This is a genomic window from Altererythrobacter sp. Root672 (genome assembly GCF_001427865.1).
In the GTDB taxonomy this organism is placed as follows: Bacteria; Pseudomonadota; Alphaproteobacteria; order Sphingomonadales; family Sphingomonadaceae; genus Croceibacterium_A.
Map to the genome: position 1 here is coordinate 392,747 of NZ_LMHH01000001.1, position 54,621 is coordinate 447,367.

Genomic DNA, 54,621 nt, shown 5'->3' on the forward strand with positions numbered 1-54,621 from the left:
AATGCCCAGAGGCGGGCGGCTGGCGTATCTACGTTCCGCTGGTCGATGGTGGTGGAGCTTCCTCTGTCGCGGCCTCTCAGGGCCCCGATGTGGTCAGCCGCGGCTCGCGCGTGACCATCAGCGTCAAGGGTTCGGGCTTCACGCTCTCGCGTCAGGGTGAGGCCCTGGAAGCGGGCGCTATTGGCGAATGGATCCGCGTGCAGCCGCTCGACCGCAAGGGCGATCCGTTGCGCGCGCAAGTGCTGCGTCCGGGCGTGGTCGGCATGGAATTGCCGTAACCCGGCAAAAAATGCCCGGCCTCGTGACCAAGGGGGCTTAAAGTAAGTTGGTTGCCGCCGTCTTAGTCTTTGTCCAGACGACGGAGCGGCAAAATGAGACCGATCGAAACATCAGGGCTGGGCGGGGCCACTCCCCGCGTAACGGCAGCGGCGGCAACGCCGGTGAACGCGGTTGCGCCAGTGCGCCCCGTTCAATCCCGCGAACAAGAAGGGCTTGGCGAAGTGGCCCTGACCACGGCCTCGGCCGGCGCATCTGCCCCCGTCGATATCGACCGGGTCAAGCAGATCCGCCAGGCGATCGAGGAAGGGCGCTACCCCATCGTACCGATGCGCGTTGCCGATGCGATGATCGCGGCCGGCATTCTTCTCAGGACCAAGCCATGAGCCATTCGGCAAACCTCGGTGAAAGCTTGCGGCAAATGTTTGCCTTGCTCGAGGCAGAGCGGCAGGCGCTTGCCGCCATCGACCTCGAACGCATCATCACTTGCGCCGACGGCAAGATGAATCTCTGCGATGCCATCGAAGGACGCGGTGCCGAGCTCGACGAGGAGAGCCGTGGTGTTCTCGACGCCGTGCTGCGCCTTAACGACGTCAACCGTAAGCTGCGCAATCTCATCGCGTCCAACGTGCAGACACGCCTGACCGCCCTTAGCGGAGGGAGCCCTCTGTACGACGCGCGCCGCGGCGCGAAATCGCGGGAAATTACCGCCCGAGCTTAATTGGCACGGATCATGCTGAACCCGGATCGAGTTTTCCGATCCGGGGGTACCAGTGCCTGAAGTCAGTTCTGTCCAGCGAAGCGATGTTCGTGCGGCTATTGCCCGCGCGTCCGCCGCTACAGGAGTCAATTTCGACTACCTGCTCGCTCAGGCCAAGATCGAGTCCGCCTTCGATCCCAGCGCCCGCGCCTCGACTTCGAGTGCAGCGGGCCTTTTCCAGTTCACCGCCGGCACCTGGCTCGAGACGCTAGACCGCCACGGTGCGCGTCACGGCCTTTCCTGGGCCGACGCCGCGATCTCTCGCTCCGGTGGCCGCGCGGGCATCAATGATCCGACGATGCGGGCGCAAGTGATGAACTTGCGCTTCGATCCGGACGCCTCGGCCCTGATGGCGGCCGAACTGGCCCGCGACAACGCAGGCGAGCTGCGTGGCGTGTTGGGCCGCGAGCCCGATTCCGCAGAACTTTACCTGGCGCACTTCATGGGAGCCGGCGGCGCTCGCTCGTTCCTCACGGCGCTGCAGAACAACCCCGGACAGTCGGCGGCGGATCTCTTTCCTGAGTCAGCGTCCGCCAACCGCCCGATCTTCTATGACAACGGCCGCCCCCGTTCGGTGGGCGAGGTCATGGACCTCATGCGGACCAAGGTTTCCTCGGCCATGGAGGGGGGCTTCGACAGCTTCCAGGGTGGCAGCTACTACTCCTCGCCCCAGGCATCCTTCCAGACCGCGTCCTACAGCCGCTCAGCCGCACCCGAGCAGGTGCAGCGCATCCCCTCGATGGCGGACACGCTGCAGGCCACCTTCGGGGCCACGGCAAACCTGCCGGGCAAGGCCGGTGAGCGGGTCGAGAAGGCCTACTCCGCGTTCAGGACCTTCGGGCTGTGAACGCGCTTCGTTCCATCTTCACCCCGTCGCTAGCCCTGCCGGTAGGCATCCTCACGATTATCGTGCTGATGGTCGTGCCGATCCCGGCGATGATGCTCGACGTCTTCTTCGTCCTCAACATCGCCTTGTCGGTCGCCATCCTGATGGCGGCGATCAACTCTGAAAAGCCGCTCGACTTCTCGTCCTTCCCTTCGGTCCTGCTGTTCGCGACCCTGCTGCGCCTGGCGCTCAACGTCGCCTCGACCCGCGTGGTGCTGATGAATGGCCACGAGGGCGAGGCCGCTGCGGGTAAGGTGATCGAGGCGTTCGGCGCCTTCCTTATCGGCGGCAACTTCGCCGTCGGCCTGTTCGTGTTCATGATCCTGATGATCATCAACCTGGTGGTCGTCACCAAGGGTGCGGGCCGCGTGTCCGAAGTGTCCGCGCGCTTCACCCTCGACGCCTTGCCGGGCAAGCAGATGGCCATCGACGCCGATCTCGCGGCCGGCCTGATGACCGCCGCCGAAGCCAAGGCTCGCCGCCGCGAAGTGGCGACCGAGGCCGATTTCTACGGCTCGATGGATGGCGCCAGCAAGTTCGTGAAGGGCGACGCGATCGCGGCCCTGCTGATCCTGTTCGTCAACCTCGTCGGGGGCCTGATCCTTGGCGTTGTAAGCCACGGATTGTCGCTTTCCGAAGCCGGTGCGCTCTATGTCACGCTGGCCGTAGGCGACGCGCTGGTCGCTTCCATTCCCGCCCTGCTGCTGTCGATTGCCGCGGCGGTTATCGTCACCCGCGTTTCGGATAGCCGCGACCTTACCGGTCAGATCAGCGGCCAGTTGTCCGATCCGCGCATCTGGCTTCCGGTTGCGTGCATTCTCGGCGCGATGGGGATGATCCCGGCGATGCCGCAGACCATCTTCATGCCGCTTTCCATCGCCTGCTTCTGGCTGTGGAAGACGCTTGGCCGCCGTGCCCGGACCGCTGCCGTGGTCGAAGAGCCGAAGCCGGTCACCGATCCTTCGCGCATCTCGATCGAGGAAATCTCGGAACAGACGCTCGTTACGATCGAGCTGGGTTATGGCCTGGTCCACCTGGCCGACGACCGGAAGGGCGCCCCGCTCGTGGCGCGCCTCACCGGCCTGCGGCGTCAGCTGTGCCAGACATTCGGCTTCGTCGTTCCGCGTTTCCGCGTCCGCGATTCCTTCGACCTCGCGCCGGACCATTATCGCGTCCTGCTCGGTGGTGCCCCACTGGGCTCGGCACAGATCCGCACCAACAAGATACTCGCCATCGATACGGGCGACGTGAAGTCGAGCGAGCATATCGCCGGCGAGGCCACGTTTGATCCAAGCTTTGGCTGCCCGGCACTGTGGATTGCGCCAAACGATCGCGACCTTGCCGTGGCCGAAGGCTATCTGGTGGTCGACATCGAGAGCGTCATCGCGACGCACGTCAACCAGTTGCTCGCCGCGCGGCCGCAGGAATTGCTCGGCCCCGACCAGGTGCGCGAGCTGCTCGATTCGGTGCGCGAGAACAACGCCCAGCTGGTCGATACGATTACCCCGCAGCCGATGTCGCTGGCCGCGATCACTCGCGTGATGCGCTCGCTGTTGGCGGACGGTATTCCGCTCGCTCACCCGCTGCCGGTCCTATCGAGCCTGTCGCAAGCTGCCCAGCAGACCACCGACCACGATCGCCTGATCGACATGATCCGCGCCGACCTCGGAGGCATGATCGTCGGGCAGATCTGCGCGCCCGACCAGCGCTTGCCGGTTGTGACCCTTGCCGCCGAGCTCGAAGAGATGGTCGTTGGCGGGATGCAGGACCCGGGGACGGGCCAGGTCATCATCGAACCCGACCTCGCGCGTTCGCTCGGTGAGCGCGTAGCTGCGATCATCGCGTCGCGTCAGCCGGGCGAGGGCGCTCCCGCGCTCGTCGTCCAGCAGCGCGCCCGCCGGCCGATCTCCGCCTTGCTCAAGCTTCGCGCGCCGGGCTGCCTGGTGATCTCGATCCATGAGCTTCCCGTCACGCAGCCGATCGAGGTGATCGCAGTGATCGGGGACGACAACGCCCTCGCGGCGCACCAGGCGCCGGACTCGCATCAAACACAGAACAACGAACCCGACAGGGAGACTTTGGCCGCATGATCCAGGATCACACCCGCTTTTCGGCTGCGAAGGCTTACTCAGTACAAGTTGGGGACCGGGTATCCCGGTTCCTGCCCATGGTGCGCAAGCTGGCTTGGCACCTCTCGGGCAGCGCCGGTCCTTCGCTCGACGTCGAGGACCTGATGCAGGCCGGTGTCGTCGCGCTCACCGAGTGTGCCCAGCGCCACGAAGGGCCGAGCGAGGATGGCTTTGCCGCCTATGCCAAGCTGCGCGTCAGGGGCGCGATGGTCGACTTGCTCCGCGCCTCGTCACCTGAGGCGAGGGGCGCACGCGCCAACCGGCGAAGGGTTGAGCAGACCCAGCAGGAGCTCCGGCTCAAGCTGAAACGCGTCCCGACCTCGGCTGAGACTGCTGCCGCTCTGGGCCTGACACTGGCCGAGTTCGAGAAGCTTCGCACCGATGCGGCGGTGATCCAGCTCGATTCAATCGACGAATGCTATTCGGACAGCTCCTCGGTGTTCGCGTCGGACGACGAAGGGGCGGAGGCCATCCTCCTGGAGGCCGAAGACCGCGCGCGCCTGATCGAAGAGATCGGGGCTCTGCCCGAACGGCTGCAGTTGGTGATCCAGCTCTACTTCGTGGAGGAATTGAACCTCTCGGAGATCGCCGAGGTCCTCAGCGTCAGCATCCCGCGCGTGCACCAGCTGAAAGCCGCAGCGCTCGACAAACTAAAGCTGTCGATGGCGGCTTGAGCCTCTCGGCTATGCGGCTGCCGTCCGGCGCCGCAACAAGTCCCACACGAACAGAGCCGCAGCAGCCCAGATCGCCACGAAGCAGGCGAGCTGGGCGGGCCGCAGTTTCTCGCCGAACACCAGCAGGCCGATCAGGAAGACGATGGTTGGCGAGCTGAACTGGAGAAATCCCAGGACGGTGTATGGCATCCGCCTGGCCGCGATGGCGAACCAGATCAGCGGTATGGCGGTCATCGGGCCGGCCCAGGCAATCGCGGCAGTCTCGAGCGTGTTGCGCCCGATCACGGTTCCGGCCGGACTAGCCGCGTACCAGCTGACGATGGCGACAGCGGGCAGTAACAACAACAGCGATTCGATCGTGAGTCCCACTAGCGCACCGGCGGCAACGGTTTTGCGCAGCAAGCCGTAGATGCCGAAGCTGAGCGCCATCGACAGGCTGAGCCACAAGGTCGTCAGCGCCCCAATCGCGAGGACCGTCACCCCGACCCCGGCTAGCAGCAGCGCGCACCACTGGAGGCGATTGAGCCGCTCACCCAGCACGACGAGGCCCATGAGCATCATCGCCAATGGCAAGATGTAGTAACCCAGGCTCGCGGCATAGACATGCCCGGTCTGGATCGCCCAAACGTAGAGCGACCAGTTGACCCCGATCAGCGCAGCGCTGGCCAACAAGGTAAGCAAGGCGCGGCGATCTGCCAGCACGGCCTTAAGCTCTCCCCAGCCATCCATGCCGCGCCGATGCGACCAGGTCATGAACGCGAGGCACAGGGGCAGGGTGAAAATGATCCGCCAAGCCACGAACTCGATCGGTGGCACCTCGTGCACCAGCAACAGGTACAGCGGCATCGAGCCCCAGAACGCATGAGCGCCAAGCGCGTAGGGTAGGCCGCTGCGGTGCTGTTCGGGATGCCCGTTCACTCGGCTCCGGTTAGGCAGGAAGTGTCTTTGCGACAAGCCGTGTGAAAAAAATGTGATCCTTTCAGACAGGTTGTCGTCCGTTCAGGATTCTAGGCTTAGGCATGAACCGTCACAAGAAGTTCAACGGAGCCGAGACAATGAATACGCTGTCCAAAAACATCACCCTCGCCATCGCTGCCCTCGGCATGACCGCTTCTGCGGTTCCGGCCATGGCGACCGACTTCGGCCACGTCCGCACTGGGGTCAGTGCCGCGCCGAAGGAAGATAGCTGGAACCGGCATCGCCGGGATGATCGCCGCTATCGCCAGGCTTACTACGGTGGTGAGTCGGTCAATCGGAACACGCGCGTTTGGCGTGGCAACGATGGCCGCACCTATTGTCGCAAGAAGGACGGCACGACGGGCCTGATCATCGGCGGCGCAGCCGGCGCCTTGCTCGGCCGCGAGGTCGACAGCAGCGGCGATCGTGCGCTCGGCACTATCCTTGGCGCTGCGGCCGGTGCCCTGATCGGCAAGGAACTGGATGATGGCATGAAGTGCCGTTGAACCTGACAGCCTGAACGGCCGGAGCCTTCTTCCCTTGGAAGGCACCGGCTGGAGCGCGGCCCCTTCGGGTCGTGTTCATGAGGGGTCGCGCCGAGGCGCCCGCGTGATGGATCCACGCGGGCGCCTTGTTCGTTTTCCGGTAGATTCGTTTTTGCTCAGGCCTGCCTAAACACTTTGGTTGCGAGTTTGCGCTAGGGCGCGGTCATGCGTCTGCGGTTTCAAATCATCCTGGCGAGTTGCGCTTCGATCCTGCTGTCGGCCTGTGGCAGTTCGGGCGAGGACACGCGCGCCGAGAGCGAACAGGACCCTGCCATCACAGCGGCCCTCAATCAGCCGATCAGCTACGACCCCGACCTCTCCACCATGAACCGCGCCAACAGCGCGGCCTTGCTGCCGACCCAAGACGGATCCCTGCCTATCGTGGACCGCGGACCCGACGCGGTCGAGATCGCACGCGCGGAAGCGCTGCGGCTGGTGGGCGGGGCGGGCAACATGCGCAAGGCCCCCGAACCGCAGGAACTTCCAGAGGAGCTCCCTGTCGAAGCTGCGCTGACCGCCGGTGCACGCGCGGCAGCGGCTCCCGGGATCGACGGGAACTGCGCCGAGCAAATGAGCTACACCTTGCAGTGGGCCGCCAAGATGCCCCCGGCGTTCCCGATCTACCCGCGCGGCGCCGTACAGGAAGCGGCGGGGACGGACACCGACGGTTGTGCTCTCCGCGTGGTCAATTTCGTCACGCCCGTGCCCTTGGGCGAAGTGGTGGATTTCTATTTCACCCGAGCCCGCAACGCTGGTCTTCCGGCCGCGCACGGGCTGCAAAACGGCGATAACGTACTGGCCGGAAGCAAGGGCGGGCGCTCGTTCGTAGTCTACGCCCGCGAGCTGCAGTCGGGCCTGGTCGAAGTGGACCTGGTGACGGGAGGCTAGTCCTCGCTCTTGGCCTTGCTGTCTTCGCGGAAGCCGACCCCGACGCTGGCGCGGGGCTGCTCCATCTCGGTGCTCGCGACCGGATAGGCGCAATAATCCGCGGCATAATACGCCGCCGGCCGATGGTTGCCCGACAGTCCGATTCCCCCGAACGGCGCGGCTGAAGAGGCGCCATTGGTGGGGCGGTTCCAGTTGACGATGCCAGCGCGGATGCCGGCCCAAAAGTGATCGTACTCCTCGGGCGTGCCACCGATCAGCGACGCCGAGAGGCCAAAGCGCGTGTTGTTCGCTTCCGCGATGGCCTCGTCGAAATCGTCAACCTTGATCACCTGCAGGATCGGACCGAACAGCTCGACATCGGGCCGCTCGCTCAGCGCCGTGGTATCGATCACCGCGGGCGTCACGAACGGCAGGCCCTCGAACGGCTGCTTCATGTGGGTCAGCGCCTTGCCGCCCTTGGAGATCAGGTAGACCACGCTCTCGGCCAGCTGGACTGCGGCCTGCATGTCGATCACGGGACCCATGAACGGCTGGGGATCGTCGAACGGCGCACCGATGATGATCCGGCCGGTCAGCCGTTTCACCTCGGCCACGACCTTGTCGTACATGCTCGCCTTGACGATCAGGCGCCGGGCAGCGGTGCAGCGCTGGCCGGCGGTGGTGAAGGCCGATTGCACGATCAGCGCGGCAGCGTCGGTAATCTTGGGCGTGTTCCACACCACGATCGGATTGTTGCCGCCCATTTCGAGCGCGACGATCTTGCCGGGATTGCTCGCCATCTTGCGGTTGATCGCGATGCCGGCCTGGGCCGAGCCGGTGAACAGCACGCCATCGATGCCGTCATGCGCGACCAGCGCCTTGCCTTCGTCAGGTCCGCCGATGAGCAGCTGGACTACGTCGGCGGGGACACCGGCTGCGTGGAAACACTTGAGCAGGAACTCGCCCGTTGCCGGGGTCTTCTCGCTTGGCTTCAGGATCACGGCATTGCCCGCGATCAGCGCCGGGACGATGTGACCGTTGGGGAGATGGGCGGGGAAGTTGTACGGCCCCAGCACAGCCATCACGCCGTGAGGCTTGTGCCGCAGCGCTGAGGAACCCTGCAGGGCGCTGTCGAGCCGTCGCTGTCCGGTGCGTTCGCCGTGGGCGCGGATCGAGATCTCGACCTTGGCGATCACCGCTTCCACTTCGGTGCGGCTTTCCCACAGCGGCTTGCCGGTTTCCCGCGCGATCAGTTCTGAGAACTCGTCGAGGCGCTTGCGCACTTCGTTGGCGAAGCGGCGCATCAATTCCATGCGCACGGCGTTGGGTTCGGCGGCCCACTTGGGCCAGGCCTTGCGGGCCCGCTCGACTACCTCGTCAACGTTGCCCACCTGGCCGCGCCAGAGTTCGGCACCCGTTGCCGGTTCGAAGGAGATGATCTCGGTTTCGCTCACGCGCGCTGTTTCACAAGGAATGGGGGATCGATCACGGTAGATAGTCGCCCAAGTCTCATCTTGCCAGTCCGCCTGATATTACAAAGGTCTTTATGCCCGGTGTCCTGCCGGCTCAGGAGGTTCCCCGAGGGCATCGCCCATCGTTCGGATCGCGGCGACCTTGTCGTGCAGCGGTTGCCAGTCGTCGCGCTCGGCAATCGCGGACCAGATGGCTTCGACCTCGTCGATCAGCATGGATTGCGGGGCTTCAGCCGACCAATAGGGGTGGTCGTCGGCGACCGCCGGGTAACCCGCAAGCACCTCCGCAAGCGCGCCGCTGGCATTGCGTTCGCCGCGGTGGGCGAAGAAGAACTGGTCGGGTCCGATCCCGTCCCCTCGCATGGCTTGTTCGGCGGCAGCTATCAGGCGCATGTCGGCCTCCACGCCTTGGCTCACAACGCCCAGGCGCCAACAGAATCGCCGTGTGATGGCCTGGTGGTAGAGATCGGGAAATCTCTCGATTGCAGCGATCAGCGGCGGAGCCTCGACCAACAACCTCAGCGAGATGGCTAACTGCGTGAGGTTCCAGCGGATCGCCTCCGGTTGGCGGCCGAAGGAATAGAGCCCGCTGTGGTCGAAATAGGCGGCGGTGAAGCTCGGATCCCACTGCGGTAACCAGCGCCATGGGCCATAGTCGAAGCTTTCGCCGGTGACGTTCATGTTGTCCGAATTGAGCACCCCGTGGACGAAGCCGGCGACCATGTACGACGCGGCGAGGTCCGCCAGACGCTCTACCGCCTGATGCATCAGGACGACCGCCGGCTCGTCACGACCCGGCGCGTCCTCGGGCGGAAGCGGACCTGGGAACTGGGCGAGGCAGTAGTCGACCAGTTGCCGCATGTGCCCGTCCTCCTCGAAGGCCAGGAGGCGCTGGAAGGTGCCGATGCGGATGTGTGAGTGGCTGAGACGGACCAAGACCGCCGAACGTGTAGGAGAGGGCTCGTCGCCGCGTTCGAGCTCCTCACCGGTCTCCGTGACGGAGAACGTCTTGGAGGTGTAGACCCCCAGGGCTTCGAGCATTTCGGTCGCAAGAATCTCGCGAACCGCGCCCTTGAGCGTCAGCCGACCGTCAGCCGTGCGGCTATAGGGCGTGAGGCCCGAACCCTTGGTCCCGAGTTCGAGCAGGCGGCCGCTACCGTCGCGCATCTGTGCGAAAGTGAAGCCACGACCATCGCCGATCTCGGGGTTGTAAACGCGGAACTGGTGGCCGTGATAGCGCAGGGCCAGCGGCTGGGGCAGGTTATCGGGCAGCGGCTCGAACCGCCCGAAATGGCCGAGCCACGCCTCGTCGCTCAGGCCGTCGAGCCCGACCGTCTTCGCCCACCGTTGGTTGCGGAAGCGCAGGTCAAGCCGAGGGAAGTCGGCGGGTCTCACCGGATCGCCGAGCCAGTCGGCCAGGCTCAGGATCTGCGGATCGGGGCGATAAGGGGCAGCTTGCGGTTCGGCTCGCATCTTTGCATTAGTGGGGTGGCCTGAGGCGGGGAGCAAGCAGAACGTGGTAATGAGCGAACCCGTCTTCACAGTCGGCGAATGGACCAGCGCGGACGGATTGACCCTCCGTTATCGCGACTATCCGGGTGGCGAGGGCCGTCCGCCGATTCTGTGCATCCCTGGCCTGACCCGCAATGCGCGCGATTTCGAATCTGTCGCTGCGGCCTTCGCCGGGGAGTGGCGCGTGATCTGCGCGGACCTGCGCGGACGGGGGCTGAGCGACTACGCGAAGGATTCGGCCAGCTATAACCCGATGCAGTACGTGGCCGACATCTCCGCCTTGCTCGACCAGGCGGGGTTCGAGCGAGTGATCGTGATCGGGACTTCGCTCGGCGGAATCGTGGCCATGCTGCTGGCGACTTTGGCGCCCGACCGGATTGCTGGCGTGGTGCTCAATGACATCGGTCCGCATATCGAGGAAGCCGGGCTCGCCCGTATTCGTGACTACGTGGGGCAAGGGCGTAGCTACCCGACCTGGATGCACGCTGCGCGCGGGCTGCGGGAGCAGGGCGGCATCGCTTATCCTGAATTCAAGGTCTCGGACTGGCTCAAGCTTGCCAAGCGTCTGATGGCCGTCGGGCCGGGCGGGCGCATCGCGTTCGACTACGACATGAAGATCGCCGAGCCGTTCAGCACGCCTTCCGGCACTGCGCCCGCTGACATGTGGCCAGCGTTTCAGGCGCTCGCCGGGCGACCGGTGCTGGCGATACGTGGGGGCGTGTCGGACATCCTCTCCGCCGCCACTCTGAGCCGCATGAAGAAAGAACTGCCGGGACTCGAGGCGGTGACGATCCGCCGTGTTGGCCATGCGCCGACACTCGACGAACCCCAGGCGCTGGAAGCAATCTCGCGCCTGCTCGGCAAGGTCGAAGCCGCTCAGGCATGAGTGTCCCGCGGATCCTGCACCTCCATTCGAGCTTCGATGCCGGCGGCAAGGAGCTGCGCTGCGTTCAGCTGATCAACGCTTTCGGGCGCGATGCGGAACACGCGATCGTTTCGGGCGATCCCGAGCGCCGCTCGGCTGCCGAACGCCTTTCCGGCGCGGCGAAGGTGTCGTGGCCCGAATTTCCCTCGCTCAAGGGCAAGCCGCTGCCGGGGAGGCTCAAGCGTCTCGCTGCTGCGATGGCGGGGTACGACCTCATCTGCACCTACAACTGGGGCGCCATGGATGCGGTCATGGCGCACACTCTGTTCGCCGACCCCTACAAGCTGGCGCCCTTGGTTCATCACGAAGACGGCTTCAACGAAGACGAGGCCGGCGGTCTCAAGCCGCTGCGCAACTTCTACCGTGGTATCGCGCTGGGGCGGAGCTCGGCGCTGGTTGTGCCGTCGCGCACGCTCGAACGGATCGCGCTCGAGACCTGGCATCAGCCCCGGACCCGAGTGCGACTGATCCCCAACGGGATCGACACTCGCGCCTTCACCCTGCCTCCCAAGCGCGATGCCTTGCCGCGCGTGGTCAAGCGCAAAGGAGAGCTGTGGGTCGGTACGCTGACGGGCTTGCGCGTGGTCAAGAACCTGCCGCAGCTGGTCCGGGCTTTCCGGAACCTGCCCGAGGAATGGCAGCTGGTCATCGGCGGCGAGGGGCCCGAGCGCGGGGCGATCCTGGCCCAGGCGGCCACCAGTGGGATCGAAGACAGGGTTCATCTGCCCGGACAAGTCGTCCCCGCGAAGGCGGCCGCCCTGTTCGACATCTTCGCGCTTTCCTCGCTGTCCGAGCAGTTTCCGATCTCGGTGGTCGAGGCGATGGCGGCCGGCCTGCCGATCGCGGCCCCGCGGGTCGGTGACATCGCGGCCATGGTCGCGACCGACAACGGGCCGTACCTTAGCGCGCCGGGGGACGAGGCCGGCCTGGCAGCGGCCATCGCAGCGCTCGCCGCCGATCCGGCGCTGCGCAAGCGTATCGGCGAGGCCAATCGGGCCAAGGCCAAGGCCGAATATGACGAAGGACGGATGATCGAACGCTATCGCGCGCTCTACTGGGGCCTGATGAATCGGATCGGAGTCACGCGATGAGCTTTCAGCCAAGGTTCACCGCGGCGGGGACAGAGGCGACTCCGCAATTGAAAAGGCGCGGCCATCCGTTAAACAGCGCGCCGACCAATTAACTCTGAATAGAAAAGTCCCGTGGCCCTTAGACCTGACTCCGAGAAGTCCCGTGCCGATGAGCTTGCCGAGCGCCAGACGCGCGAGCAAGAGGTCCTCTTTCGCGAGGTCGATGAGGCTGTCCGACAGGATCAGCTGGGCGGCGCGGCGAAGAAGTACGGTATCCCCGTTGCGATTGGCCTGGTTCTCGCGCTGGCGGCTTTCGGCGGCTGGCTGTGGTGGGCCGAGCATCAGGAAGGGGTGAAGGAAGAGCGCTCGGAGCAGCTCATCACCGCTTTCGATCGGCTCGAGGCCGGCCAGGTCCCGCAGGCGGACAAGGACCTTGCTGCCTTGGCCAGTGGACGTAGCGACGCCCAGGCCACTTCGGCCAAGCTCGCCCGCGCCGGCATTGCGCTCAACCAGAATCGCCACGCCGACGCGATCAAGCTCTACGAAGAAGTTTCGGCCGACGGCGGCGCTCCGCAGGCTTATCGCGACCTCGCGACGATCCGCTCCATGGCCGCGCAGTTCGACCAGCTTGAACCGCAGAAGGTGATCGATCGCCTGAAGCCGCTCGCCACTCCGGGCAACCCGTGGTTCGGCAGCGCCGGCGAGCTGGTTGCGATGGCCTATCTCAAGCAGAACAAACCCGACCTTGCGGGGCCGCTGTTCGCGGCGATCGCCAAGGATGAAACCGTGCCGAAATCCCTGCGTTCACGCACTCGCCAGATGGCCGGCCTTCTTGGGGTCGACGCCGTTGTCGACGTCGACAAGACGCTGGCCGAAGTACGCGAGCAGGAAGGTAGCGCTCCCGCTGCCCAGCCGGCCCAATAATGGTGAACCGATTGATGCCTAAGACTTCGCGTCTCACTACCCACGCTCGCTATCTCGCGCTGCCCTTGCTGGCGATCGCGCTTGCCGGCTGCGGTGCACTCGGCGGCAAGGATAAGCCCGGCACGCCGACCGTCGGCAATCGCACGCCGATCCTTTCGCGCATTTCGAACGATGTGAAGGCAGACCCGACGCTCGCCTCGATCACGGTCGTGCTGCCACCCGCGCAGACCAATGCCGACTGGCCGCAGGCTGGTGGCAACGCGTCGAAGACCGCTGGGCACGTCGCGCTTTCCGCCACTCCGACCCAGGCCTGGGTAGCGACGATCCCCGGATCGACCTCCGCACGCCGTCTGGCCGCTGCACCGGTCGTTGGAAGCGGAACGCTGTTCGCGGTTGATACGGCCGGCTCGGTCCATGCCTTCGACGCGACCACCGGAGCTTCGCGTTGGGTGCACCAGATCCAGGTCGCCAACGAGCTTCGCAACGCGGCATTCGGCGGCGGGGTGAGCTACTTCGAAGGCCGGGTCTACGCCACTAACGGCGCCGGCTACGTCGTTGCACTTGATGCAACGACCGGTTCGGAACTCTGGCGCGTCAGGCCGGCTGGTCCGCTGCGTGGATCGCCGACGATTGCTTTCAACACCGTTTACGTGATGACGCAGGACAACCAGATCCATGCGCTGAATATCGCTGACGGCAGCCCGATCTGGCAGGATGCGGCCGCAACCGGTGAATCCGGCGTGTTCGGCGTAGCGGCTCCGGCTGCCGGCCAGGGCACGGTCATTGCCGGCTATTCGCAGGGCGAACTCGTCGCCTACCGTTACGAGAACGGCCGCAACTTGTGGTCGGACGCCCTGTCGCGGACCTCGATCTCGACGCAGGTCGGTACCCTGACCGACGTCGACGCCGACCCGATCATCGCCGATGGCCGCGTTTACGCGCTTGGCCAGGGTGGTCGCATGGCGGCTTACGAACTGGTGACCGGCCAGCGCCTGTGGGAACTGAGCCTGGCGGGTATCTCCACCCCCGTCATCGCCGGCGAGTGGATTTTCACCCTCACCGACGATTCGCGCATGCTCGCGATCGCCCGCAACACCGGCAAGGTGCGCTGGGTCGTCCAGCTGCCGCACTGGCGCAATCCAGAGAAGGAAACGGGCCCGATCTTCTGGACCGGTCCGGTCCTGGCCAACAATCGCCTGTGGATCGCCAGCTCTGAGGGCGAGGTCCAGTCGGTGGATGTGACGAACGGTTCGGTGACTCCGTTCACCAAGCTGAACAGCCCGGTCTCCCTGCCGCCGATCGTGGCCGGTGGAACGATGTACATCCTCGACGACGGCGGCCGCATCACCGCTTGGCGGTAATCCGCAGCCAGGCGTTACCGGGCCTTTAACCGTTGTGAGCTAGGGCGCGCCTATGAGCGCGTCCTCCTCAACGCCTGCACAACGCCCTGCGAGCGACGTTTCGCCGTGGGTCGGCCTGGTCGGCGTCATGACGCTGCTCGGGTGGATTGCGTTTGCCCGGCTGTGGCCGGAAATCTCCACCGCGTTCGACCTTCCCGTGAGGCGCGAGGTCTTGTCGGGGCCGCATTCCGCACTCGTGGCGATGATTCTTTCCGGCCTCGCCATGGCTGCGTGGTCATTGTTCGTCGACAAGGTGCATCGCCGCCCTTCGACCGGCATCGACTGGAGCCGCCCGCGCCCGCTCTCGTCCGTCATCGAGGTCTCATTGACCAAGATCGCAGGCCTCTGGGCGACCTGGATCGTCATCGGCGCCTTCTATTGCCTCGGGCGGTGGTACTGGAGCGGGCAGTACCTGTTCGCCATGGACGTGATCTTTTCGGCAGCGATCCCGCTGTTTGCCCTGTCCGTCCCCTACGTGCTGTGGCTCGATCGCTACCTGAAGGAGCCGCGCGACCACGCCTGGCACTTCGGCGCCATGTTCATGAGCCGCGAGCCGTGGGACGCCGGTGAGGTCAAACGCCACTGGCGCGCATGGATCATCAAGGGCTTCTTCTGCGCGTTCATGATCTCGATCCTGCCACCGGGCTTTGCCGGCGTAGTGGAGGCCGACTTCGGCGCCATGGTTCACGACCCGGCACAGCTTGGCGGTCGGCTGTTCGAGTTGCTGTTCGTGATCGATGTGCAGATCGGCACCGTCGGTTACCTGCTGACACTGCGCCCACTCGACGCGCATATCCGCAGCGGCAATCCGTTCCTCGCCGGTTGGGTCGCTGCGCTGATCTGTTACCCGCCCGTGGTTCTCGTGATGATGGGGGGCAGCGGCATCCTGCAATACGAATACCAGACCGCTGGTTGGGGGCATTGGCTGGCGGGCTACGATGTGCTGCTGTGGGCCTGGGCGGCAATGCTGCTGACCCTGACCGCGATATATGCCTGGGCGACTTTCGCGTTCGGCATCCGCTTTTCCAACCTCACTTATCGCGGCGTGCTGACCGACGGGCCGTACCGCTTCACGCGGCATCCGGCTTACGTGTCCAAGAACCTGTTCTGGTGGCTTTCGGCCATGCCTTTCCTGGTGACTAGCGGGTCGCTGTTGGAGGCCGTGCGCAACACGGTGTTCCTCGGCGTCATCAGCGCGATCTACTACTGGCGCGCCCGGACCGAGGAGGCGCATCTCCTGTCCGAGGACGCGAAGTACCGCGAGTACCATTCGTGGATGGCCGAACACGGCCTCATCACTGCGCCACTGACGCGCCTGCTATCACGAGCGCGTCCGCGCCGCTTGCAGGTGCAGCCGGCGGAGTAATTCAGGCGTTGCCGACCACCAGGCAGGCGGCGGCGACCAACAGTCCGGCGAACCGGTTGGAGCGGAACCGCGCCAGCGGGTTGTCCGGGTCGGTCGGATCGAGCGTGAAGGCCTGCCACATCAGGTGCAGCGCGACGGGCAGCAACGCGACCAAGGCGACCCAGTCTTCCCGCAACAGCCAGAAGGCGAGGCCCCACAGGCTCAGCGCCAGGGCATAGAACGCGATCACGCCTGCCTGCACGTTGGCGCCCAGCCGCAGCGCGCTAGAGCGGATACCGACCAGCGCGTCGTCCTCTCGGTCCTGCAGGGCGTAGATCGTGTCGTAGCCGATGCACCAGAAGATGCTCCCGGCGTAGAGCGCAGCGAGCACGTCCAGCCGGTCGGAGCGCATGGCGACCCAGCCTACCGGCGCACCCCAGGTGAACACCAAACCAAGCCACGCCTGGGGCCACCAGGTGATCCGTTTCATGAAGGGATAAGCAGCGACGAGGCCAAGGCTCGCCAGCGCCACGATCTGCGCTTCGAGCCGCAGTTGGAACAACACCACCAGTCCCACGCCGCACAGCACGAACAGCCACACCCATGCGGCCTTGGCACTCACTCGCCCGCTCGCGACAGGGCGGCTGGCGGTGCGCGCAACCTGCCGGTCGAGATCGGCGTCGACCACGTCGTTATAAACGCACCCGGCCCCACGCATGGCGATAGCGCCGAGCAGGAGCCATAGGATCAGCTGCCATTGCAGGCCGCTGCCCGTCAGCCACACACCCCAGGCACAGGGCCAGAACAGCAGCCACCAACCAATCGGCCGGTCGAACCTCGCCAGCAGCGCGAAGTCGCGCAGCCGTTGCGGCAGGCGGGCGACTAGGCCCTTGTGTTCGCTGTCGGGGACGATGGCTTCGGTCATGCGCGACGCCCTATAAGATTCGCGAGGTTAGGGCTAGGAGAGCGGCATGCCGCCCGCGAAGTCCGAAATGGCCGTTACCTTGCGTGCGGCGCTTGTCGAAGCAGCTGATCCTTCGCGTGCGCCCGGCATGCAGGCCTACATGAAATCGGCCATGCCCTACCTCGGCGTTTCGGCGGTGCCCTTGCGCAAGGTGTGCCGGAACCTCTTCGCCGGACTGTCCTGGGCCGACAGCGACGCCTGGCAAGCTGAGGTGCTGGCGATCTGGCGCGGCGCCGAATTTCGCGAGGAGCGCTACGCCGCGATCGAACTCACCGGGGTGCGCGGTGCGCGCGCTTTCCAGCGGCTCGATGCCCTCGGAATGTACGAGGAAATGATCGTGAGCGGCGCCTGGTGGGACTACGTCGATGCCATCGTCGGCCAGCGCTTCTGGCCGATCCTCAAGACCGAGGGCGAGCCGATGAAGCAAACCATGCTCGCCTGGAGCACTGACGACAACATGTGGAAGCGGCGCAGCGCGATCCTCTGCCAGCTCAAGGGCAAGCAGGAGACCGATCTCGACCTGCTCTATGCCTGCATCGAGCCCTCGCTGGATTCGAAGGCGTTCTTCCTGCGCAAGGCGATCGGCTGGGCGCTGCGGCAATATGCCTGGACCGATCCCGCGGAAGTCCGTCGCTACGTCGCCGAGAAGGCCGACAGTCTCAGCGGCCTGAGCCAGCGCGAGGCGTTGAAGAATATTGCGGTGAACTAGGACGCGGGTAGTAGGTGCAAATGCCCGCCACACCCGCCTGGCCCCCGCGCAGCGCGCCGCGCCTGTTCGTACCTGGACCTTTGACCGAGGGAGGTGTGGTCACGCTCGACGGACCGCAGGCCCATTACCTGCTGCGGGTGATGCGCGTGGCAGAAGGCGACGCAGTGATCCTGTGTGACGATCTGACCGGCGAATGGGCGGGCAAGGTGACCCAGGCCGGCAAGCGCGACCTCACGCTCGATCTCGTCGAGCGCTTGCGCCCGCGCGAACAGGTGCCGGACTTGTGGCTCTGTGCCGCGCTGCTCAAGAAGGATCGGTTCGATCTCGTGCTCGAAAAGGCGACCGAGCTTGGCGTGCGGCGCATCCAGCCCGTGCTGATGCGGCGGTGCGTGGCCGATAAGCTCAACCTCGAACGGGCGCGTGCAGTCGTGACCGAAGCGGCCGAACAATGTGCTCGGACGGCGCTGCCTGAACTCGCTGAGCCGGTGAAGCTCGACGCCCTGCTGCGCGACTGGCCAGCGGAGCGGACATTGTTCTTCGCCGATGAACTTGGCGGCGGCCCGGCCGCCGCGGCCTTTGCCGCGCATCTGGGACCGGCGGCGTTGCTCGTCGGGCCCGAAGGTGGCTTCGATGACGCCGAACGAGAGGCCGTGCGAGCCGCTCCGCAAGCGCGCCCGATCACGCTCGGCCCGCGTATCCTGCGCGGCGAAACGGCTGCGATTGCGGCCACCGCCGTGTGGATGGGAAGCATCGGTGATTGGTAGATTCCCGTAGCCATGCAAATTGCGCTGGCGCGGTTCGCAAGGCTCGCCTAACGGCCCGGCCATGAGTACGCGCAAGACGTCCGAAGGGGAGGAACTGCGGATCGAGCGGCGTGAGCAGCTCGTCGAACCCATGCAGGCGGGCGAAAAGCCCATCATCAACTGGCGCATCGGCACCGAGCACGAAAAGCTGGTCTTCTCGCTGACTGATCATCACGCCCCCTCCTATGAAGAACCGGGCGGCATCCACTCGCTGCTGTTCGCTCTGACGCGCTACGGCTGGAAGCCGGTCTACGAGGGCGAGAACGTCATCGCGCTCGAAGGGCCTGACGGCAACGTCAGCCTCGAACCCGCAGGCCAGCTCGAACTTTCCGGCGCCCCGCTCGACAACTTGCACCAGACTTGCGCCGAGACCGGCCGCCATCTGGAGCAGGTCAAGGAAGTCGGCGAGGCGCTGGGCGTGGGTTACCTCGGCCTCGGCATGTGGCCCGACAAGCGGCGTGATGAGCTGCCGATAATGCCCAAGGGCCGCTACGAGATCATGCTGCGGCACATGCCGCGCGTGGGCTCGATGGGGCTCGACATGATGCTGCGGACTTGCACGATCCAGGTGAACCTGGACTACGCCTCCGAAGCCGACATGGTGAAGAAGTTCCGCGTCGGCCTGGCTCTGCAGCCGCTGGCCACCGCGTTGTTCGCCAATTCGCCGTTCACCGAGGACAAGCCCAACGGCTTCCTCAGCTATCGCAGCCACATCTGGTCGGACACCGATCCGCACCGCACCGGCATGCTGCCGTTCGTGTTCGAGGACGGTTTCGGATACGAACGCTATGTCGACTACATGCTCGACGTGCCGATGTATTTCGTGTTCCGTGACGGCAAGTACATCGACGCCGCCGGACAGAGCTTCCGCGACTTCATGCAAGGCCGCCTGCCGGCGCTGCCGGGCGAACTGCCGACCGCTAGCGACTGGACCGATCACCTTTCCACCGCATTCCCCGAGGTCCGGCTCAAGAGCTTCCTCGAGATGCGCGGTGCCGATGGCGGCCCGTGGAACCGGATCTGTGCGCTGCCAGCGCTGTGGGTCGGCCTGCTTTACGATGGCGCCGCGCTCGATGCGGCGTGGGACCTGGTCAAGAACTGGTCGATGGACGAGCGCGAGGCGCTGCGTAATGCGGTGCCCAAGCTCGCGCTCGACGCACCGATACCGGGCGGCGGTATCTTGCGCGACCTCGCGGGCCCTGCGCTCGAGATCGCCAGCGCCGGGCTCAACGCTCGCGCGCGGTTCAACGCTGGCGGCGATAGCGAAGCCGGTTTTCTCGAACCGCTTCAGGAGATTGTCGCAAGCGGCAAGGTTCCGGCCCAGCGCCTGCTCGACAAGTTCCACGGCGAGTGGGGTCAGGACATTTCCCGGGTTTACGAAGAGAGCTTCTAGCGCCGATACAGCAGCTTGCCGGAGGTCATTCGATGAGCAAGCTCAAGCGTAAGGACTACGAAGAAGCCCTCAAGCCGATGCAGCGCGAGCTGATCGAGCTTGCCCGCTGGGTCAAGCATACCGGCGCGCGCGTCGTGGTGCTGTTCGAAGGGCGGGACAGCGCGGGGAAGGGCGGGGCAGTCAATGCTATCAGCCGGCACCTCAATCCTCGGCAATGCCACATCGTTGCCCTCGGAACCCCGACCGAGCGCGAGGCGGGCCAGTGGTACTTCCAACGCTACGTCACGCACCTGCCCGCGGCCGGGGAAATCGTGCTGTTCGACCGCAGCTGGTACAACCGCGCCGGGGTTGAGCATGTCATGGGCTTCGCGACGCCCGCTCAGGTCGACGCGTTCCTGAAGGTGACGCCAGTGTTCGAGAAGCTGCTCGTCGATGACGGCGTATTGCTGCTCAAGTATTGGCTGTGTTGTGACCAGGACAAGCAGGAGGAACGGTTCGCCGAGCGGGCCGAGGATCCCCTGAAGGGCTGGAAGCTCTCGCCGATCGATATCACCGCGCGCGAACAATACGAAGACTACACCCGCGCTCGCGAAGCAATGCTGCGCGCCACGCATACCGAGCATGCGCCATGGACCCTGGTTGATTTCAACAACCAACGGATTGGCCGTCTGACGCTTATCCAGGACCTGCTCCAGCGTGTTCCTGATACCAGGGTCCAGGACATCCCGGTCGAGCTGCCTCCGCTCATCCGCAAGCCGAGCGAGGAGACCTTTGGAATCCTGAAACCCCTGCCGGATTACGAGCCTTGATCGCAGTCCTCGGTACCTTCCGCTTCCCCGCCGAGGCGCTTGCCGAAGCCCGACCGCTGATGCGCGCGGTGATCGAGGCGACGCTCGTCGAGACCGGATGCCGGACATACTCCTATGCGGAGGACGTGGCCGAAGCGGGCCTGTTCCGGGTGACCGAAATCTGGGACAGCCGGGAGGCATTGTCAGCCCACTTCGAGACCGACCACATGCGCCGGTGGAGCGAGCAACGGGCGGCTCTGGGGTTCTTCGACCGGCGCATCATGCTTTACGAGTTGGGCGGGTCGATAGAACTTTAGTTCGGGCGTTCTGAGCGGTTCGTTCATTGGCGGCCTCGTCCTGCTGGCAATATTTGGCAATAAACCCTTGTTTTAGCGAGCAATTCACGCTCACTTGCGGGAGCTGGCGAATCATTCCGCTTGCTCCTTGTGCAACCTCAAGCTAACTTGAGGTCAAACGAAAACAGGTGGGTTCGCCATGGTGGAAGACCGCTTCATAACGATTGGCCAGCTTGCCGCGCGCACGGGCGTCGCGGTGTCGGCGATCCGCTATTACGAAGACAAGGGGCTGCTCCAGGCGCTGCGCACAGGGGGCAATCAGCGTCGCTTCCTGCGCTCTGACATTCGCCGGGTGAGCTTCATTCTGATCGCTCAGAAACTGGGGCTCGCGCTGTCGGAGATCGAAGGGCAGCTGGCTCAGCTTCCGCAAGGCCGCGCGCCCACGCTGTCGGACTGGCAGCAGATCAGTCGCCGCATGCGGTTCGAGATCGACCAGCGGATCAACTTGCTGACGCGCACCCGCAACCAGCTCGATCAATGCATCGGCTGTGGTTGCCTGAGCCTGCAGAAATGCCAGCTCTACAACAAGGACGACCGCCTCGGAGCCATGGGCGCCGGGCCGCGTGCGATTTTGGGATAAGGGGAGAAAGCGAGCGCGGAAACGGGTCGGCCCAGGGGTTCAGGTTGGACCTAACCGTTAGCTTAGCATGCCGAAGGGGAATCTCCGGTTCCGTGACCTCCGCGCTCGCTGGCCTCGGTAGTCATACTGATATAGTTACGCCCGCGACCATGCTATGCTGAAAGCGCCAGATATTTGGCGTTAGGCGCATCGTGGGTGACTTGTGCCGCCCCGGCACAATTCAGCCGAGCAGTTCGCTAGGCCAGCCAATTCTCACCAGCGTCCCGTCCGGGTCCGAAACCGATACCTCGTACATGCCCCAAGGCTTGTGGGACGGCCCGCCTCCGGGAAGGAGATCGGCAATGCGCGTGGCCAGTCCATCGACGTCTTCGAGGTAAAGGTAGAGGCCATTGGGGTTGCGGCCTGGGACGACCCAGCCCTTGGGTGATTCCGACGACAGGTGCAGCAGCCAACCCTTGCCGTCGCCTAGGATGCGATAGGTGCTGTAGTCGCTGAGGACTTCGAGGCCGAGGCGGGCGTAGAACGCGGTGCTGGCTTCGATGTCGTTGCAGGGCACGATCGCAACCAGGGTGTGGGGGTGAGCGGTCATTGGTGCAAATTACACTAAGGCTCTCGAGCGAGAAATCCTCACTGACTGATGGGTGTGCGGAAGAGAAATTGTGTCACGCGAAGGCGCAAAGATGGGGCGCAGCCTTTTGCTCGCGCTCGCGCTCACACCCGACGACCCTTCGTCATCCCCGCGAACGCGGGGGCCCCAGTCGGCTCTTTGCGCCGGTCCGTCCTGGGTTCCCGCGTTCGCGGGAATGACGAATCTTGGCGGTAGAGAGCAGTCTCTTCGCGCCTTTGCGTGACGCCAACTCTTCTTACTACCTCGATCAAACGTATGGGTGCCGTCGGGAAATCCACTTCGCCTCAAGTTAGGAAGTTCCACCAACATGCGGGATTGCGAGCATTCGTAATCCAGCCTTAAGCGCCATAAACCGCGCAAATACGCCCTTTCGACAGTTTGGCACGGCCTATGCAATGTACTTTGCATCGGCGGAATGACCCGCCAAGTGAAACGAAGGGGATTAGAAATGACCGTTTTTTCAAAGTTCGCCCAGCACGCTTTCGCCGCCATCGGCGCCGTTGCTATCTCGACGATCCTGTGGGCCAATGCTCTGGCGACCCAGGCTTCGGACATTCATTCGGTCGCGGGTATTCTTGCTTAAGCCCGGTCAGCCACCGCAGATCAGAACTCAACCCATCAACCAGAAGGGTACTGCGGATGATTAAACGAACATGCCTAGAAGGCGGCGGAGGACACGGCTCGATCTGAGCACCTCCGCTGCTGGCATAGCCCGCAGCTCCACCTACTCAGCCGCCAGCAGTTCCTCCGCTCCGCCGAGGTCCACGCTCACGAGGCGGCTCACGCCTTTCTCCACCATCGTTACGCCGAACAGGCGATGCATCCGGCTCATGGTCACCGCGTTGTGGGTGACGATGAGGTAGCGGGTCTTCGTTTCGCGCACCATCGCGTCGAGCAGGTCGCAGAACCGATCGATATTGGCATCGTCCAGCGGCGCGTCGACCTCGTCGAGCACGCAGATCGGCGCCGGGTTGGTCAGGAACAACGCAAAGATCAGTGCCACTGCCGTAAGCGCCTGCTCGCCGCCCGATAGCAGCGTCAGCGACTGCAGCCGCTTGCCGGGGGGCTGGGCGTAGATCTCCAGGCCCGCTTCGAGCGGATCGTCGGAATCGACCAGTGCGAGGTGCGCCTGCCCGCCCTCGAACAACCGCGTGAACAGCTGGCGGAAGTGGGTGTCCACCTCCTCGAAGGCGGCGCGCAGCCGCTCGCGGCCTTCGCGGTTGAGGTTGCCGATCGATCCGCGCAGGCGATTGACCGCCTCGGCCAGTTCAGCCTGCTCTGCAACGCTCGCGCCGTGTTCCTGCTCGATCCGCGACAACTCGTCGGCTGCAACTAGGTTGACCGGGCCGATCCGCTCACGTTCGCCGACCAGGCGGTCCATTACCGCGGACTCCTCGCCAGCGCCGGCAACGTCGGCAGGGTCGAATTCGAAGCGGGTGGCGAGCACTGGCGGTGGGCACTGGAAGCGCTCGCCGGAAATGCGCGCCATTTCCTCGCGGCGGGACTCTTCGTTCTCGGCCCGCGCGGCTGAGCCGGCGCGCTCTTCGCGGGCCGTGGCCAGCGCCTCGGCGGCCATCGTCAGCGCGGCGTCGGCGGTGCGACCGGCCTCGCTGGCGGCCGCGACTGCGGTTTCAGCGGCGGCGAGTTCGGTGGCCAGTCGGTCGCGCACGGCCTGACCGCCCTCGATCTCGCGCATGAGCGAAGCAGGCTTGGCAGCGACGATGGCGCGTTCCTCGGCAATCTCGTCGAAGCGCAGACCCATGTCGGACAGGCGCTTGGCGGCGTCGCCGGCGCGGGCTTCCCAGCCCTTGATGTCGGCGCGCTGCGTCGAAACCCGTTCGCGCGCGACGGCTAACGCCTGGTCATGCGCGGCGAGGGCGGCGGCGGTGCTCTGCAGCGTTCCGCGCGAGGCTTCGTTCTTCGCCTGCGCGGCGGCCAGGGCGGCGCGGCCGGTCTCAGGGCCGGGCAGAGTGAGCTTCTTGGCCTGTGCACTCGCCAGTTCCGCTTGAGCCTGCTGGCGTTGTTCGGCGAGGCCCGCCTCGGTCGCAGCCAGTTCCTCGCGGCGAGCGGCAAGGCGTTCACGCGCCGCCTCGGCCTGGTCGAGCGCGCGCAACGCCTGGCGCTCGGCCTCTGCGGCCTGCTGGGCCTCGCGCTCGATGGCGACGAGGGTGCGCTGGAGTTCGGCAAGCTGTTCCTGCGCGATGCGTTGGCTCGCCTCGGCCTCGGTCGCGGCTTCGCGCAAGGCCGGGAGCTGGGCGTCGAGATCGGCAAAGCGGTTCTCGGCCTCAAGCCGGGCGGCCTCTGCCGCGCCTTCACCGCGGGCCAAGAAGCCGTCCCACCGGCGCAGGCGACCGTCGCGGGTGACGAGCCATTCGCCTGGCTTGAGCGTGCGGCCATCGTCGGTCTCGGCGAAATGGACCAACGCGAGCCGCGCGACCAACTGTGGCGGGCAATCGCGAACATGCGCGGCGAGGCTGCCGACCACGGGCGAGGGCGCCTCGGCCCCGCTCCAGTAGCGGCCCTCCGCGTCTCCCGACGGCGCGCCGAGTGGCGCCTTGGCGTCACGCCCAAGGACGGCGGCGAGCGCGCGTTCGTAGCCGGGTTCGGCGGCAACCTTGTCGAGCGCCACGGGCAGACCATGCTTGCCGGCCGCCTGCTTCGCCCGCGCCTCGCGGTCGCGATGGAGCGCTTGCCACTCGCGTTCGATCCCGGCGAGTTCGGCGCGAGCGGTGGCGAGCGTGCTGGCGGCTTCGTCGCGGGCCTTGGCGAGGTCTTCCTTGCGTGCCTGTTCCTCGGAGAGCTTCTCGCGGGTGCGGGCGAGGGACTGCGCGGCATCGTCGACAGCAGACTGAGCGGATACGACGGCCTCGTCAGGGTCGCCTTGAGCGGAAAGGGTGGCGCGCTGGTCTTCAAGCCGCCGAACCTCGTTCTCCAACCGCGCGAGCCGGGCCTCGACTTGGCCGACTTCGGCCAGAGCGATGCGCCACTCGGCCTCGACGCCCGCGTGGTCCGCAGTGGCCTTAGCAAGGGCCAACTCCGCGGCGCGAGAAGCCGCTTCGGCCTGTTCGGCCGCGCGAGTGAACTCGGGCCGTCGCGCCTCGTCGGTTGCGAGCGAAGCTTCACCCTTGGCCAGATCCTCGGCCAGCTTCTTGAGCGCCTCGGCCGCGTCGCGAGTCACCCGATCGGCCTCGCCGCGGTCTTCCTCCAGTCGCTGCTTCTGGCGGTCGAGGTCGGCCAGGCGCTGTTCGGCCGCTTCGAGCTGGCTCGATAGCGCCGCCATGCGGTGACCGTGGGCGCTGGCATCGTCGCGTCGGTCGGCCAGCTCCTCACGCACTTCGGCGAGCTTCTGCGCAGCCGCGGCTTGCTGCTTCTGTGCCTCTTGCGTGAGCTTCTGGGCCAGTTCGACCTTCTGCTCGGCCCCGCGTGCGCTGGCCCGCGCGGCTTCGGCGGCCTGAGCGGCGTCGCGCCAGCGGGCGAACACCAGCCGCGCCTCTGCATGCTGGATCTTGTCGGAGAGGGCCTTGTACCGCTCCGCCTGCTTGGCCTGCCGGCGCAGCGTGGCCATCTGGCTGTCGAGGCCAGCGGCCAGGTCTTCCAGGCGAGCGAGGTTGGCCTCGGTCTGCTTGAGCTTGCTCTCGGCATCGCGCCGGCGGACGTGGAGGCCGGCGATGCCGGCGGCTTCCTCCAGCATCATGCGCCGTTCGGCCGGCTTGGCGGCGATGACGGCGGCGATCTTGCCCTGGCTGACAAGCGCCGGGCTATGCGCGCCCGTGGCGGCGTCGGCGAAGACCAGCGACACGTCCTTGGCCCGCACGTCCCGCCCGTTGACCCGATAGGCGCTGCCCGCACCGCGCTCGATCCGGCGGGTGACCTGCAGTTCCTCGCCATCGTCGCGCACGGCGTCGAGCACGACTTCCGCGAAATCGCGCGGCGGGCGCTGGGCGGTGCCGGCGAAGATTACGTCATCCATCCCGCCAGAGCGCATCGACTTGGGCGAGTTTTCGCCCATGACCCAGCGGATCGCTTCGAGCAGGTTGGACTTGCCGCAGCCATTGGGCCCGACCACGCCGGTGAGGCCGGGTTCGATGCGCAACTCGGACGGCTCGACGAAGCTCTTGAAGCCTGCGAGCTTGAGTTTGCGGATCAGCATTGGACGCCAATGTCCATCGGTCGCAAAAACCCCCTGCGTAAGAGGGAGAGGCTAGACCAACCCGGCAGGCGGAAGAAGCGCGGCGCAGCTGTTTCCACAGCTATACGCCGCGCCATGGTTAACCTCAGCGCGCTCCTGCGGCCTGCAGCGCGGGTTCGAGCACTTCCCAGCTGGTGCCTTCGATGACCTTGCCGTTGAGGATGAAGGTCGGCGTGCCGGTGAGCTTGAGCTCGTCGGCCTGCTTCTGCGACTCTTCAGCCAGCTTCTGGGCCTTGGCCGTATCGGCGAGGCACATCATCGCCTGGTCGCGGCTGATCCCGCGCGCGGCGAAGAAGTCGAACAGGCCGGCAGAATCGGCAATGGCCTGGAAGCGGGTGGCCGGCGGTGACTGCATCGCGGCCTGCACCGCAGCGGCATTGGCCTGCACGTGATCCATGATCGGCGTGAAGTTGGCCCAGGCCTGATTGGCGAGCGGGTGGAACGTCTCTGGCGTGCCGCAGCGGACCAGCATGGCGATCGTCAGGTCCAGCCCGTCGCGGATCAGGTTGCGGACCTCATAGCTGACAATGCCCTTGTTCACGTACTCGTCGAGCGGGCCCGAACCCTTCTGCGAGAACTCGGCGCAGTGCGAGCAGGTGTGGCTGGCGTATTCGACCAGCTTGAGCGGGGCTTCCGGATTGCCAATGCGGAAGCCGCCTTCGGGCGTTTCCACGGCGGTTTCGGCCCAGGTCGTGCCGGCTGGCGCTGCGATGGCGGCGATCGGCTCGCCCTTCGGCGCGCCTTCCTCGGTTTTCTCGCCACACGCGGCAAGCGCGAGCGCCGACGTGGCAGCGAGGATGGCAAACGACACTTGGCGGATGCTGATCATGCGGATTCTCTCTTGCGTGGGTCTATGACTGAAAGGGTGGGCTCAGGACGCGTTGCGGACGAATTCGTCCAGCTGTTTGGCCAGCGCGTCCCAAGAGTGGGTTCCGGGCAGGACAACGCCGTTGACCGCGAAAGTCGGCGTGCTGTCGATGCCGGGCTTTTCCCAGTCCTTGGCTGAGGTTTCGGCCAAGGACTTCACGAAAGCCTCATCGGCCAGGCAGCGGTCGGCTTCCGCTCGCGAGTAACCGCGGCGGGCCATGATGTCGTACAACTTGAAGTCGCTTGCGATGGCGCGCCGACCGGCGGCGCCGGGCGTACGCCAACGTGCCTGCTGAGCCGCTGTCGACTTGGTAAGCGGTTCGATCCACTTGTCCTGGCCGATCATGAAGGCGGAATGGTTCTGCGGGAACTTCGAAACCGGGCCGCAATGCGCCAGGACCGCCACCGTCAGGTCGATCGGATCGCGCAGCAAGTGGCGGACCTCGAGGTTGATCTTGCCTGGAGCGATATAGGCCAGCTTGATCGGCTCTTCCCCCTCGCGGGTGAAGGCCGCGCAATGCGGGCAGGTATAGCTGATGTATTCGACGAGCCTGACCTTGGCGGCCGGGTTGCCGATCACGTGGCTGGTGCCGGTCGCGCTGACCGTGGTGTTCCAGTTGGCGGTGGCACCGCCTGAAGCAAGCGCCGCGACACCAAGCGCAATGGCGGCGGCAATCCTCTTTCCGATCATTCGGACCCCTCTCTCTCGCCGAGGCTGCGAGCGAGCGATTCGAGCACCGCGCGCAACTCCGGATCCCCAATATCGCGCAAGCTGTCGCCCAATTCCATCGGGATTGGCTTGAGCGACGGCGGCGCTGTCCGTGCGCCTTGTGCACGCGGCGGCTTAACCGCGCCTTGCCGTAATTTCACCCGCGCCACCGCCTTGTAGCCGAAGAAGCGGTTCACTCGCTCCATGATCTCGGGGATCAGGTGCTGGATCAGCGGTGCGTGGGCCGGCAGGACGACAAGCTGGAGGATGCCCTCGTTCTTCTCGCCCGGCGGGAAGCGGATCGCCTCTGGGCTGCAGACTTGCGCATGGTGCGGTCCGACGATCTCCGGCCAGCGCGTGACCACGCTCGACTGCACGAAACCGAAGCGGCGGAAGGCGGCGCGCCCGATCTGCGGGACAAGCTCCGCCACCGGCCGGGCAGGGCCTCCTCTAGGGCGTTCGTAAGCCTTGGGCTTAACCCCCTTCTTCTTTTCGCCATCGCGTTCCATGGACGCGAAGCCCATGCCATAGCGGCGCGATGGAGGATAGGGTCCCAGCCGCATTGCTCGAGTGGTACGACGGCCATGCGCGCGCATTTCCGTGGAGAATTTCACCCGGTTCGGCGGAGCGGCCCGACCCCTATCGGGTGTGGCTGTCGGAAGTGATGCTGCAGCAGACCACGACGGCTCATGCCGCGCCCTACTTCGAGAAATTCGCAGCGCGCTGGCCGACTGTTGAAGCGCTGGCCGGGGCGCTCGAGGAAGACATCATGGCCGAGTGGGCGGGGCTGGGGTATTACTCGCGCGCCCGCAATCTCGTCGCCTGCGCCAAAGCGGTGGCGGAAAGAGGTGGGTTTCCCGAGACTGAAGCAGGGCTGCGCCAGCTTCCGGGACTGGGCGCCTATACCGCCGCCGCGGTGGCCGCGATCGCGTTCGGCGAGCCGGCGACGGTGGTGGATGCGAATGTCGAGCGGGTGGTCGCCCGGCTGTTCCTGATCGACGAGCCGCTGCCCGGTGCCCGCAAGGCGATCCGCGCCGCCGCCGAAGAGATCACTCCGCGCGAACGTCCGGGCGATTTCGCGCAGGCGATGATGGACCTCGGGGCCACGATCTGCACGACGCGGGCACCCAAGTGCCTGCTTTGCCCGCTGTCAGCGCCATGCCTTGCCCGTGCGCAGGGAAGGCAGGGGGACCTGCCGGTGAAGGCGCCCAAGAAGGAGAGGCCTGGGCGGACCGGCACGGCGTTCTGGATCGAGCGCAGCGGTCAGGTCTGGCTGGTACGGCGACCCTCGAAGGGCCTGCTCGGCGGCATGCGGGCGCTACCTGACGATGGCTGGAGCGCTCGCAAGGACGGCTCGGAAGAGGCGCCCATCCCCGGGGCGTGGAAGGCCGGCGGCGTGGTGCGCCATGGGTTCACGCACTTTGATCTGGAGCTTGGCCTGGCGATCTATGCCGGGGACAAGTTCAAGGAATTGGTGGACGGCGAATGGTGGCCAATTGCCCGTATCGAGGAAGCGGGATTGCCGACGTTGTTTGCCAAGGCGGCCTTGCTCACGGTGGCAGGTTAGGGGTGGGAAGCAGACGGACCGCTAGCGACCCAAAGTAGACCTCGGGCTTCCAACGGTTGCGATCTTGTTGCAGTCTCTGCCTCAGGGGAGACGGCGGCTCCTCCGCAGCAGTGATGTGGGAGGATCGGGCATGCGCGCAGTTCGGGAAACAGTCTCTCGCTCATTAAAGCTCGCGCTATGTTTGGGGACCCTGCTGGTCATTGGGCCAATTGCGAGCGCCCAGCCGCAGGCGGTTAACGGGCCGCCGGTGGACGAGACACTGACGCCGTACGTCAGCACTGCGGACTCGGTCGAACTGCCCGACGGTCGGATGCTGCACTTCGTGTGCATGGGCGAAGGCTCGCCGACGGTAATCCTCTCTGCCGGACTGGGCGATTTCGCGGGAGTCGCCTGGAGCACCGTCCAACCCGAAATGGCGAAGATCACTCGCGTGTGCTCTTGGGATCGACCGGGCTTTGGTCTCAGTGATGGGACAGTCTCGCCGGTGGACGCGCGATCCCTTGCGGCCGACCTGGAGGCGGCCCTGGCCTCCGGCAAGATGCCAAGTCCCTATGTAATGGTCGGCCATTCTTTCGGCGCAAACGAGAGCCTCCTGTTTACTGACCGGCATCCGGACCAGGTTGTGGGGATGGTGCTGGTCGACCCGTCCATTCCCGACCAGGCGGCCCTGATGCAGCACATCCAACCGGCCGTCGCCCCCGAGCAAAATCCCGTGGTGCAACTGTTCCGCAAGTGCGCCGCCGGCATCCGCGCGGGCACCGCGAAAGCGGGCGGGCCGGACCCGGATCATTGCTTCGACTACCCACCGGTCTGGCCCCTCGCGTTGCGCCAGGCGCTGTCTGCGAAAGTCGCCAATCCGGTGCAGTACGAGACGATGGCCTCGATTGTGGGTTCCGCTAATTCGGGCGTGAGCTCGGGTCAGGTGGTCAATACTTCGCGTAATTACCGCGACATGCCACTGATCGTGCTGACGGCGGGCGACAGGCTGCTGGGGGTTCCGCCCCCGCCCGAAGAGACGAAGGCCTGGCTCCTCGCGGTCGGCGATGTGGCGGACCGGGGCCACGTGGAATTGGCAGCGCTTTCGACCCGCGGCGTGAACACGCGCGTGCCGGACGCTAATCACTACATCCAACGAACGCAGCCGCAGGCCGTGATCGATGCCGTCGCTCAAGTCGTTGGCGAAGCGCGCGCTTCCAGGCGGTAACAACCTATTGCGGCCAGCAGTCGAATGGCCGCGTTCCACCCATGGCGGTCATTCCGACCGGCCTTGCCCTGCGAATTGGGCTGTAATAATATCCATCCCGGAATTGGAGGACTGCATGAAGAGCATGCTTTCCTGGTTTGCAGCGGCAGCGCTGCTAACGCCGCTCACCGCGCAGGCGCGGGACGAGACCAATGTGTTCCGGCCATCGGGCAACTGGACCGCCGATTACGGTAACGACTATTGCCGGCTGATCCGCACGTTCACCGACGGCCAGCGTGAGTTCACCCTCGCGCTCGAACGGCTTCAGCCGGAAGCGCAAGTGCGGCTGATCATGGTCGGCGAAGCCTTGCGGCCGTTCCAGGGTGCCGACCAGATCGGCTACCAGTTCCAGCCGGGAGGCGCCTCGGGCAAGGCGCGCTTCGCCCGCTCGGAGACCGCCGACGGCAGCTTGTACGTCAGCTTCGACCCGATCACGCTGGCGCCGCCGCCGACGTTCACCCACGCGGCGCTCGGCGCAGCATCCTCGCCGCCGCCGATGTACAATCGTGCCGACGAGCAAGCGACCGCGCGCGCGATTACCGGATTCATGCTGACCGAAGGCCTGGTCTCGCCGGTGCGCGTCGAGACCGGTTCGCTCGGCGCACCGATCGAGGCGTTGCAGGCCTGCGCCGACGACTTGCTCACGGTGTGGGGGCTCGACGCCGAGAAGCACAAGACGATGTCCGCGATGCCGATCTTGATCCCCAATCGCAAGGGCGTGCTGCCGCACGACGCGGTACCGTTCAACGAGTTCTACAGGCTCCGCAGCGGCGGACTACAGACGCGGCTGCCGTTAGACAGCGGCGCCAACCAGGTGCGATTGCTAATAGGCACCGACGGCAACGTGACCGAGTGCGCGATCATTTCGCCGTCGCTGGCGGAGTCGCTCAATCACCGGATCTGCAACCTGGCAAAGGAACGGGCCTCGTTCCAGCCGGCCAGGGACGTTGCCGGTCAGCCGATGGCCAGTGTGTGGATCGGTTCGCCGGTGGTCCTCGGCCCCCAGCCCCGCGCGATGTTGGTGCGACAGGGCTGGTATATGCCGGAGCCGCGGCAGGTCCCCGTGCCCGACGTGCCGCAAGTTGTCATTATTGTACCCCCGGGGGCCTTCGGATCGACGCCACCAGGCTCGTAGCACCACCCCCGAGCAGACGATGCCGTGGCGAGGCTCATTTGCAACAAATCCCCCTGGGTCAGATGCAGTCGTTGGTGCGCGATTTTTGGTCCAGGCACCTTTGGCGCAGTGTCTGCTTTCCACCCATTGTGGTCATTGACGCGGAGATGGACCGCAGCAAAGCTCGTCCGATGGACGATCTCCAGGACCCCACACGGCTACCATGGGGTGACTGATGCTGGCGGGGGTATGAAACGTGAACCGAACCATTCTCATATGCTTGTTGCTCATGTCCGGAGCACCGGTGAGCGCTCAAGAACCAGGCGCTGGTCAAGCCACCTCCACGCTTCAGGACGGAGAGGTGAAGATCGAACCAAGATTGGAATCCCAATTCACTTTTCCTGCGAAGACGCTCTTCGAGCTACGCCGTGTCGAGCCGCTCGATTGGACGTGCGAGGTGAAATCGGCCGCCGGCAAGACGTTCAAGTTTGCCGGCCGGTTCGGCAGGCCCGACGATGCAGGTCAAAGGTCCGTTACTCTGAAAGCATCTGAAGTGCTTCCCATAGCGGGCAGCGGTCGCACGGGATGGTTTCAGGCCGACGCGATATCCGGCTCGTTTTGGTTCGAGGTCGCGACCCCACAGGCGAATTTCAAATTCGCGCTGTCAAACATCGCTCTCAACGAGACCGGTTCTATTGTCATCGAGTCTACGGACGCCTGGTCTGCGACCCGCGCGAACAAGTGGAAATCGGAGGCCGTAGGTTTCTGCCAGACGCGCGTGGCTGTCGATGGCGCGCTGCCGCAATAACCGTCACTCAGCGTATCAAGTCGACGCGTGAACCTGGCGCAGCGCTAGGCGGCGATGGAACGGTTTCTACCTTCGGATTTGGCGAGGTAGAGCAGCTTGTCGGCCCGAATGAGCGCGTCCTGGGCGCTCTTGTCGGACTTGTTCACGCTCGTGAGACCGGCCGAGAAGGTAATCGAACCAATCGGCTCATCGGTCTCGCGGAGCTTGTACCGTGTACTGGCAACGTGTTCGCGGGCTTCCTCGATGATGCGTTTTGCCTCGCCGAGTTCGGTGTCCGAGATGATGACCAGGAATTCCTCGCCCCCCCAGCGTCCGACCGGGTGGGGAGCGCAGGCGTGGGAGAGTGCGCTTCCGATCGATTTCAGGACCCGGTCGCCGACCACGTGACCGTATGTGTCGTTGACCGACTTGAATTTGTCGACGTCGCAAATGGCCAGAACATGGGCTCGCTTGGCTTCTGCAAGTTCTGCGAGATGCGAAAGAAGAGCGCGTCGATTGCGCAGGTTTGTCACCGCGTCGCGGTTGGAATCCTCCCGGGCCGCTTCCAGCTCGGTTCTCAAGGTCTGAAGTTCGGCCATGGCTGCAGCGAGGTCGTTTTCTGCCTTGCGGGACCTGTCGAGCATGGTGGCCACGATGGTGGCGACGTTTGCGGGGTCGGCCTTCAGCCGATCATAGTCGCTGCTGAGCTCGTTATTGAAGGCGCCAGCGACAACGGCAGCGTCATTCACGGCGTCAGTGATCTTGAGAGTCTGGTGGCGAAGGGCCCTGGCAATGTCGGGCTCTTCGTTGGTCAGGCCTGCAGGAAGAGCGGTAAGGAACTGCGCGAAAAGCTCGTCCGCGTCCTTTTGCGTGACGCGGATGCCATCGTCGCTGATTTCGGTCAGGGCCTTGTGCAGCGCCGGGTGCGCACCCGAATGGGCCGCGTAACAGAGGGTGTAGTTCTGCGGTGTCGGATCGAGACGATGGTGCCGGAGAAACGCAACCGTCTCTTCCGCTATCTCATGGGGACGCTCAGACATCTGCAAATCCAAACTCGAACCTTTTTGTAACTCGGACAGGCGGCACCGTGAGCACACGCCTGCGCAGCGCCGCCCGGGATATTCTCCCTGGTGACCCACCCTTACAGCGCAGTCGCTAACGAAATCGAAATTGCCTCCACCGGTCTTAACCAGTCTCCGCTACTTTCCATCCACTACCAGTGATGGATGGGCCGGAAACGACGCATTGCGGTCATTCGAAGATTGCAGCTATTCGACAGAAGTGGCTCGCTCGATTGTCTCTTCCGGTATTGCCCTGTGTGCGATGGCGCTGACGACGGCGGCCGGTGCGACAAGTCCAAGAACCGTGTTCTCTGCGCACGATCCCGAAGGCCGCCTGCCAAATACCCACATTCGAGAATTGGGAGACGTGCACGTCCAGGGGGTCACCTACTCGATCTACTATCTGACCTTCGTGAACCCATCTTCGCGCCACGGACAGCAGCGCATCGCCATCATCAGAAATGGCAATCATTTTGCCGGTGCCTATCAATGCCTGCTTGGCGAAGGCGGTGGCAGGCTAGTGATCGGCAAAGACAGGCTGACGGTTTACGAGGGTGGACTGACATTCGTCATCGAGTTCGACAGTCGTGGGCCAACACACAAAGAGAGGACTTTCTGCGGGGAAGGCTCCGGTTGGGAAAATTCAATCTGACTGCCCACGTCCGCTTTCCACCCCTAGCGGACATTCCAACAGCTTCGCGCCTTCGCCTAAATAATCCCGCCGCCCAGCATCAGCCGCACCACCGCGATCGCAAATACGATCAGGCAGAAGTTCCGCCCGCCGTTCGAACGCGACAGCGCGCCTAGTCCGATGCCGACCACGGCAATGGGCAGCACGATCCAGTTGCCCCAACCGAGGAACGGGATGGCCGAAGGGATTGCCAGGACCAGCGCGACAATACCGGTGAGGATCGAGAGCACGTTGAGCATGTGCGTTATATCGCTAATACACTGGGGCTATTCAAGAGGCTCGTGAGGAATAGAACTTTCCTCCTCACCCCATTTCGGCGCAGGGTCGGGGTGATGGTCGAATCTTCCATTCATCTCCGGTCCAATCGATCGGCGGCAGGTTGCGGAAAACGGGGCGAAAACGGCCAAGGTGACGCCTTCCGAACGGCGCCACTCCGTCACCCTCTGGGGAGGAAACTGAGCGATGCAGGAGCTTCTAAGGGACATCGAACTCACTCGCCGGCAATGCCTCGGCGGCGCGGCAATGCTGGGGGCGGGGGCCTTGCTGCCAGCACTCCCGGCCTTCGCGCAGAGCCCGGCCGCCTGGCCCAATGTAACCCGCCTGATCTCCAGCTACGTCGATAGCCGCAAGGTCGCCAACATGGTGGTGACGCTCGGCTTCGGGCAGGACGATCCGATGGTGATTGCGGCTGGGGTCGACAGCTTCACCGCTCCGCGCCAGTCGGACGGGCGCAGCATTTACCGCATCTATTCGATGACCAAGCCGGTCACCGGCATGGCGGCTATTTCGCTGATCGACGAGGGCAAGCTCGGCCTCGACCAGCCGCTGTACGAAATCCTGCCCAAGTACCGAAACATGCAGGTGCAGAAGGTCTACGATGGGCCGATCACGCCGGACAATCTCGAACCGGCGGTCCGACCGATCACGATCCGCCAGATGCTGACCCACACGGCTGGCATCGGCTATGGCATCGTCCAGCAAGGCCCGATCGCGGCGGCCTTCCGGGAGAACGGGATCGTGCCCGGCATGGTCACCCGGCTCCAAGCGCTGCCGATCTTTCGCGGCACGCCGGTGCAGGGGCTCGACGTCTTTGCCGACCGGCTGGCGGAAATGCCGCTGGTCTATCAGCCCGGCACGCGGTGGAGCTATTCGATGGGGCTCGACCTGATGGGCCGGGTGATCGAGGTCGTGTCGGGCCAGCCGTTCGACCGCTTCCTGCAGGAGAGGTTCTTCGATCCGCTGGCGATGGGTGACACCGGCTTCCAGGTGCCGCGCGAGAACGCGGACCGGATGACGACGAGCTACTTCCTGCTCAACGGTACCCTGCTGCCGATCGATCTAGGGAACAACTCGATCTACTTCGACAAGCCGCCGTTCCCCTTTGGCGGAGCGGGGCTGGCGAGCACGCCGCTCGATTACGACAAGTTCCTCAAGATGTTGGTCGGTTTCGGCGAGACCGGCGGACGGCGCGTAATGAGCGAGCAGGCAGTGCGCCTCGGCACCTCGAACATCCTGCCCAATACGATTTCGCCGGAGGACACCTTCACCAAGACCTGGGACTTCGGTGCCGGGGCTCGTGTGGGGCGGGGCGACGAGGCTGGCGTCTACGGCTGGGCCGGAGCCGCGGGGACGATCGGCTTCGTCCACTTGCCGCTCGGCCTGCGCGCCGGGCTGTTCACCCAATACATGCCGCAGATGGAGTATCCCTTGCTCGAAGAATTCCCCGCCGCCATCCGCGCCGATCTAGCGGCGATGGGCAGGGCATGAACCCCATTGCGTTTGCCGGCCAGCCGCTCGACCGGGCTGACCATCTGCGAACAGATCCGGAGAAGCTCGCGGCGCTGCTGAAGGGCGATGCTCTGCTGCTCAAGCTCGAAGGCCTCCTGCCCGAACTGGCCGAAGACGGCGGCTTGGCGTGGGTGCCGGTAGCCGAAGCGCCGGAAGACGCCGAACTCGTGTTCCTTGGTCTGCGCGAGGGGCAGGCGCTGTTCGCCGCTGTTCCAACCGAGGGTGATCCCGATCCGGCCTATGCGCACCGCAAGACCCGGGGTGCGATTGCGCAGTTGAGCGCGGACGACCTGGCGATCTTCGGCACGGCTCGCAGCGTGCTCGACTGGCACGCACGGCACCGCTTCTGCGCCCGCTGCGGGCAACCGACGCACCTCGCTAAGGGCGGCTGGCAGCGCGACTGCGGCTCCTGCTCCGCGCAGCATTTTCCGCGTGTCGATCCGGTGGCGATCATGCTGGTCGAGTGCGAGGGCAAGCTCCTGCTCGGCCGCCAATCGCGCTTTCCGCCGCGCAGCTATTCGGCGCTCGCCGGGTTCGTCGAGCCGGGCGAGACCATCGAAGAAGCCGTGGCGCGTGAAGTATTCGAAGAGGCCGGGGTGCGGGTGCGTGACGTGCGCTACATCGCCAGCCAGCCGTGGCCGTTCCCTTCGCAGCTGATGATCGGTTGCATTGGTGAGGCAGACAGCCTTGAACTCGCGATCGACAAGACCGAGATCGAGGATGCAAACTGGTTCACGAGATCTGACGTGGCCGAAGCGATTGCCAAGGGGCCGGAGAGCCAGGGCTTCATTCCACCGCCACGCCAGGCAATCGCCCATCACATGCTGCAATGGTGGCTGGAGCAAACCGCATGACCGACAAACCCAAGATCGCCGTCGACATCTGGTCCGATGTCATGTGTCCCTGGTGCGCGATCGGCTACACGCAATTCGCCAAATCGGTTAGTGAAGTGGCTGGAGAGATCGACGTCGCCATTCGCTGGATGCCGTTCGAACTCAATCCTGATGCGCCCGTGGAAGGGAAGGACCAGGCCCGGCACTTGGCGGAAGTCTACAGCCGCACGCCGGAAGAGATTGCCGCCATGCGCAGCCAGATGCAGGAGACCGCTGAGCGTGCGGGTTTCCCCATGGCCTACACCGGCGAGGGTGACGCGCCGCCGCAGATGATCTGGAACACCTTCGAGGCGCACAAGCTGCTGCGCTGGGCGCTGGCGGACCAGGGAACTGAGGCGCAGACCCGGCTTGAGGTGGCCCTATTCAAGGCGCATTTTCAGCAGCGCCGCAACGTGAGTGACCGGGAGGTCCTGCTCGACATCGCCGCGGCTGAGGGCTTCGATCGGGCCAAAGCTGCTGCCGCGCTGGATGATGAGGCGCTCGGCATTGCCACGCGCTACGAAGAAGAGCGTGGGCGGCAGGCGGGGATCAACTCGGTTCCGAGCTTTGTCGTCAACGGCAAGTACCTGATCCTCGGCGCGCGCGAGCAGGCGGACTTTTCCAAGATGCTGCGGCAGGTGGCGGGGTTGGTGCAGGCTGCTTAGCGCTTGACTTAAATAACCAGATCGGTTATATGCTCCGCCGTCAGTTGACACCTGACAAGCGACGGGTGCGGGGGCGGTAGCGCTTCGCTTTCACTCCCGCAGCTAAGGCCGGCGCCCTTCGACATCGTCAGAGGGTGTCCGTAGGATACGAGGATGACAACCACTGGCGGGACCTGCGAGTTTTGGTCGCAGCCCTCGCCGCCGTTCGCATTCCATGCTCGCGCAAGGCAATCCTGTGACGCCCAGGACGCGCCGGCCTTTGCCCGTCCGCGACATTTCCTTCTGGCGTTAGGCCCGCATTCGCCAGCGGGTGTTTTTGCATGTCTGGAGTTCAAGATCCTCCCCAGCATGGGGAGGGGGACCATGCGCAGCATGGTGGAGGGGCAGGTTCGGCTCAACGCTCCCTCGAAAGCTCAGAGCAACCCGAGGGTGCCCCTCCACCAACCTTCGGTTGGTCCCCCTCCCCGGGCCGGGGAGGACTTTAGCCCGACAGCACCGCAGGCCCACCAAGCGTTCGGTCTTCGGCATCGAACTGTTCCTGGCAGAGCAAGACTTGCTCGACATGCTGTTCGGACCACTGGCGCAGTTGATCGACAATCTGGCCCAGCGATTGGCCGAGCGGGGTCAGGGAATAATCGACCCGTGGCGGCACGCTCGGAAACACCTCCCGATGAACCAGGCCGTCGCGTTCGAGGGCGCGCAGGGTTTGCGTCAACATCTTCTGCGAGATGCCCTCGATATCGCGCCGCAGTTCGCCGGACCGGCGGCCCCGTTCGAGCAGGCACCCCACGATCAGTACCGCCCATTTGTCGGAGATGCAGTTGAGCACCTGCCTTGTCGGGCAAGTCGCTTGATAGACGTTCCAGCGAACGTTTTGCAGATCGGCCTTCGTCACTTTCAGGTCCCTAAGGCACCACTTGGTGCCGTCTTGTGAGCCTTGGTTGCCGAAATTACCTCAGAACCTGTGCTTGAAACTATCAAAATACAGGACCTATGAAATGAGTAATGAAAACATCAAGATCGTTCGCAATTACTTCGACGCAATCGCCAGCGGTGATCTGGCGAAACTCCCCGAACTGCTGAGCGAAACGCTGGTTTGGCACCAGCCAGGTTCCAGCGATCTTTCCGGCACCTACAACAGCCGCGATGCCGTGTTCGGACTGCTCGGCAAATTCATGGAACGCAGCCAAGGCACGTTCAAGTTCGACAGCATTGGCAACATTCTCGGTAACGGCAATCATGTGGCCGTAACGCTGCAGTTCTCGGCCACGGCCGCCGGAAAGGCCATGTCAATGGCAGGCATCGACGTGTTGCGTATCGAGAACGGCAAGATCCAGGAAGTCTGGTTGTTCTCCGACGATCAGGCCGCCGAGGACGCGTTCTGGTCTGTCGGCTAACGAGCACGCCTCCGATCTGACGATTGCCGCCAAAATCGCCGTCAGGCTGCCCGGATATAGCCGAGAAAATCGTCGACCTGCCCGCGCAGCACTTCGGCCTGGCGATGGAGGTCGCTCGCGGCATCGAGCACTTGCGCTGATGCCGCTCCGGTCGAGTCCGCCGTCTCGCTGACCTGGCCCATGTTGTAGCCGACCTGGTCCGCGCCGTTCGCGGCGCGGGCGAGATTGTTGGCCAGTTCCTTGCTCGCCATCATCTGCTCGTCGACCGATTGCGCGATTGCCACGGCGCTGCCCTCGAGCATGTGAACCTGTTCGGCGATCTGACGCAGCGCGGCGATGCTTTCGCCGGTCGCGTTCTGGATCGCCTGGATGCGGTCCGCCACGTCGCCAGTCGCATCGCTGGTTTGTCGGGCGAGAGCTTTCACCTCGCCCGCCACCACCGCAAAGCCGCGCCCGGCCTCGCCGCTGCGTGCTGCTTCGATCGAGGCGTTGAGGGCGAGGAGCGAGGTTCGCTGGGCGATCCCGTCGATCATGCCAACGATGGTCTCGATCTCGCTCGTAGAGGTCGCCAAGGCGGCGATGATCGCGTCCGCGCCCTGGACGATCCGCCGCGCGTCCTGCGCCCTTTCGGCGGAACTGGCCGCCTGCTGGCTGATCTCGCCGATCGACGCCGCGAACTGGTCGCTCACCGCGGCCGCGGCCGTCATGCTGCCGGTCGACTGCTGGATCGAGCGGGAAACGTCCCCGGTAACTTGCGCCGCCTGGTTGGCCGTGGCGACCATCGAGCTGGCGGTCAATTCCAGTTGCTGCGAAGCCGTGGCGACCCCGCTAACGACGTCTCCGACCGTATGTTCGAACTGCGAAGCGACCTCGTGCATCAGCCGAACCCTGCGATCGCGTTCGACTTCCTGCCGCACCAGCTCCTCGCGTGCGGATTGAGCAGCCTCTTCCTGCAAGGCGGCCAGGTCCTGCGCACTCTTGCGGAACACGGCGAGAGCGCGGGCCATTTCGCCGATCTCGTCTTCGCGCGCGGTGCCGGGCACGGCCACGCTGCGGTCGCCCTTGGCCAGTGCGCTCATGGCGCCGGTGATCTCGCGGATCGAGTGCGAGGTCGTTCGGGTGACGAAGCGAGCGCCCGCCACCGTGATCGCGATGCCGACGACCAGAAGCGCGACTACGGCGATGGCCAATTGCCAGCCCAGGCTGGAAACATCAGCCGCCGTGGTCTCCGAAGCTCCGGCCAGCCGTTTTTCGACTGGGCGTGCCTGCTCGGCCAGTTGTTCGCCGCTGACGTCGATGGCCTTGGCGAGGGCATTGCCACTTGCCGAAGGACCATAGCGGCTGACCGAATTCTTCAGCGCGCCGAGTTCGTTTTCGAAGCCATCGACCTGGTAGCGAAGCCACTCCATCGCCTCGACCGCCTGGCCATCGGTATTGAGCGACCTCTCGCGCGCCAGCTCCAGACGTTCCTTGGCCCGTGCCAGGGTTTGGCGAGCGCGCTCGATCTCGCCGGGCTCGCCCGTCGCGGCGTAGCGCGATGCGTAGTAGCGGCTGTCGGCGATGCTCGAGGTCAGTTCGGCTGAGGCAAGGGCCGCTTCGTTCAGGACGCGTGCCCGCCCGGTGCTGGCAGCAAGGACAAACATGGCCAGGCCGACAATCAGGCCAAGGATCACCAGCAGCGCGGTCATGCCCGCCGCGGCCAACCCGATACGGGCCGCGAGCGACTTGCGTGCATCGCGCCAAGGCCGTGCCAGGCGATCCTTCAACGTGGCGAGCAGGGCATCTCGTGGGGAGAGCACGACTACGCCGTGCAGGCGCGTAGATGCGGCGCCCGTCTGCGCCGGAACCATCTCGCTCATCATTGACCCCCGGCGTTTGCGTCCCGTAACTATCGGTCGCGCTGGCAGAGGATTGTTACAGGCCCGTGGCAAATGGTTGCGCGGAAATTAACCTCTTCAGGCCAGCCCCAGTTTGCTCAGCTCGCGCACCAACCGGCCGGGCATCGCATCGCTGGCGATTTCGCCCTCGGCCAGATCTTCGGGCGCGTTCTTTTCTTCGAGGTAACGCCAGCCCTGGTGCGCGCGCTTGGCGCGGGGGTGGACCAGGATCAGCTTCGGGGCGAGGCGGATGGTCCAGCGCGCGTCGGGGCGCTGCTCGAAGCCGAGGATCTCGCTGCGGGCGACGATGGCGTGCTCGATGATCCAGTAGAGCGAGCCGCCGATCATCTCTTCATGCCGCTTGGGCAGGTAGCGCGTGGTCATCAGCGCTTCGGGCCCGGCTTCGACCCATTGCCGGAGGTTCTCGATGCTGCCCGAGCGATAGGCGATCTTGGTCATGCTCAGCGGCATGGCAAATCAGCCGACCAGCCCGGTCGCTACCGCCAGGCCGAGGAAGACGAGGAAGCCCATCGAATCCGTCGTCATGGTCACGAAGATGGAGGAGGCAATGGCCGGGTCGGCGCGGAAGCGCTCGATGGTCAGCGGTACGACCACGCCGGCCATCCCGGCGATGAGAATGTTGGCCATCATGGCCAGGCCGATCACCAGGCCGAGGTGCCAGGCGATCCCAGCCGGGAGCCCAAGGCTCCAGTCGGCGAAGAGAATGCTGACCGCCGTGCCGGTCACGAGGGCAAGGCTGACCCCGTTGAGCAGAGCTATCGAAAGCTCGCGCCTCACCGCGCGCCAGCTGTTGCTGGAAGTTAGCTGGTTGGTCGCCAGCGCGCGCACTGTCACGGCCAGGGTCTGCGTCCCGGCGTTGCCGCCGATCCCGGCGACGATCGGCATCAGCACGGCGAGCGTGATGAGTTGCGCGAGGACTCCCTCGAAGCGGTAGATCACGAACGAAGCGAGCGAGGCGGTGATGAGATTCGCCATCAGCCAGCGCACGCGCGCCAGATAGGATTCGCGGATCGGCTCGTTGATGTCGCCTTCGCCCGCGCCGGACAGAAGCATGACGTCCTCGTCGGCTTCTTCCTGAATGATGTGCACCACGTCATCGACGGTGATCTGGCCGACCAGCCGGCCGTCCTCGTCCACCACGGCGGCGCTGATCAGGGCGTACTTCTGGAACCGTAGCGCGACTTCTTCCTGATCCATCGTCACTGGGATCAGCGTCTGGTCGCGCTTCATCACGTCGGCCAACGGAATCTGCCGCGGCGTGCGCAGGATCCAGCTGAGTTGGCAGGTGCCGACCGGCTTGTGGGTGTGGTCGACGATGAAGACTTCCCAGAATTCGGTGGGCAGCTCTTCATGCTCGCGCAAGTAATCGATCAGGTCGCCGACGGTGAGGTGCTCGGGCACCGCCACCAGCTCGCGCTGCATCAGGCGGCCGGCGGACTCTTCCGGATAGGACAGCGCGCTTTCGATCGCCGCGCGGTCTTCCGGCTCCATCTCGGCGAGAATGGCGCGCTGATCTTCGGGCTCGAGGTCCTCGATCAGCTGGACGGCGTCATCGGTGTCGAGCTGTTCGGCGATCTCGGCGACGGCAGCGGCGGGCAGCGCCTCCATCATGTCGTCGCGGACGTAATCGTTGAGCTCGGCGATGACTTCGCCGGTCAGGAGGTCGGTGATCGCGGCGGCAAGGCGGCGGCGCTGGTCGCGTTCGAGCAGTTCGAACAAGTCGGCGATGTCGGCCGGGTGGAGCGGCTCCACCAGTTCGTAAGCGCGGCCCTCGTCACCCTGGTCGAGCGCGTCGATGACATTGTTGACGAACTGGGGCTTCAACCGGTTCTCTTCATCGAGCTCGGCACCGTCATCGCGCGGTGCCTCCTGTTCAAGCTCGGTGAGATCGTGTTCGGCCATGATTCGGCCCTATTCTCGTAGGGCGCAAAAGCAAAGCGGGCGGGTGACATCCTTGGCTATAAGACTATATCCCGCCCACAACTTTCAGGAGATACCCAATGGCGGACGAAAAGCTGACCTTCACCCTCGATACGGGCGATGGAGAGGCCAGAGATGTGGTGATCAAGCTGCGGTCGGACCTCGCGCCCGGCCATGTCGAGCGCATCACCGAGCTCGCGAAGGAAGGCTTTTACGACGGCGTGGTGTTCCACCGCGTGATCCCGGGCTTCATGGCCCAGGGCGGCGACCCGACCGGCACCGGCATGGGCGGTTCCGACCGGCCCGACATCAAGGCCGAATTCAACTCGGAGCCGCACGTGCGTGGCACTTGCTCGATGGCCCGCACCCAGGTGCCCGATAGCGCCAACAGCCAGTTCTTCATCTGCTTCGACGACGCTCGCTTCCTCGACAAGCAGTACACCGTATGGGGCCAGGTCGAGAGCGGCATGGAACACATCGACGCGCTGCCCAAGGGCGAACCGCCGCGGCAGCCGGGCAAGATCGTCAAGGCGACCGTTAGCTGAGCGAGCTGCTCAGACCCCGATAATCGGACGCAGGGTATCCGTCACCGGCAGGTGATAGGGCCACTCGGTGTTCGTATGATGCCACGCCATCGGGACGGGTACGTCCGTCTCGATGGCATTGGGGAAATTGATGGAGTTGAGCTCGCCGAAATTGTCGAGCTCACCCATGACGTCGATGATCCGCTCGAATCCTCGCGGCATCTCGACCTTGGCGCTGATAGTGACGATGTTGGTGGCGTGGCGCACTTCACCAAAGATCGCGGGCTCGTCCGCCTCTAGCGCATAGAGCGCTTCGGAGAGGACGAGGTTGCCTTTCGAGTGGCCGATCAGCCAGCGGAACCGGGTTGGCCCTGACAACAGATGGAGCACGGTGCGCACGTCCTCGCTGAGGCGGGCGAGGCTCATCGGGTTATTCAGGATAGTGCCCATCGTCGGGCTCACCGCTGGGTCAGGATCGCGGGCAAGACGCAAGTCGTCCATCCACTCGAACAGATGCCTGGCAGAGTTGAGCGCTCGGAATAGGAACCAGCCGCCCATTGCTTCCGAGACGAGGTCGGCAAGTCCATATCCGGACACGACCGCCAGCACCGGCTCCCCGGCGGCGTTGGCGACATCGCGGGCAAAGGCCGCAGTGCCGAGCGCTGAGCTGCCAACGCCGGCCACCACGAGCGCGGCATAATTACCCGCACGGTTTCCATAGGCTTCGCGGCCGCGCCAAACCTCGATCGAGGGAGTGGCGCTAGGGCTGACCTCAAGGATCGCACCCTCAGCCGCATAGCGCAGAGCCAGGCCATGCGCCTCGTCATGGGTGAGGTTCCCGAGATTGTAGAAGAACGCGTCGAGCGCGGCGTTCCTTTCTCGGGGCGGTTCGAGGAATAACTCCAGAGCCGGCGCAGGAGCCGCGAGTTGGAGTGGCAGTGTCGAAGTGCGGACCGTCTGAGCGGTTCCGAGATTGGCCAGCGAATCGAACATGGGGGGGGCCTCCGTTCGCGTACCGGCCGAATCTACAGCAAGGTGAGGCGACGACGAAGGGGCGCCGAACGAAAAAGGGGCGCCTCACGGCGCCCCTCGATCCTCGGTCAGCCTGCGAGGCTTATTCCTGCTCGCGCGTCGGAGCGACGTTGCGGTACTTGATGTACCACTTGCCATCGACCTTCACGAGATCGTCCACGCCCTGACCGGCCGCAGCCATCACCGGAGCCGTGGGGCTGCCGATGGCGCCACCGGTACCGAACACGGTCTGGTGGTAGTAGTGATAGCGGGCAGTCGTGGGCCCGGTGAACTCGAGCCACTGGTTCATTGTGAAGTGATGCATCTTGCCGATGGTCGCGCCTTCCGCCCGGCGCTTGTCCTGGCCGGCGACGAGGTCGGTGATCATCTTGCGCAGGGCGTCGTGACCCTTGACCTGTCCGAACGCGCCGTCCGGCGTGAAATTGGCGGCATAGGCTTCGGCATCATAGTGATCGAGCGAGCGGTCATAGCGCCACATCAGGGCATTGATGGCGGCGCGGTCCTCTTCGGTTCCGGTATGCGTGGCAGGCGCTGCGGCCTGGGGCGCGGGGCCCGTCGGCAGGGTTGCCGGATCCCAATGCTCGTCGGCTTTGCCGTCGACGAAACGCCAAGTGTCGAACCAGGTGGTGGTGTAGCTCTGGCTCGGGTCATCGGCGTAAGGGACGATGCGCTTGGTGAGGATGGTCACGTAGTCACCCTCGGCCGTCACCGCGACCACCGCATTGGGATCGTTGGCGCTGAGCGCGGGGCAGGGCACGGTCGGCGTGCGCTTGGCGACGTTGAGGAAGTAGTCCTGCACGCCCTTGAGGCCCGAGGCGGCGACCGGGTTATGCTGGATGTAGCGATCGGTCAGCCATTCCCCGGCGCGGGCCCACTCGTTGCACTTGAGCAGTTCGCGCTGGATGCGCAGCGCGGTCTGCTTGTTGCGGTGGAGCTTGCGGTCGGAACTGGTGAACAGCGATTCCGGGTTGGGATGGCCAACGACAGGATCGCTCAGCGCGCGCATCTGGGCCTGACCGGTGGCGGGGCTGAGCGCCAACGCGGCGGCCAGCAAGGCGAATTTCAGTTTCACGGGGCTTTCCTCTCCTGAACCTACCGGCGCTTCTGGCCGGTGAATGGCGGCGGTATCCTACAATCCTGCTTCCACGAGCCAATCGTGAAAAAGGCGCACGGGCCGGCTGTCGAGATCGACGGGCCGGCAGACGAACCAGTAGCTGTAGGGACTGTCGATGCGGACGTCGTACAGCTTGGCAAGACGGGGGTCGTTGTTCCGCTTGAGGTGATCGTCGTGCATCACTGCGATGCCGAGACCCTGGGCCGCGGCCTCGAGGATCAGCTGGCCGGAATCGTAGTGGTCGATCGCCTGCGGCTGCAGTGCTTGAAAGCCGAGCGCGGATTTCCACGCGTCGAAGCTGAGCGGCATGTCGGTGTGGATCAGGAAAGTCTGCTTGCTCAGCGCCTTGATATCGGGTGCGGGGCCCAGCTCATCGGCCACGGTGCGGCTGCAGATGGCGTGGACGGTGTTCTGGTCCAGCTGCACCGAATGAAACCCCGGACCCGGATCGGTCGTCAGCAGGATCGCCGCGTCGAGCGTATCGCCGACACGGTCGATCAGATGCGGGCCGGTGTCGATGTCGATGTGCAGACGCGGATGGAGCCCACGGAGCTCGGGCAGCCGCGGGAACAGCCGCTGCGTGCCGAACAGCGGAAGCACGCCGAGACGCAGGCGCAGCAGCTGCAGGTTTTCCGATTGCGCCTGCACGGCCACCGCGAGCGCTTCGAGGTGCGGGGCGACGTTGTCGTAGAACTGCCGGCCTTCGTCAGTCAGGCGCATGGTCTGGCCCGTGCGGGAGAACAGCTTGCGGCCGGTGAACTCTTCGAGGTTGCCGATGCGGCGCGAGAGCGCCGACGGGCTCAGGCCAAGCTCATTGGCCGCCGCCCGCGCGGAACCGAGGCGGACCACGCGCACAAACGCTTCAAGCGCGCGAAGAGGGGGCAGGCGGCGCATCAGTCCTTCTGTTCAGAAAAATGCAACTCGTGTCGAGCCGATTTGAAAGCAAGTTGAGGAAAAAGCTGAACTGCAAGGCCAATTACTTTGGCGTATCATTCGTCCACTTCCGCTTCGGCCTCGTCAGGTTGATGTAAACGCAACCGAGTGACGTGGGTCTCGTCGCCTCCGGTCACTTCGATGCACCAACCGCTGGGGTGGCGCAGCACGGCCCCCACTTCGGGCACCTGCTCCGCGAGAATGGTCGCGAGGCCGCCGAGCGTATCGACGGCTTCGTCGACCTCGGCAATACGCGGATCCCCTATGGTGCGGGCGACATCGTCGAGCTCGGCGCGGGCATCGACATCCCACATGCCTTCGCCGATCGGCACCACCAGTTCGATCGGAGCTTCGTCATGCTCGTCTTCGATATTGCCGACGATCTCCTCGACCAGGTCCTCGATAGTGATGATCCCGTCGGTGCCGGAGAACTCGTCCACCACGATCGCCAGGTGGATGCGGCGAGAACGCATGTCCGCCAGCACATCGAGCGCCCCGCGCGCCTGCGGCACGTAGAGCGGCTGGCGCATTAGCGTGGTCCAGTCGGAAGGCGGAGGCGTGCCGTTGGCGAGGAACGGAAACACGTCCTTGAGGTGCATCATGCCGATTACCTGGTCGAGCGTCTCGCGGTAGACCGGCAGGCGCGAATGACCGTGTTCGGCAAACAGGCCGACCAACTCGTCCCAGGTGGCGTCCGCCGACACGGCGATGATTTCACCGCGCGGGATCGCCACGTCGTCGGCATCGTGCTCGCTGAAGTGCAACAGGTTGCGGAGCATGGTGAGTTCCACCGGCGACATGTCGCTCTTGGAAGGGCGGACGTCCCCGCCTGACTGCTCGTCTTCGTGTTCGTCGAGCGCTTCCTCGATCTGCGCCCGCAGAGAGGTTTCGCCTTCGTCGAAAAAGCTCCGGATCGCGTGCCAGAGCCCGCGTCTACTGTCCGCGTCTCCCGTACTGGATTCGCCCGGTTTGGAATTATCGGGCATCGCCCTCTTGCTTTCCTTGTTCTGTGTCGCGGTCCCCATATGGGTCAGCGATACCGCACATCGCAAGCGCCTTTATTTCCAGCGCCTCCATCGCATCGGCATCTTCCGGCGAGATTTCGTGATCGTAACCGGCGAGGTGCAGCAGGCCATGAACGATCAGGTGCGTCGCGTGAGCCTCTAGCGAAACGCCTTTTTCCGCGGCCTCGCGAGCGCATGTTTCGTGGGCGAGGGCGATGTCTCCCAGCAGTTCGGGTGGGCCCACGTGCTCCAGGTCAAGCAAGTCTTCCCGCTCGAGCATGGGGAAGGAGAGGACGTTGGTGGGCTTGTCCCGCTGGCGCCAGTCACGATTGAGTTCGTGGATTTCGCTGTCCGACGTGAACAGCAGGCTGGCCGACAAGCGTTCGTTCGCCAGTTCAGGCGCTACCGCCGCAGCCGCCTCTGCCGCACTCGAGGCCAAGGCTTCCCACCGACCTTCCGGCCAGGGTTCCTCGATGTCGATCTCAAGGTCCATCAGGCGGCGAGGTCAGGCGTGCCCTTGGCGCGCAACAGGCGCTCGGCCACGGCGTGGCTGAACTCGTTGTCGACGTCGATGGCGTGCCGTCCGTCATCGGTGATCTGGGCTACGACCTTCTTCCCGAACCGGCTGGAAACGCGGGAGAGCATGCGCTTGACGTTGAACAGGTTGAGCTGGAAGCCGATCAGGTTCAGCAGGCCGAACGCCGCGATGAAGCGCTTGGGGAACTTGAGAAACTGCCCGCCGCCACGGAAGATCTCACCCACCTTCATGGCCGAGGCGTCCTTCATCCAGAACGTGTTGCAGCCGGAGAACTCTCCGTCGCGGAACTTCCAGAAGCGCGGCTGGCCCTCTGAATGTGCGGCCAGAATGTCCTCCTTGCGGGCGAACATGGCCGCGCAATCGGCGTCTTCATGCAAGGCGTATTCGTGGAAGCCGCGCAGCGCCTCGGGGGTCATCAGCACGTTGTCGCCTGTCGTGACGAGCAGGGGGTACGTGATGTCCGTTGTCGCTGCGAACACGCTCTCGAGCAGGTTGTTCGCGGAGGTCACGACCTTCAGTCGTCCGGCGTCAAAGAAGCGGCGCGCTTCCGGTTCGTTGTCGAGCGCTTGCGGATCGTTGATCGAAACGATGATCGGCGCGGTCGGGAATGCCGCGTCGACCGCATCGAACACGTAGCCGATCAACGGCCGCCCCAGCAGCGGGACCAAGCACTTGTGTTCGATACCGTACTTGGCGGCGAGGGGATCGACTTTACCGAGTCGTTGGCCGGCGACGATCAAGACTGTGGGAACGGGCTCTTCCGCCATATCGAACTGTGCTCTGCTTCCTACGCATGAGGGAAGGGCTCAGGTGCCCTTGCCCTCGTAAGCCTCGACGATCCGACCGACCACCGGATGGCGGACCACGTCGATGACAGAGAACCGGGTGACCCCGATCCCGTCGATGCCGTTCAAACGGTTGACCGCATCGATCAGCCCGCTTTGCGCATCACCGCCCGGAATGTCGACCTGTTTCGGGTCTCCGCAGACCACCATCCGGCTATTCTGACCGAAGCGGGTGAGGAACATCTTCATCTGCTCTCGGGTGGTGTTCTGGGCTTCGTCCAGGATCACGAAGGCGTCGGCGAGCGTGCGTCCGCGCATGAACGCGATAGGCGCGATCTCGATCTCCCCGCTGGCCAGGCGCCGGTCGACCTGTTCGGGCGGCATGCAGTCGTAGAGCGCGTCGTAGAGCGGGCGGAGGTAAGGATCGACCTTCTCCTTCATATCGCCCGGCAGGAAGCCGAGGCGTTCGCCCGCCTCGACCGCGGGGCGGCTGAGGATAAGCCGCTGAACGCTGCCGGTGATCAACTGGCTGACGGCCTGGGCGACCGCGAGGTAGGTCTTGCCCGTGCCTGCCGGGCCGAGCGCGAAGATAATGTCGCGGGAGGCAAGCTGGCGCATGTAGTCCGCCTGCATCGCCGTACGCGGCACGATCGTCTTTCGCCGGGTGCGGATCATGATCGGCGGGCCTTTGGCGTCGCCGGTGATGATGCCTTCGAGGGTGGGTTCGTTGGACCGGGCGATCAGGGCTTCGATCATGCCCGAATCGAGCTCGGCCCCGGTCAGCAACCGTTCGTGCAGGACCACGAGGACTTCGCGGGCACGGGCCACGTCATCCTCCGCGCCTTCGATCACGACTTTGTTGCCGCGCGCGGCGATCAGCACTCCGAGCCGGTTTTCGATCAGGACAAGGTTGGCGTCGAATTCGCCAAACAAGGCTCCGAGCATTGCCTGTTCATCGAACAGGACTTCAACCCTTGCGCGGCGCGCTGCGTCACGCCGGTCTTCGGGATGGGCGAGCACCGAGTGTTCCCCGGCGCGAGTAGCTTTACGGGCCATGCGCTCCTTTCAGTCTGAGTCGGAAGATACTGCGCTGCAGGCCGCCCGCAAGCGGGCTTGCGAAAAGCCGTGGTGGAAAAACGCCAAACTCCGCTCTTCAGGCCGACGAACAGAACAAAACTACCTGTCGATCATTGGAGGGGGATCGGATTGGTGGAGATCGGTCATGGCTGAGGATTTTTCCGGCAAGGTTGCGATTGTCACGGGCGGTGCGTCCGGCATCGGCGCGGCGATCGTCCGTGATCTGGCCGACCGCGGCGCCAAAGTTATCGTGGCGGACTACAATCTGGCCGGCGCCGAAGAAGTGGCCAGTGAGGCAGGAGGCGGTGCCAAGGCCTTCAAGGTCGATACCTCCGCCGCGGACGAGGTCGAGGCGATGGTCAGCTACGCCGTGCAGGCCTTTGGGCGGCTCGACCTGGCGGTCAACAACGCCGGCATCGGCGGCAAGAGCGCGCCCATCGGGGACACCGAACTGAGCGAATGGCATCGGGTGATCGACGTCAATCTCCACGGTGTGTTCTACGGTTTGCGCTACGAGATTCCGGCGATGCTGAAGACGGGTGGCGGCTCCATCGTCAACATGGCCTCAATCCTTGGTGCGGTCGGTTGGCGCGGTTCGGCGGGCTATGTTGCCGCCAAGCACGCCGTCGCGGGGCTGACCAAGACCGCGGCGCTCGAATACGCGACGCAGGGCGTCCGGGTGAACGCAGTCGGGCCCGCCTTCATCGCGACGCCGCTAATCGAAAACAGCATGGACGACGAAGCGCGCAAGGCCCTCGTCGGCCTGCATCCAATCGGGCGTCTGGGAACGTCGGAAGAAGTCGCGGCCCTGACGAACTTTCTGCTGAGCGACGCTGCCAGTTTCATGACCGGGGCCTATTACCCGGTCGATGGCGGCTATCTAGCCCAGTAGCCGTTCAGGCGGCTTGGCTGGCCGCACGTTGCACGAGCACGGCGGCAAGCGAATTCGGTCCCGCCTGGATCAGGTCGACCTCGACCACGTCGCCGATGGCGGCTTCGCCTTCGAAGTGCACCGATTGCAGCCAAGGGGACTTGCCGAGCCACTGGCCGGGCTTCTTGCCCTTGCGCTCCACCAGGACCTGGCAGCGCTTGCCGATGCTGGCTTCATTGAAGGCTAGCTGGTCGCGGTTGATGGCCGCCTGCAGGCGCTGGAGACGCTCGTCCATCACTTCGCCCGGAACCTGGCCGTCCATCGTCGCAGCGGGAGTGCCGGGGCGGGGCGAGTACTTGAAACTGAACGCCTGAGCATAGCCTACCGCGTCGACCAGTCGCAGGGTCTCTTCGAATTCCGCATCGGTCTCGCCCGGAAAGCCGACGATGAAGTCGCCGCTCAAAGCCAGGTCGGGACGGGCAGCGCGGAAGCGATCAAGCAGGCGGAGATAGCTGTCGGCGGTGTGGCTGCGGTTCATGGCCTTGAGCACGCGGTCGCTGCCACTCTGCACGGGCAAGTGCAGGTATGGCATCAACTTCTCGATCTCCGCATGCGCGCGGATGAGCCCCTCGGTCACGTCGTTGGGATGGCTTGTCGTGTAGCGAATTCGCCGCAGTTCCGGGATCTTGGCGAGTTCTTTTAGCAGGCCATCGAAGCCGACCTCATCAACGGCCCAGGCATTGACGTTCTGCCCAAGCAGAGTGATCTCGCGCGCGCCATGTTCGACCAGGGTCTCCGCTTCGCGCAGCAAATCGCTGAACGGTCGGGAGATTTCTGCTCCGCGCGTGTAGGGCACGACGCAGTAGGTGCAGAACTTGTCGCACCCTTCCTGAATCGTCAGGAACGCGCTCGGTCCCACGCGCCGCCGCGCGGGGAGGGCGGCGAACTTGGCGTCAGCCGGCATGTCGGTGTCAGAGGCTCGCTTGCCCTCGACCACCTGCTCGATCATCGCGGGAAGGCGGTGATAGGCCTGCGGTCCGACCACCAGGCCGACAGCCGGCGCGCGGGCCATGATCTCTTCGCCCTCGGCCTGTGCGACACAGCCCGCGACGGCGATCATCGGCGGAGTATCACCGCCGGCTTTCACCAAGCGGCCGATGTCCGAATAGACCTTCTCGGCGGCCTTTTCGCGGATGTGGCAGGTGTTGAGCACGACGAGGTCCGCTTCCGTACCCTCGGGCGCGGCGCGCATGCCTTGCTCGGCCAGGAGTTCGGCCATGCGTTCGCCGTCGTAGACGTTCATCTGGCAGCCGAAGCTTTTGACCCTGAAGGTCTCCGGGGCGCGGGTCTGTCGCATGGGCTGGCCCCTTAAGGGATTTGCGCGGCGAGTGGAAGGCGCAAGGCCTGCGCGATGGCCTGCTGGGCCGCAGCGGTCATGGTCTTCCGGTTGGCCAGCGCCTCGCCCGATAGCGGCTCGAGGAAGCGAATGGTCAGTTCGATCCGCCCCGGGCGCGACAGGATCCGGCGCACGTTGGCCATGCCCGGCTCGTCGCCGAACCAGGAAATTTCGGCAGCGTCGGAGTAGTCGAGCGCTACCGGCTGGATCGGAACCTGGCCCGCCAGCGGCTCGACGGCCGAAAGCAGCGAACTTCGGAACGGCAGCAAGGCGGTTCCGTCGTCAGTGGTCCCTTCGGGAAAGATCACCAACGGCCGATCGGAGAGGGCGGCCCGCACCTGCTCTACCTGGCCGGCCACCGAACCTCGGCGATCGCGGGTGATGAAGACCGTATCGTTCTGATCGCACAGCCACTTGAGCCCGCCGTGTACCGCAAGTCCGCTATGGGCCACGAAGATCGCTCGGCTGGTCTTGGCGAGGGCGAGAATGTCGAGCCAGCTTATGTGGTTCGCAAGAAACAGGGCCCCCTGGCGCGGAACGCCTTCGGTGCGAATGCGCAGGCCCGCCACGCGGCCCATCAGGCCGAGGAAGATCGGAGGTACGGCGTCCCGTCTCCAGACCAGCGATACCAGCACATGGAGGGGAACGATGGTCAGGAAGACGAGCAGGATGCCCAGCCACCTGACACCGCTACGAACGAAAACCAGCCTCAATCCTCGCGGTCGATGCGGACGCCGTACAATTCCATGCGATGGTCGACGAGCCGGTAGCCGAGCTTCTCCGCGATCACTTTCTGCAGCGCTTCGAGCTCAGGATCGACGAATTCGACGACCTTCCCTGTCTCGACATCGATCAGATGGTCGTGATGCGCTTCCGGGGCGGCTTCGTAGCGTGCCCTGCCGTCACCAAAGTCATGGCGATCGAGGATGCCCGCTTCTTCGAACAGGCGCACGGTGCGGTATACGGTGGCGATGGAAATCTTCGGATCGATCGAAGACGCGCGCTCGTGAAGAGCTTCGACGTCTGGATGATCCTCAGCCTCGGAAAGAACGCGGGCGATAACGCGCCGCTGCTCGGTAATCCGGAGGCCTCTCTCAGCACACAGCGCTTCTAGATCTATCGGTTGATGCAAGGTTCGCCTCTAAGCCACGACTGTCTGGGCAGTCGGCCCCGCCACTATGGAAGCAGCGAGGCCCTTTTTCAACCGCCGGACGAAATCAGGCGACGACCTTTTTCCGCCGTCCGCGACGCTGGCCGGGCTTGCGGCCGAGGCCGATTTCCTTGGCGAGCACGCGACGCTTTTCCGCATAGTCGGGCGCGACCATCGGATAGTCGGCCGGCAGGTTCCAGCGTGCGCGATATTCGGCGGGGGTAAGCCCGTGATCCGTCATCAGGTGGCGCTTGAGCATCTTCATCTTCTTGCCGTCTTCCAGGCAAACCAGATGATCGGCCTTTACCGAAGCGCGAACCGAAACAGCCGGCTGCAGCTTTTCTTCGGGCTGCGGCGCCGAACCAAGACTTGCGAGCGCACCATAGACATTCTGGATCAGAGCAGGGACATCATCGACTGAAACGCTGTTGTTGCTCACATGCGCTGCAACGATGTCAGACGTGAGAGTGATAAGCGTCTCGGAGAGATCGCTTTCGATTGTAGCCATGGGGAATCCTTCTTCGCGACTCGTCTCTATTGCCGCAAATTTGTCATGTGCGGAGACGGAGGGGCACTTGCCCCTTCCGAAGGTCGTTTACAAGAGTGGGAGTCGAAAATTCTTGACCGTTTTAGTTGAAGTCTTCGCCGATTGCGTCATTTTTTGTGGAGTACGAAGGTAATCGCATCGAGAGGTGTTCCCATCCCGCGGCGGTAATAGTGCTTTCGGCGGCCGACATTGTCGAAGCCGTACTTTCGATAGAGTGATTCGGCCGAATTGCCGTCGCGCATTTCAAGAAACAACCGAACCGCGCCACGGTCTTGAGCCGTTTCGATAAAGCGCTGCATCAGGATCGAACCGATGCCTTTGCCTTGGTGGGCGGGGTCGACGGCGATCAGTAGCAATTCTTCTTCGTCCGCTGCGCCGCGAGATAGTGCAAAACCGGCCGCCTGCTGGCCCTCTTGCGGGTCGGAGCCGTCGATGCCTGCAAGCAAGTAGTACGTATTGGGCATGACCAACGCATCGCCAACTTGGCCGCGGCTCCAGGCCTCGCCGTATGCGGGGTCAAAAGCCGCATCCATCACGTGCATTATTCGATCGAGGTCGTCGATCATGTGGTGCTCTGGGGAAGTCGAGCGTCGGGCGGGCGACCGTAGAGTGGCGCAAGAGTTGACGTGAACAACGCAGTCGGAAGCAGCAAAAGGCTGCGCGCGTCGGGCAGTAACGGTCGCGCATCGCCATCCCCGCGCAATTCGACAAGCGCTTCAGACTGATTGCCGGCGACTGACGGATGGCGAGCAAACAAGGCAGCCTTTTCGGGAGTCAGCGAGACCAGTTCATCTTCCGGTCGCCCGGATCCGTCGAAGTTTTGCACGAACCATTCGCCGTGTCCGCCTGTCGTGCAGACGGTGACAGGACCGGGCCTTTGCTGTTGGGCCATTGCTGCGATCAAGGCGAGGGTTGGATA

At 64.6% G+C, this 54,621-nt stretch carries 59 protein-coding genes (2 of these 59 only partly in view); 31 read left to right on the forward strand and 28 right to left on the reverse strand.

The genetic code is table 11. The annotated features are described in order from the left end of the window. From ASD76_RS01905 to ASD76_RS01930, 6 genes are all read left to right on the forward strand, one after another. Positions 1 to 278: the 3' portion of a flagella basal body P-ring formation protein FlgA gene (locus ASD76_RS01905; RefSeq protein WP_082553555.1), read on the forward strand. The gene continues 244 nt to the left of window position 1, outside the view; the window shows 278 of its 522 coding nt (coding positions 245–522); the start codon falls outside the window, past its left edge; the stop codon is at positions 276 to 278. Between the two features lie 93 nt (positions 279 to 371). Beyond that, complete coding sequence (gene flgM / locus ASD76_RS01910) at positions 372 to 662, forward strand: flagellar biosynthesis anti-sigma factor FlgM (RefSeq protein ID WP_082553556.1); 291 nt, start codon at positions 372 to 374, stop codon at positions 660 to 662. Further along, a complete protein-coding gene (locus ASD76_RS01915; RefSeq protein WP_055917710.1) occupies positions 659 to 997 on the forward strand; it encodes a hypothetical protein in 339 nt (112 codons plus the stop codon). The genes flgM and ASD76_RS01915 overlap by 4 nt, the downstream gene beginning before the upstream one ends. A 52-nt stretch (positions 998 to 1,049) precedes the next feature. Further along, positions 1,050 to 1,883: a transglycosylase SLT domain-containing protein gene (locus ASD76_RS01920; RefSeq protein WP_055917713.1), complete on the forward strand. Its 834-nt coding sequence runs from the start codon at positions 1,050 to 1,052 to the stop codon at positions 1,881 to 1,883. A gap of 68 nt (positions 1,884 to 1,951) precedes the next feature. Then, entirely contained in the window at positions 1,952 to 4,012 is a 2,061-nt protein-coding gene (locus ASD76_RS01925; protein ID WP_268760324.1) for a flagellar biosynthesis protein FlhA, read from the forward strand. Next, positions 4,009 to 4,725 carry a sigma-70 family RNA polymerase sigma factor gene (locus tag ASD76_RS01930; protein WP_055917720.1) on the forward strand — a complete coding sequence of 239 codons (717 nt, stop codon included), beginning with the start codon at positions 4,009 to 4,011 and terminating at the stop codon, positions 4,723 to 4,725. Before ASD76_RS01925 ends, ASD76_RS01930 begins: the two co-directional genes overlap by 4 nt. A gap of 9 nt (positions 4,726 to 4,734) precedes the next feature. Here the strand turns inward: ASD76_RS01930 and rarD are convergent, their stop codons facing one another. After that, positions 4,735 to 5,643, reverse strand: a complete 909-nt coding sequence (gene rarD, locus ASD76_RS01935; RefSeq protein ID WP_055917722.1) for an EamA family transporter RarD — start codon at positions 5,641 to 5,643, stop codon at positions 4,735 to 4,737. A gap of 137 nt (positions 5,644 to 5,780) precedes the next feature. Here rarD and ASD76_RS01940 point away from each other — a divergent pair, with 137 nt between their 5' ends. Together ASD76_RS01940 and ASD76_RS01945 are read left to right on the forward strand one after the other, a co-directional pair. Then, positions 5,781 to 6,188, forward strand: a complete 408-nt coding sequence (locus ASD76_RS01940; RefSeq protein WP_055922794.1) for a glycine zipper 2TM domain-containing protein — start codon at positions 5,781 to 5,783, stop codon at positions 6,186 to 6,188. Between the two features lie 204 nt (positions 6,189 to 6,392). After that, positions 6,393 to 7,115, forward strand: coding sequence for a hypothetical protein (locus ASD76_RS01945; RefSeq protein ID WP_055917725.1), 723 nt, complete (start codon positions 6,393 to 6,395; stop codon positions 7,113 to 7,115). On the opposite strand, the gene astD is transcribed toward ASD76_RS01945, so the two are convergent. Both astD and ASD76_RS01955 read right to left on the reverse strand, forming a co-directional pair. Continuing rightward, a complete protein-coding gene (astD, locus tag ASD76_RS01950) occupies positions 7,112 to 8,548 on the reverse strand; it encodes a succinylglutamate-semialdehyde dehydrogenase (protein WP_055917728.1) in 1,437 nt (478 codons plus the stop codon). The genes ASD76_RS01945 and astD overlap by 4 nt on opposite strands. Positions 8,549 to 8,638: 90 nt before the next feature. Beyond that, positions 8,639 to 10,039, reverse strand: coding sequence for a protein adenylyltransferase SelO family protein (locus ASD76_RS01955; RefSeq protein WP_055917730.1), 1,401 nt, complete (start codon positions 10,037 to 10,039; stop codon positions 8,639 to 8,641). Between the two features lie 49 nt (positions 10,040 to 10,088). Between ASD76_RS01955 and ASD76_RS01960 the strand changes: the two genes are divergently transcribed. The 5 genes from ASD76_RS01960 to ASD76_RS01980 all read left to right on the forward strand — a co-directional run bounded on the left by ASD76_RS01960 (position 10,089) and on the right by ASD76_RS01980 (position 15,763). Beyond that, entirely contained in the window at positions 10,089 to 10,964 is an 876-nt protein-coding gene (locus ASD76_RS01960) for an alpha/beta fold hydrolase (protein ID WP_055922798.1), read from the forward strand. Further along, on the forward strand, positions 10,961 to 12,094 hold the full coding sequence (locus ASD76_RS01965; RefSeq protein ID WP_055917733.1) for a glycosyltransferase family 4 protein: 1,134 nt from the start codon (positions 10,961 to 10,963) through the stop codon (positions 12,092 to 12,094). The genes ASD76_RS01960 and ASD76_RS01965 overlap by 4 nt, the downstream gene beginning before the upstream one ends. Before the next feature lie 111 nt (positions 12,095 to 12,205). Continuing rightward, positions 12,206 to 12,997 carry a tetratricopeptide repeat protein gene (locus tag ASD76_RS01970; protein WP_055917736.1) on the forward strand — a complete coding sequence of 264 codons (792 nt, stop codon included), beginning with the start codon at positions 12,206 to 12,208 and terminating at the stop codon, positions 12,995 to 12,997. A gap of 14 nt (positions 12,998 to 13,011) precedes the next feature. Beyond that, complete coding sequence (locus ASD76_RS01975) at positions 13,012 to 14,358, forward strand: PQQ-like beta-propeller repeat protein (RefSeq protein WP_055922801.1); 1,347 nt, start codon at positions 13,012 to 13,014, stop codon at positions 14,356 to 14,358. 52 nt (positions 14,359 to 14,410) lie between these two features. After that, complete coding sequence (locus tag ASD76_RS01980) at positions 14,411 to 15,763, forward strand: methyltransferase family protein (protein ID WP_055917739.1); 1,353 nt, start codon at positions 14,411 to 14,413, stop codon at positions 15,761 to 15,763. A 1-nt stretch (position 15,764) separates the two neighbouring features. Here the strand turns inward: ASD76_RS01980 and ubiA are convergent, their stop codons facing one another. Next, on the reverse strand, positions 15,765 to 16,667 hold the full coding sequence (gene ubiA / locus ASD76_RS01985) for a 4-hydroxybenzoate octaprenyltransferase (protein WP_055917742.1): 903 nt from the start codon (positions 16,665 to 16,667) through the stop codon (positions 15,765 to 15,767). Between the two features lie 46 nt (positions 16,668 to 16,713). On the opposite strand from ubiA, the gene ASD76_RS01990 reads away from it, so the two are divergent. The 6 genes from ASD76_RS01990 to soxR all read left to right on the forward strand — a co-directional run bounded on the left by ASD76_RS01990 (position 16,714) and on the right by soxR (position 21,335). Continuing rightward, positions 16,714 to 17,415 (forward strand): DNA alkylation repair protein, encoded by a 702-nt coding sequence (locus ASD76_RS01990; protein ID WP_200943029.1) that lies wholly within the window; start codon positions 16,714 to 16,716, stop codon positions 17,413 to 17,415. Positions 17,416 to 17,435: 20 nt separating this feature from the next. Next, positions 17,436 to 18,179 (forward strand): 16S rRNA (uracil(1498)-N(3))-methyltransferase, encoded by a 744-nt coding sequence (locus ASD76_RS01995; protein WP_055917745.1) that lies wholly within the window; start codon positions 17,436 to 17,438, stop codon positions 18,177 to 18,179. 61 nt (positions 18,180 to 18,240) lie between these two features. Continuing rightward, positions 18,241 to 19,611, forward strand: coding sequence for a glutamate--cysteine ligase (locus ASD76_RS02000; RefSeq protein ID WP_055917748.1), 1,371 nt, complete (start codon positions 18,241 to 18,243; stop codon positions 19,609 to 19,611). 32 nt (positions 19,612 to 19,643) lie between these two features. Beyond that, positions 19,644 to 20,420, forward strand: coding sequence for a polyphosphate kinase 2 (gene ppk2 / locus ASD76_RS02005; protein ID WP_055917752.1), 777 nt, complete (start codon positions 19,644 to 19,646; stop codon positions 20,418 to 20,420). Further along, positions 20,417 to 20,716, forward strand: coding sequence for a putative quinol monooxygenase (locus ASD76_RS02010; protein ID WP_055917756.1), 300 nt, complete (start codon positions 20,417 to 20,419; stop codon positions 20,714 to 20,716). The genes ppk2 and ASD76_RS02010 overlap by 4 nt, the downstream gene beginning before the upstream one ends. Before the next feature lie 178 nt (positions 20,717 to 20,894). Continuing rightward, the gene (gene soxR, locus ASD76_RS02015; protein WP_055917759.1) at positions 20,895 to 21,335 is read left to right on the forward strand and encodes a redox-sensitive transcriptional activator SoxR; all 441 of its coding nucleotides are present in this window, start codon (positions 20,895 to 20,897) and stop codon (positions 21,333 to 21,335) included. 220 nt (positions 21,336 to 21,555) lie between these two features. Here soxR and ASD76_RS02020 read toward each other — a convergent pair whose 3' ends face one another. Continuing rightward, complete coding sequence (locus ASD76_RS02020) at positions 21,556 to 21,924, reverse strand: VOC family protein (protein WP_055917762.1); 369 nt, start codon at positions 21,922 to 21,924, stop codon at positions 21,556 to 21,558. Positions 21,925 to 22,411: 487 nt separating this feature from the next. Here ASD76_RS02020 and ASD76_RS18720 point away from each other — a divergent pair, with 487 nt between their 5' ends. After that, on the forward strand, positions 22,412 to 22,546 hold the full coding sequence (locus ASD76_RS18720) for a hypothetical protein (RefSeq protein WP_268760297.1): 135 nt from the start codon (positions 22,412 to 22,414) through the stop codon (positions 22,544 to 22,546). Positions 22,547 to 22,687: 141 nt separating this feature from the next. Here the strand turns inward: ASD76_RS18720 and ASD76_RS02025 are convergent, their stop codons facing one another. The 4 genes from ASD76_RS02025 to ASD76_RS02040 form a co-directional block, all read right to left on the reverse strand. After that, complete coding sequence (locus ASD76_RS02025; protein WP_055917764.1) at positions 22,688 to 26,113, reverse strand: chromosome segregation SMC family protein; 3,426 nt, start codon at positions 26,111 to 26,113, stop codon at positions 22,688 to 22,690. A gap of 124 nt (positions 26,114 to 26,237) precedes the next feature. Next, entirely contained in the window at positions 26,238 to 26,981 is a 744-nt protein-coding gene (locus ASD76_RS02030) for a thioredoxin domain-containing protein (protein WP_055917768.1), read from the reverse strand. Positions 26,982 to 27,023: 42 nt separating this feature from the next. Then, positions 27,024 to 27,710 (reverse strand): thioredoxin domain-containing protein, encoded by a 687-nt coding sequence (locus ASD76_RS02035; RefSeq protein WP_055917770.1) that lies wholly within the window; start codon positions 27,708 to 27,710, stop codon positions 27,024 to 27,026. Continuing rightward, positions 27,707 to 28,252: a DUF721 domain-containing protein gene (locus ASD76_RS02040; RefSeq protein ID WP_156457509.1), complete on the reverse strand. Its 546-nt coding sequence runs from the start codon at positions 28,250 to 28,252 to the stop codon at positions 27,707 to 27,709. The genes ASD76_RS02035 and ASD76_RS02040 overlap by 4 nt, the downstream gene beginning before the upstream one ends. Positions 28,253 to 28,266: 14 nt before the next feature. Here ASD76_RS02040 and ASD76_RS02045 point away from each other — a divergent pair, with 14 nt between their 5' ends. The 4 genes from ASD76_RS02045 (at position 28,267) to ASD76_RS02060 (ending at position 32,460) form a co-directional block, all read left to right on the forward strand. Beyond that, on the forward strand, positions 28,267 to 29,295 hold the full coding sequence (locus tag ASD76_RS02045; RefSeq protein ID WP_055917773.1) for an A/G-specific adenine glycosylase: 1,029 nt from the start codon (positions 28,267 to 28,269) through the stop codon (positions 29,293 to 29,295). A gap of 247 nt (positions 29,296 to 29,542) precedes the next feature. Beyond that, the gene (locus tag ASD76_RS02050; RefSeq protein WP_055917776.1) at positions 29,543 to 30,499 is read left to right on the forward strand and encodes an alpha/beta fold hydrolase; all 957 of its coding nucleotides are present in this window, start codon (positions 29,543 to 29,545) and stop codon (positions 30,497 to 30,499) included. Between the two features lie 115 nt (positions 30,500 to 30,614). Continuing rightward, positions 30,615 to 31,673 (forward strand): hypothetical protein, encoded by a 1,059-nt coding sequence (locus ASD76_RS02055; protein ID WP_055917778.1) that lies wholly within the window; start codon positions 30,615 to 30,617, stop codon positions 31,671 to 31,673. A 340-nt stretch (positions 31,674 to 32,013) separates the two neighbouring features. Next, a complete protein-coding gene (locus tag ASD76_RS02060; protein WP_156457510.1) occupies positions 32,014 to 32,460 on the forward strand; it encodes a hypothetical protein in 447 nt (148 codons plus the stop codon). A 44-nt stretch (positions 32,461 to 32,504) separates the two neighbouring features. Here ASD76_RS02060 and ASD76_RS02065 read toward each other — a convergent pair whose 3' ends face one another. Continuing rightward, positions 32,505 to 33,479 (reverse strand): GGDEF domain-containing protein, encoded by a 975-nt coding sequence (locus tag ASD76_RS02065; protein ID WP_055917784.1) that lies wholly within the window; start codon positions 33,477 to 33,479, stop codon positions 32,505 to 32,507. Between the two features lie 241 nt (positions 33,480 to 33,720). Here ASD76_RS02065 and ASD76_RS02070 point away from each other — a divergent pair, with 241 nt between their 5' ends. After that, entirely contained in the window at positions 33,721 to 34,152 is a 432-nt protein-coding gene (locus ASD76_RS02070) for a hypothetical protein (RefSeq protein WP_156457511.1), read from the forward strand. A 56-nt stretch (positions 34,153 to 34,208) separates the two neighbouring features. On the opposite strand, the gene ASD76_RS02075 is transcribed toward ASD76_RS02070, so the two are convergent. Continuing rightward, positions 34,209 to 34,430, reverse strand: coding sequence for a hypothetical protein (locus ASD76_RS02075; protein WP_055917790.1), 222 nt, complete (start codon positions 34,428 to 34,430; stop codon positions 34,209 to 34,211). Positions 34,431 to 34,653: 223 nt separating this feature from the next. On the opposite strand from ASD76_RS02075, the gene ASD76_RS02080 reads away from it, so the two are divergent. The 3 genes from ASD76_RS02080 to ASD76_RS02090 are packed head-to-tail and all read left to right on the forward strand — an operon-like array spanning position 34,654 to position 37,516. Then, complete coding sequence (locus tag ASD76_RS02080) at positions 34,654 to 35,958, forward strand: serine hydrolase domain-containing protein (RefSeq protein WP_055917793.1); 1,305 nt, start codon at positions 34,654 to 34,656, stop codon at positions 35,956 to 35,958. Then, positions 35,955 to 36,833 (forward strand): NAD(+) diphosphatase, encoded by an 879-nt coding sequence (gene nudC / locus ASD76_RS02085; RefSeq protein ID WP_055917796.1) that lies wholly within the window; start codon positions 35,955 to 35,957, stop codon positions 36,831 to 36,833. Before ASD76_RS02080 ends, nudC begins: the two co-directional genes overlap by 4 nt. Further along, positions 36,830 to 37,516 carry a DsbA family oxidoreductase gene (locus ASD76_RS02090; RefSeq protein ID WP_055917798.1) on the forward strand — a complete coding sequence of 229 codons (687 nt, stop codon included), beginning with the start codon at positions 36,830 to 36,832 and terminating at the stop codon, positions 37,514 to 37,516. Before nudC ends, ASD76_RS02090 begins: the two co-directional genes overlap by 4 nt. A 481-nt stretch (positions 37,517 to 37,997) precedes the next feature. Here the strand turns inward: ASD76_RS02090 and ASD76_RS02095 are convergent, their stop codons facing one another. Beyond that, positions 37,998 to 38,411 (reverse strand): winged helix-turn-helix transcriptional regulator, encoded by a 414-nt coding sequence (locus ASD76_RS02095; RefSeq protein ID WP_235506466.1) that lies wholly within the window; start codon positions 38,409 to 38,411, stop codon positions 37,998 to 38,000. 103 nt (positions 38,412 to 38,514) lie between these two features. Here ASD76_RS02095 and ASD76_RS02100 point away from each other — a divergent pair, with 103 nt between their 5' ends. Then, complete coding sequence (locus ASD76_RS02100; RefSeq protein WP_055917803.1) at positions 38,515 to 38,913, forward strand: nuclear transport factor 2 family protein; 399 nt, start codon at positions 38,515 to 38,517, stop codon at positions 38,911 to 38,913. Positions 38,914 to 38,954: 41 nt separating this feature from the next. Here ASD76_RS02100 and ASD76_RS02105 read toward each other — a convergent pair whose 3' ends face one another. The 3 genes from ASD76_RS02105 to mgtE form a co-directional block, all read right to left on the reverse strand. Further along, positions 38,955 to 40,772, reverse strand: coding sequence for a methyl-accepting chemotaxis protein (locus ASD76_RS02105; protein ID WP_162249630.1), 1,818 nt, complete (start codon positions 40,770 to 40,772; stop codon positions 38,955 to 38,957). Between the two features lie 96 nt (positions 40,773 to 40,868). Continuing rightward, a complete protein-coding gene (locus tag ASD76_RS02110; protein ID WP_055917809.1) occupies positions 40,869 to 41,261 on the reverse strand; it encodes a DUF1489 family protein in 393 nt (130 codons plus the stop codon). 6 nt (positions 41,262 to 41,267) lie between these two features. After that, the gene (gene mgtE, locus ASD76_RS02115) at positions 41,268 to 42,713 is read right to left on the reverse strand and encodes a magnesium transporter (protein WP_055917812.1); all 1,446 of its coding nucleotides are present in this window, start codon (positions 42,711 to 42,713) and stop codon (positions 41,268 to 41,270) included. Between the two features lie 98 nt (positions 42,714 to 42,811). Here mgtE and ASD76_RS02120 point away from each other — a divergent pair, with 98 nt between their 5' ends. Next, complete coding sequence (locus tag ASD76_RS02120; protein ID WP_055917815.1) at positions 42,812 to 43,276, forward strand: peptidylprolyl isomerase; 465 nt, start codon at positions 42,812 to 42,814, stop codon at positions 43,274 to 43,276. A 9-nt stretch (positions 43,277 to 43,285) separates the two neighbouring features. Here ASD76_RS02120 and ASD76_RS02125 read toward each other — a convergent pair whose 3' ends face one another. The 7 genes from ASD76_RS02125 to ASD76_RS02155 form a co-directional block, all read right to left on the reverse strand. After that, positions 43,286 to 44,248 carry a hypothetical protein gene (locus ASD76_RS02125; protein WP_055917818.1) on the reverse strand — a complete coding sequence of 321 codons (963 nt, stop codon included), beginning with the start codon at positions 44,246 to 44,248 and terminating at the stop codon, positions 43,286 to 43,288. A 121-nt stretch (positions 44,249 to 44,369) separates the two neighbouring features. Then, positions 44,370 to 45,359, reverse strand: coding sequence for a nuclear transport factor 2 family protein (locus ASD76_RS17790; protein ID WP_082553559.1), 990 nt, complete (start codon positions 45,357 to 45,359; stop codon positions 44,370 to 44,372). A 57-nt stretch (positions 45,360 to 45,416) separates the two neighbouring features. Then, positions 45,417 to 46,295 carry a LysR family transcriptional regulator gene (locus ASD76_RS02135; protein ID WP_082553560.1) on the reverse strand — a complete coding sequence of 293 codons (879 nt, stop codon included), beginning with the start codon at positions 46,293 to 46,295 and terminating at the stop codon, positions 45,417 to 45,419. A 95-nt stretch (positions 46,296 to 46,390) separates the two neighbouring features. Then, positions 46,391 to 47,320, reverse strand: coding sequence for a hemolysin family protein (locus ASD76_RS02140; RefSeq protein ID WP_055922818.1), 930 nt, complete (start codon positions 47,318 to 47,320; stop codon positions 46,391 to 46,393). Next, a complete protein-coding gene (gene ybeY / locus ASD76_RS02145; protein ID WP_055917821.1) occupies positions 47,310 to 47,831 on the reverse strand; it encodes an rRNA maturation RNase YbeY in 522 nt (173 codons plus the stop codon). Before ybeY ends, ASD76_RS02140 begins: the two co-directional genes overlap by 11 nt. Then, entirely contained in the window at positions 47,831 to 48,643 is an 813-nt protein-coding gene (locus ASD76_RS02150; RefSeq protein ID WP_055917824.1) for a nucleotidyltransferase family protein, read from the reverse strand. Before ASD76_RS02150 ends, ybeY begins: the two co-directional genes overlap by 1 nt. Positions 48,644 to 48,682: 39 nt before the next feature. After that, complete coding sequence (locus ASD76_RS02155) at positions 48,683 to 49,717, reverse strand: PhoH family protein (RefSeq protein ID WP_055917827.1); 1,035 nt, start codon at positions 49,715 to 49,717, stop codon at positions 48,683 to 48,685. Positions 49,718 to 49,883: 166 nt separating this feature from the next. Between ASD76_RS02155 and ASD76_RS02160 the strand changes: the two genes are divergently transcribed. Next, the gene (locus ASD76_RS02160) at positions 49,884 to 50,630 is read left to right on the forward strand and encodes an SDR family NAD(P)-dependent oxidoreductase (protein ID WP_055917830.1); all 747 of its coding nucleotides are present in this window, start codon (positions 49,884 to 49,886) and stop codon (positions 50,628 to 50,630) included. Positions 50,631 to 50,634: 4 nt separating this feature from the next. Here the strand turns inward: ASD76_RS02160 and miaB are convergent, their stop codons facing one another. The 6 genes from miaB to tsaB all read right to left on the reverse strand — a co-directional run. Next, complete coding sequence (gene miaB, locus ASD76_RS02165) at positions 50,635 to 51,966, reverse strand: tRNA (N6-isopentenyl adenosine(37)-C2)-methylthiotransferase MiaB (RefSeq protein ID WP_055917833.1); 1,332 nt, start codon at positions 51,964 to 51,966, stop codon at positions 50,635 to 50,637. Between the two features lie 11 nt (positions 51,967 to 51,977). Beyond that, a complete protein-coding gene (locus ASD76_RS02170; RefSeq protein ID WP_082553561.1) occupies positions 51,978 to 52,718 on the reverse strand; it encodes a lysophospholipid acyltransferase family protein in 741 nt (246 codons plus the stop codon). After that, a complete protein-coding gene (locus ASD76_RS02175; RefSeq protein WP_055917836.1) occupies positions 52,715 to 53,137 on the reverse strand; it encodes a Fur family transcriptional regulator in 423 nt (140 codons plus the stop codon). Before ASD76_RS02175 ends, ASD76_RS02170 begins: the two co-directional genes overlap by 4 nt. Before the next feature lie 85 nt (positions 53,138 to 53,222). Beyond that, entirely contained in the window at positions 53,223 to 53,663 is a 441-nt protein-coding gene (locus ASD76_RS02180; RefSeq protein WP_055917839.1) for a MucR family transcriptional regulator, read from the reverse strand. A gap of 146 nt (positions 53,664 to 53,809) precedes the next feature. Continuing rightward, entirely contained in the window at positions 53,810 to 54,268 is a 459-nt protein-coding gene (gene rimI / locus ASD76_RS02185; protein ID WP_055917842.1) for a ribosomal protein S18-alanine N-acetyltransferase, read from the reverse strand. Next, positions 54,265 to 54,621 carry the 3' portion of a tRNA (adenosine(37)-N6)-threonylcarbamoyltransferase complex dimerization subunit type 1 TsaB gene (gene tsaB / locus ASD76_RS02190; protein WP_055917845.1) on the reverse strand. Its footprint extends 261 nt past the window's final position, so only the last 357 of its 618 coding nucleotides appear in the window; its start codon lies beyond the right edge, outside the window; its stop codon occupies positions 54,265 to 54,267. Before tsaB ends, rimI begins: the two co-directional genes overlap by 4 nt.

What these genes read in the sequence shown, in the direction of transcription:
- flgM (WP_082553556.1), top strand. Translation starts at nt 372, where the DNA reads ATGAGACCGATCGAAACATCAGGGCTGGGCGGGGCCACTCCCCGCGTA.
- ASD76_RS01915 (WP_055917710.1), top strand. Translation starts at nt 659, where the DNA reads ATGAGCCATTCGGCAAACCTCGGTGAAAGCTTGCGGCAAATGTTTGCC.
- ASD76_RS01925 (WP_268760324.1), top strand. Translation starts at nt 1,952, where the DNA reads ATGGTCGTGCCGATCCCGGCGATGATGCTCGACGTCTTCTTCGTCCTC.
- ASD76_RS01930 (WP_055917720.1), top strand. Translation starts at nt 4,009, where the DNA reads ATGATCCAGGATCACACCCGCTTTTCGGCTGCGAAGGCTTACTCAGTA.
- ASD76_RS01940 (WP_055922794.1), top strand. Translation starts at nt 5,781, where the DNA reads ATGAATACGCTGTCCAAAAACATCACCCTCGCCATCGCTGCCCTCGGC.
- ASD76_RS01945 (WP_055917725.1), top strand. Translation starts at nt 6,393, where the DNA reads ATGCGTCTGCGGTTTCAAATCATCCTGGCGAGTTGCGCTTCGATCCTG.
- ASD76_RS01955 (WP_055917730.1), bottom strand. Translation starts at nt 10,039, where the DNA reads ATGCGAGCCGAACCGCAAGCTGCCCCTTATCGCCCCGATCCGCAGATC.
- ASD76_RS01960 (WP_055922798.1), top strand. Translation starts at nt 10,089, where the DNA reads ATGAGCGAACCCGTCTTCACAGTCGGCGAATGGACCAGCGCGGACGGA.
- ASD76_RS01965 (WP_055917733.1), top strand. Translation starts at nt 10,961, where the DNA reads ATGAGTGTCCCGCGGATCCTGCACCTCCATTCGAGCTTCGATGCCGGC.
- ASD76_RS01975 (WP_055922801.1), top strand. Translation starts at nt 13,012, where the DNA reads ATGCCTAAGACTTCGCGTCTCACTACCCACGCTCGCTATCTCGCGCTG.
- ASD76_RS01980 (WP_055917739.1), top strand. Translation starts at nt 14,411, where the DNA reads ATGAGCGCGTCCTCCTCAACGCCTGCACAACGCCCTGCGAGCGACGTT.
- ubiA (WP_055917742.1), bottom strand. Translation starts at nt 16,667, where the DNA reads ATGACCGAAGCCATCGTCCCCGACAGCGAACACAAGGGCCTAGTCGCC.
- ASD76_RS01990 (WP_200943029.1), top strand. Translation starts at nt 16,714, where the DNA reads ATGCCGCCCGCGAAGTCCGAAATGGCCGTTACCTTGCGTGCGGCGCTT.
- ASD76_RS01995 (WP_055917745.1), top strand. Translation starts at nt 17,436, where the DNA reads ATGCCCGCCACACCCGCCTGGCCCCCGCGCAGCGCGCCGCGCCTGTTC.
- ASD76_RS02000 (WP_055917748.1), top strand. Translation starts at nt 18,241, where the DNA reads ATGAGTACGCGCAAGACGTCCGAAGGGGAGGAACTGCGGATCGAGCGG.
- ppk2 (WP_055917752.1), top strand. Translation starts at nt 19,644, where the DNA reads ATGAGCAAGCTCAAGCGTAAGGACTACGAAGAAGCCCTCAAGCCGATG.
- soxR (WP_055917759.1), top strand. Translation starts at nt 20,895, where the DNA reads ATGGTGGAAGACCGCTTCATAACGATTGGCCAGCTTGCCGCGCGCACG.
- ASD76_RS02020 (WP_055917762.1), bottom strand. Translation starts at nt 21,924, where the DNA reads ATGACCGCTCACCCCCACACCCTGGTTGCGATCGTGCCCTGCAACGAC.
- ASD76_RS18720 (WP_268760297.1), top strand. Translation starts at nt 22,412, where the DNA reads ATGACCGTTTTTTCAAAGTTCGCCCAGCACGCTTTCGCCGCCATCGGC.
- ASD76_RS02025 (WP_055917764.1), bottom strand. Translation starts at nt 26,113, where the DNA reads ATGCTGATCCGCAAACTCAAGCTCGCAGGCTTCAAGAGCTTCGTCGAG.
- ASD76_RS02030 (WP_055917768.1), bottom strand. Translation starts at nt 26,981, where the DNA reads ATGATCAGCATCCGCCAAGTGTCGTTTGCCATCCTCGCTGCCACGTCG.
- ASD76_RS02035 (WP_055917770.1), bottom strand. Translation starts at nt 27,710, where the DNA reads ATGATCGGAAAGAGGATTGCCGCCGCCATTGCGCTTGGTGTCGCGGCG.
- ASD76_RS02040 (WP_156457509.1), bottom strand. Translation starts at nt 28,252, where the DNA reads ATGGGCTTCGCGTCCATGGAACGCGATGGCGAAAAGAAGAAGGGGGTT.
- ASD76_RS02045 (WP_055917773.1), top strand. Translation starts at nt 28,267, where the DNA reads ATGGAGGATAGGGTCCCAGCCGCATTGCTCGAGTGGTACGACGGCCAT.
- ASD76_RS02055 (WP_055917778.1), top strand. Translation starts at nt 30,615, where the DNA reads ATGAAGAGCATGCTTTCCTGGTTTGCAGCGGCAGCGCTGCTAACGCCG.
- ASD76_RS02065 (WP_055917784.1), bottom strand. Translation starts at nt 33,479, where the DNA reads ATGTCTGAGCGTCCCCATGAGATAGCGGAAGAGACGGTTGCGTTTCTC.
- ASD76_RS02075 (WP_055917790.1), bottom strand. Translation starts at nt 34,430, where the DNA reads ATGCTCAACGTGCTCTCGATCCTCACCGGTATTGTCGCGCTGGTCCTG.
- ASD76_RS02080 (WP_055917793.1), top strand. Translation starts at nt 34,654, where the DNA reads ATGCAGGAGCTTCTAAGGGACATCGAACTCACTCGCCGGCAATGCCTC.
- nudC (WP_055917796.1), top strand. Translation starts at nt 35,955, where the DNA reads ATGAACCCCATTGCGTTTGCCGGCCAGCCGCTCGACCGGGCTGACCAT.
- ASD76_RS02090 (WP_055917798.1), top strand. Translation starts at nt 36,830, where the DNA reads ATGACCGACAAACCCAAGATCGCCGTCGACATCTGGTCCGATGTCATG.
- ASD76_RS02100 (WP_055917803.1), top strand. Translation starts at nt 38,515, where the DNA reads ATGAGTAATGAAAACATCAAGATCGTTCGCAATTACTTCGACGCAATC.
- ASD76_RS02105 (WP_162249630.1), bottom strand. Translation starts at nt 40,772, where the DNA reads ATGAGCGAGATGGTTCCGGCGCAGACGGGCGCCGCATCTACGCGCCTG.
- ASD76_RS02110 (WP_055917809.1), bottom strand. Translation starts at nt 41,261, where the DNA reads ATGCCGCTGAGCATGACCAAGATCGCCTATCGCTCGGGCAGCATCGAG.
- mgtE (WP_055917812.1), bottom strand. Translation starts at nt 42,713, where the DNA reads ATGGCCGAACACGATCTCACCGAGCTTGAACAGGAGGCACCGCGCGAT.
- ASD76_RS02120 (WP_055917815.1), top strand. Translation starts at nt 42,812, where the DNA reads ATGGCGGACGAAAAGCTGACCTTCACCCTCGATACGGGCGATGGAGAG.
- ASD76_RS02125 (WP_055917818.1), bottom strand. Translation starts at nt 44,248, where the DNA reads ATGTTCGATTCGCTGGCCAATCTCGGAACCGCTCAGACGGTCCGCACT.
- ASD76_RS02135 (WP_082553560.1), bottom strand. Translation starts at nt 46,295, where the DNA reads ATGCGCCGCCTGCCCCCTCTTCGCGCGCTTGAAGCGTTTGTGCGCGTG.
- ASD76_RS02140 (WP_055922818.1), bottom strand. Translation starts at nt 47,320, where the DNA reads ATGCCCGATAATTCCAAACCGGGCGAATCCAGTACGGGAGACGCGGAC.
- ybeY (WP_055917821.1), bottom strand. Translation starts at nt 47,831, where the DNA reads ATGGACCTTGAGATCGACATCGAGGAACCCTGGCCGGAAGGTCGGTGG.
- ASD76_RS02150 (WP_055917824.1), bottom strand. Translation starts at nt 48,643, where the DNA reads ATGGCGGAAGAGCCCGTTCCCACAGTCTTGATCGTCGCCGGCCAACGA.
- ASD76_RS02155 (WP_055917827.1), bottom strand. Translation starts at nt 49,717, where the DNA reads ATGGCCCGTAAAGCTACTCGCGCCGGGGAACACTCGGTGCTCGCCCAT.
- ASD76_RS02160 (WP_055917830.1), top strand. Translation starts at nt 49,884, where the DNA reads ATGGCTGAGGATTTTTCCGGCAAGGTTGCGATTGTCACGGGCGGTGCG.
- miaB (WP_055917833.1), bottom strand. Translation starts at nt 51,966, where the DNA reads ATGCGACAGACCCGCGCCCCGGAGACCTTCAGGGTCAAAAGCTTCGGC.
- ASD76_RS02180 (WP_055917839.1), bottom strand. Translation starts at nt 53,663, where the DNA reads ATGGCTACAATCGAAAGCGATCTCTCCGAGACGCTTATCACTCTCACG.
- rimI (WP_055917842.1), bottom strand. Translation starts at nt 54,268, where the DNA reads ATGATCGACGACCTCGATCGAATAATGCACGTGATGGATGCGGCTTTT.